The 57,671-nt window shown below is 69.9% G+C and carries 51 protein-coding genes and 3 rRNA genes (2 of these 54 cut by a window edge); 35 read left to right on the top strand and 19 right to left on the bottom strand.

Annotated features, from left to right (window positions below; genetic code table 11):
• Positions 1–146 carry the 5' portion of a trypco2 family protein gene (locus EDD93_RS12765; protein WP_221217308.1) on the bottom strand. The gene continues 268 nt to the left of window position 1, outside the view, so only the first 146 of its 414 coding nucleotides appear in the window; it begins with the start codon at positions 144–146; its stop codon lies beyond the left edge, outside the window.
• 461 nt (positions 147–607) lie between these two features.
• Between EDD93_RS12765 and EDD93_RS12770 the strand changes: the two genes are divergently transcribed.
• Complete coding sequence (locus EDD93_RS12770) at positions 608–1,348, top strand: M23 family metallopeptidase (protein WP_123525264.1); 741 nt, start codon at positions 608–610, stop codon at positions 1,346–1,348.
• A 20-nt stretch (positions 1,349–1,368) separates the two neighbouring features.
• On the opposite strand, the gene EDD93_RS12775 is transcribed toward EDD93_RS12770, so the two are convergent.
• On the bottom strand, positions 1,369–1,953 hold the full coding sequence (locus EDD93_RS12775; protein WP_123525265.1) for a TetR/AcrR family transcriptional regulator: 585 nt from the start codon (positions 1,951–1,953) through the stop codon (positions 1,369–1,371).
• Between the two features lie 122 nt (positions 1,954–2,075).
• Between EDD93_RS12775 and EDD93_RS12780 the strand changes: the two genes are divergently transcribed.
• Complete coding sequence (locus tag EDD93_RS12780; RefSeq protein ID WP_123525266.1) at positions 2,076–3,647, top strand: MDR family MFS transporter; 1,572 nt, start codon at positions 2,076–2,078, stop codon at positions 3,645–3,647.
• A 172-nt stretch (positions 3,648–3,819) separates the two neighbouring features.
• Here EDD93_RS12780 and cseC read toward each other — a convergent pair whose 3' ends face one another.
• From cseC to EDD93_RS12805, 5 genes are all read right to left on the bottom strand, one after another.
• Positions 3,820–5,211 (bottom strand): two-component system sensor histidine kinase CseC, encoded by a 1,392-nt coding sequence (gene cseC, locus EDD93_RS12785; RefSeq protein WP_123525267.1) that lies wholly within the window; start codon positions 5,209–5,211, stop codon positions 3,820–3,822.
• A complete protein-coding gene (gene cseB / locus EDD93_RS12790) occupies positions 5,208–5,915 on the bottom strand; it encodes a two-component system response regulator CseB (protein ID WP_123525268.1) in 708 nt (235 codons plus the stop codon). The genes cseC and cseB overlap by 4 nt, the downstream gene beginning before the upstream one ends.
• A 10-nt stretch (positions 5,916–5,925) precedes the next feature.
• Positions 5,926–6,666, bottom strand: coding sequence for a hypothetical protein (locus EDD93_RS12795; RefSeq protein ID WP_185092296.1), 741 nt, complete (start codon positions 6,664–6,666; stop codon positions 5,926–5,928).
• Complete coding sequence (locus EDD93_RS12800) at positions 6,654–7,292, bottom strand: SigE family RNA polymerase sigma factor (RefSeq protein WP_123525269.1); 639 nt, start codon at positions 7,290–7,292, stop codon at positions 6,654–6,656. The genes EDD93_RS12795 and EDD93_RS12800 overlap by 13 nt, the downstream gene beginning before the upstream one ends.
• Positions 7,293–7,519: 227 nt before the next feature.
• Positions 7,520–8,422 carry an A/G-specific adenine glycosylase gene (locus EDD93_RS12805; protein WP_123525270.1) on the bottom strand — a complete coding sequence of 301 codons (903 nt, stop codon included), beginning with the start codon at positions 8,420–8,422 and terminating at the stop codon, positions 7,520–7,522.
• Between the two features lie 327 nt (positions 8,423–8,749).
• Here EDD93_RS12805 and EDD93_RS12810 point away from each other — a divergent pair, with 327 nt between their 5' ends.
• Positions 8,750–9,532, top strand: coding sequence for a hypothetical protein (locus EDD93_RS12810; RefSeq protein ID WP_123527732.1), 783 nt, complete (start codon positions 8,750–8,752; stop codon positions 9,530–9,532).
• Positions 9,533–9,671: 139 nt separating this feature from the next.
• Here EDD93_RS12810 and disA read toward each other — a convergent pair whose 3' ends face one another.
• Both disA and radA read right to left on the bottom strand, forming a co-directional pair.
• A complete protein-coding gene (gene disA / locus EDD93_RS12815; protein ID WP_123525271.1) occupies positions 9,672–10,796 on the bottom strand; it encodes a DNA integrity scanning diadenylate cyclase DisA in 1,125 nt (374 codons plus the stop codon).
• Positions 10,797–10,920: 124 nt separating this feature from the next.
• A complete protein-coding gene (radA, locus tag EDD93_RS12820) occupies positions 10,921–12,333 on the bottom strand; it encodes a DNA repair protein RadA (protein ID WP_123525272.1) in 1,413 nt (470 codons plus the stop codon).
• A gap of 207 nt (positions 12,334–12,540) precedes the next feature.
• On the opposite strand from radA, the gene EDD93_RS12825 reads away from it, so the two are divergent.
• Entirely contained in the window at positions 12,541–14,403 is a 1,863-nt protein-coding gene (locus EDD93_RS12825; protein WP_123525273.1) for a BACON domain-containing protein, read from the top strand.
• A 46-nt stretch (positions 14,404–14,449) separates the two neighbouring features.
• On the opposite strand, the gene EDD93_RS12830 is transcribed toward EDD93_RS12825, so the two are convergent.
• Complete coding sequence (locus EDD93_RS12830) at positions 14,450–15,289, bottom strand: hypothetical protein (RefSeq protein WP_123525274.1); 840 nt, start codon at positions 15,287–15,289, stop codon at positions 14,450–14,452.
• 40 nt (positions 15,290–15,329) lie between these two features.
• Here EDD93_RS12830 and EDD93_RS12835 point away from each other — a divergent pair, with 40 nt between their 5' ends.
• From EDD93_RS12835 to proC, 10 genes are all read left to right on the top strand, one after another.
• Entirely contained in the window at positions 15,330–16,280 is a 951-nt protein-coding gene (locus EDD93_RS12835) for a Ppx/GppA phosphatase family protein (protein ID WP_123525275.1), read from the top strand.
• A gap of 94 nt (positions 16,281–16,374) precedes the next feature.
• The gene (locus EDD93_RS12840; RefSeq protein WP_123525276.1) at positions 16,375–17,202 is read left to right on the top strand and encodes a sugar phosphate isomerase/epimerase; all 828 of its coding nucleotides are present in this window, start codon (positions 16,375–16,377) and stop codon (positions 17,200–17,202) included.
• Positions 17,199–17,828, top strand: a complete 630-nt coding sequence (locus EDD93_RS12845; RefSeq protein ID WP_123525277.1) for a TetR family transcriptional regulator — start codon at positions 17,199–17,201, stop codon at positions 17,826–17,828. Before EDD93_RS12840 ends, EDD93_RS12845 begins: the two co-directional genes overlap by 4 nt.
• A 180-nt stretch (positions 17,829–18,008) precedes the next feature.
• Positions 18,009–19,859: a dihydroxy-acid dehydratase gene (gene ilvD / locus EDD93_RS12850; RefSeq protein ID WP_123525278.1), complete on the top strand. Its 1,851-nt coding sequence runs from the start codon at positions 18,009–18,011 to the stop codon at positions 19,857–19,859.
• 163 nt (positions 19,860–20,022) lie between these two features.
• Positions 20,023–20,469, top strand: coding sequence for an acetyltransferase (locus EDD93_RS12855; protein WP_221217309.1), 447 nt, complete (start codon positions 20,023–20,025; stop codon positions 20,467–20,469).
• Between the two features lie 69 nt (positions 20,470–20,538).
• Entirely contained in the window at positions 20,539–21,111 is a 573-nt protein-coding gene (locus EDD93_RS12860) for a hypothetical protein (RefSeq protein WP_123525279.1), read from the top strand.
• 114 nt (positions 21,112–21,225) lie between these two features.
• Positions 21,226–22,104, top strand: coding sequence for a class I SAM-dependent methyltransferase (locus EDD93_RS12865; RefSeq protein ID WP_123525280.1), 879 nt, complete (start codon positions 21,226–21,228; stop codon positions 22,102–22,104).
• 73 nt (positions 22,105–22,177) lie between these two features.
• Positions 22,178–22,945, top strand: coding sequence for an ABC transporter ATP-binding protein (locus EDD93_RS12870; RefSeq protein ID WP_123525281.1), 768 nt, complete (start codon positions 22,178–22,180; stop codon positions 22,943–22,945).
• Positions 22,942–23,745 carry an ABC transporter permease gene (locus tag EDD93_RS12875; protein ID WP_123525282.1) on the top strand — a complete coding sequence of 268 codons (804 nt, stop codon included), beginning with the start codon at positions 22,942–22,944 and terminating at the stop codon, positions 23,743–23,745. Before EDD93_RS12870 ends, EDD93_RS12875 begins: the two co-directional genes overlap by 4 nt.
• Positions 23,746–23,822: 77 nt before the next feature.
• Entirely contained in the window at positions 23,823–24,632 is an 810-nt protein-coding gene (proC, locus tag EDD93_RS12880; protein WP_123525283.1) for a pyrroline-5-carboxylate reductase, read from the top strand.
• Position 24,633: 1 nt separating this feature from the next.
• Here the strand turns inward: proC and EDD93_RS12885 are convergent, their stop codons facing one another.
• Complete coding sequence (locus tag EDD93_RS12885) at positions 24,634–25,218, bottom strand: cysteine hydrolase family protein (protein ID WP_123525284.1); 585 nt, start codon at positions 25,216–25,218, stop codon at positions 24,634–24,636.
• 74 nt (positions 25,219–25,292) lie between these two features.
• On the opposite strand from EDD93_RS12885, the gene EDD93_RS12890 reads away from it, so the two are divergent.
• The 12 genes from EDD93_RS12890 (at position 25,293) to EDD93_RS12950 (ending at position 39,100) form a co-directional block, all read left to right on the top strand.
• Complete coding sequence (locus EDD93_RS12890; RefSeq protein WP_123525285.1) at positions 25,293–26,318, top strand: GlxA family transcriptional regulator; 1,026 nt, start codon at positions 25,293–25,295, stop codon at positions 26,316–26,318.
• 656 nt (positions 26,319–26,974) lie between these two features.
• Positions 26,975–28,500, top strand: a 16S ribosomal RNA gene (locus tag EDD93_RS12900).
• A gap of 307 nt (positions 28,501–28,807) precedes the next feature.
• Positions 28,808–31,933: ribosomal RNA gene (locus tag EDD93_RS12905) — 23S ribosomal RNA — on the top strand.
• 79 nt (positions 31,934–32,012) lie between these two features.
• Positions 32,013–32,129 (top strand): 5S ribosomal RNA (gene rrf, locus EDD93_RS12910).
• The 16S, 23S and 5S rRNA genes sit together here, the layout of an rRNA operon.
• Positions 32,130–32,203: 74 nt before the next feature.
• Complete coding sequence (locus tag EDD93_RS12915) at positions 32,204–32,848, top strand: HAD family phosphatase (RefSeq protein ID WP_123525286.1); 645 nt, start codon at positions 32,204–32,206, stop codon at positions 32,846–32,848.
• 42 nt (positions 32,849–32,890) lie between these two features.
• A complete protein-coding gene (locus EDD93_RS12920; protein WP_123525287.1) occupies positions 32,891–34,093 on the top strand; it encodes an MFS transporter in 1,203 nt (400 codons plus the stop codon).
• Positions 34,062–35,234 carry an acetoin utilization protein AcuC gene (locus EDD93_RS12925; protein WP_123527734.1) on the top strand — a complete coding sequence of 391 codons (1,173 nt, stop codon included), beginning with the start codon at positions 34,062–34,064 and terminating at the stop codon, positions 35,232–35,234. Before EDD93_RS12920 ends, EDD93_RS12925 begins: the two co-directional genes overlap by 32 nt.
• A 91-nt stretch (positions 35,235–35,325) precedes the next feature.
• Positions 35,326–36,141: a phosphatase gene (locus EDD93_RS12930; RefSeq protein ID WP_123525288.1), complete on the top strand. Its 816-nt coding sequence runs from the start codon at positions 35,326–35,328 to the stop codon at positions 36,139–36,141.
• Positions 36,142–36,269: 128 nt separating this feature from the next.
• Entirely contained in the window at positions 36,270–36,482 is a 213-nt protein-coding gene (locus tag EDD93_RS12935) for a helix-turn-helix domain-containing protein (protein WP_158072253.1), read from the top strand.
• Between the two features lie 110 nt (positions 36,483–36,592).
• Positions 36,593–36,691 (top strand): 30S ribosomal protein bS22, encoded by a 99-nt coding sequence (locus EDD93_RS12940; RefSeq protein WP_003948845.1) that lies wholly within the window; start codon positions 36,593–36,595, stop codon positions 36,689–36,691.
• 240 nt (positions 36,692–36,931) lie between these two features.
• Complete coding sequence (locus tag EDD93_RS12945; protein ID WP_123525289.1) at positions 36,932–38,029, top strand: NAD-dependent epimerase/dehydratase family protein; 1,098 nt, start codon at positions 36,932–36,934, stop codon at positions 38,027–38,029.
• A gap of 15 nt (positions 38,030–38,044) precedes the next feature.
• Positions 38,045–39,100, top strand: a complete 1,056-nt coding sequence (locus tag EDD93_RS12950; protein ID WP_123525290.1) for a lysophospholipid acyltransferase family protein — start codon at positions 38,045–38,047, stop codon at positions 39,098–39,100.
• Between the two features lie 185 nt (positions 39,101–39,285).
• Here the strand turns inward: EDD93_RS12950 and EDD93_RS12955 are convergent, their stop codons facing one another.
• From EDD93_RS12955 to EDD93_RS12965, 3 genes are all read right to left on the bottom strand, one after another.
• Positions 39,286–40,503, bottom strand: a complete 1,218-nt coding sequence (locus EDD93_RS12955; RefSeq protein ID WP_123525291.1) for a DUF5667 domain-containing protein — start codon at positions 40,501–40,503, stop codon at positions 39,286–39,288.
• A gap of 224 nt (positions 40,504–40,727) precedes the next feature.
• The gene (locus EDD93_RS12960; RefSeq protein WP_123525292.1) at positions 40,728–41,504 is read right to left on the bottom strand and encodes an ECF subfamily RNA polymerase sigma factor, BldN family; all 777 of its coding nucleotides are present in this window, start codon (positions 41,502–41,504) and stop codon (positions 40,728–40,730) included.
• Positions 41,505–41,821: 317 nt separating this feature from the next.
• Complete coding sequence (locus EDD93_RS12965) at positions 41,822–42,775, bottom strand: HAD family phosphatase (RefSeq protein ID WP_123525293.1); 954 nt, start codon at positions 42,773–42,775, stop codon at positions 41,822–41,824.
• A gap of 148 nt (positions 42,776–42,923) precedes the next feature.
• Between EDD93_RS12965 and EDD93_RS12970 the strand changes: the two genes are divergently transcribed.
• The 6 genes from EDD93_RS12970 (at position 42,924) to hemB (ending at position 49,502) form a co-directional block, all read left to right on the top strand.
• Complete coding sequence (locus EDD93_RS12970; RefSeq protein WP_123525294.1) at positions 42,924–43,199, top strand: glutaredoxin family protein; 276 nt, start codon at positions 42,924–42,926, stop codon at positions 43,197–43,199.
• 272 nt (positions 43,200–43,471) lie between these two features.
• The gene (locus EDD93_RS12975; RefSeq protein ID WP_123525295.1) at positions 43,472–44,242 is read left to right on the top strand and encodes a redox-sensing transcriptional repressor Rex; all 771 of its coding nucleotides are present in this window, start codon (positions 43,472–43,474) and stop codon (positions 44,240–44,242) included.
• On the top strand, positions 44,239–45,729 hold the full coding sequence (locus tag EDD93_RS12980) for a glutamyl-tRNA reductase (RefSeq protein WP_123525296.1): 1,491 nt from the start codon (positions 44,239–44,241) through the stop codon (positions 45,727–45,729). The genes EDD93_RS12975 and EDD93_RS12980 overlap by 4 nt, the downstream gene beginning before the upstream one ends.
• Positions 45,726–46,712: a hydroxymethylbilane synthase gene (gene hemC / locus EDD93_RS12985; RefSeq protein ID WP_123525297.1), complete on the top strand. Its 987-nt coding sequence runs from the start codon at positions 45,726–45,728 to the stop codon at positions 46,710–46,712. The genes EDD93_RS12980 and hemC overlap by 4 nt, the downstream gene beginning before the upstream one ends.
• On the top strand, positions 46,709–48,376 hold the full coding sequence (locus tag EDD93_RS12990; RefSeq protein WP_123525298.1) for a uroporphyrinogen-III synthase: 1,668 nt from the start codon (positions 46,709–46,711) through the stop codon (positions 48,374–48,376). Before hemC ends, EDD93_RS12990 begins: the two co-directional genes overlap by 4 nt.
• Before the next feature lie 121 nt (positions 48,377–48,497).
• Entirely contained in the window at positions 48,498–49,502 is a 1,005-nt protein-coding gene (hemB, locus tag EDD93_RS12995; protein ID WP_185092297.1) for a porphobilinogen synthase, read from the top strand.
• A 55-nt stretch (positions 49,503–49,557) separates the two neighbouring features.
• Here the strand turns inward: hemB and EDD93_RS13000 are convergent, their stop codons facing one another.
• From EDD93_RS13000 to EDD93_RS13015, 4 genes are all read right to left on the bottom strand, one after another.
• Positions 49,558–51,531, bottom strand: a complete 1,974-nt coding sequence (locus EDD93_RS13000; RefSeq protein WP_123525300.1) for a transglycosylase domain-containing protein — start codon at positions 51,529–51,531, stop codon at positions 49,558–49,560.
• 112 nt (positions 51,532–51,643) lie between these two features.
• Positions 51,644–52,174 (bottom strand): HEAT repeat domain-containing protein, encoded by a 531-nt coding sequence (locus tag EDD93_RS13005; RefSeq protein WP_260255707.1) that lies wholly within the window; start codon positions 52,172–52,174, stop codon positions 51,644–51,646.
• A 49-nt stretch (positions 52,175–52,223) separates the two neighbouring features.
• A complete protein-coding gene (locus EDD93_RS13010) occupies positions 52,224–52,601 on the bottom strand; it encodes a hypothetical protein (protein WP_260255708.1) in 378 nt (125 codons plus the stop codon).
• 145 nt (positions 52,602–52,746) lie between these two features.
• Positions 52,747–53,526 (bottom strand): DUF4232 domain-containing protein, encoded by a 780-nt coding sequence (locus tag EDD93_RS13015; RefSeq protein ID WP_123525302.1) that lies wholly within the window; start codon positions 53,524–53,526, stop codon positions 52,747–52,749.
• Positions 53,527–53,897: 371 nt separating this feature from the next.
• Between EDD93_RS13015 and EDD93_RS13020 the strand changes: the two genes are divergently transcribed.
• Both EDD93_RS13020 and EDD93_RS13025 read left to right on the top strand, forming a co-directional pair.
• Entirely contained in the window at positions 53,898–55,271 is a 1,374-nt protein-coding gene (locus tag EDD93_RS13020; RefSeq protein WP_123525303.1) for a helix-turn-helix transcriptional regulator, read from the top strand.
• A gap of 391 nt (positions 55,272–55,662) precedes the next feature.
• Positions 55,663–56,682, top strand: coding sequence for a MarR family transcriptional regulator (locus tag EDD93_RS13025; RefSeq protein WP_185092298.1), 1,020 nt, complete (start codon positions 55,663–55,665; stop codon positions 56,680–56,682).
• 31 nt (positions 56,683–56,713) lie between these two features.
• On the opposite strand, the gene EDD93_RS13030 is transcribed toward EDD93_RS13025, so the two are convergent.
• Positions 56,714–57,196: a MarR family winged helix-turn-helix transcriptional regulator gene (locus tag EDD93_RS13030; protein ID WP_123525305.1), complete on the bottom strand. Its 483-nt coding sequence runs from the start codon at positions 57,194–57,196 to the stop codon at positions 56,714–56,716.
• 86 nt (positions 57,197–57,282) lie between these two features.
• Between EDD93_RS13030 and EDD93_RS13035 the strand changes: the two genes are divergently transcribed.
• Positions 57,283–57,671, top strand: partial view of a haloalkane dehalogenase gene (locus tag EDD93_RS13035; protein ID WP_123525306.1) — the 5' end (the start) only. It continues 484 nt past the right edge of the window; the window shows 389 of its 873 coding nt (coding positions 1–389); it begins with the start codon at positions 57,283–57,285; the stop codon falls past the right edge of the window.

Genomic DNA, 57,671 nt, shown 5'->3' on the forward strand with positions numbered 1-57,671 from the left:
GTGGCGGCCTCGATGAGCTGGTTGCGGACCGACTCGACGGCGTCGGCGAGCTCGATGCCGTCGTGGTGTCCCGCGCCCCGGGCGCCGCCGTTGCCGTTGTTTCCGCCTGTACCCGCACCGCCCGTACCTGCGCTGTTGCCGGTCATGTGCCGTCCCCCCGGGAGCCGATCGGTTCTCGCCGTGCCAGCGTAGTCAGGTTGTCCGCCGAAGGTCCCGAATCGGACGGTCTTTGGTCCCACCGGCGGTGACAAGGCGCACAGCCCTTTCGAGGCCTACTAGCCGGCTTAGGAGCGGGCGCCATGATCGCCGATGGGACCTTCGGCCCTGCGCCCGGCGGGACCTTGGGGGCTACGGGATGAAGTGCCCTCATAACGGGGTCATGTCCGATAAGGGCGGTTTGGAACTGGGGTTAAACGTCTCCCGGCGAAGAGTTCCGACCGTCTGCGAGGGGCTCGGCCCAGGGCCCGCAGAAGCGAATTCCCGGGGCTCCGCCTACGGCTTTTCTTCGTAGATGGGGGGTTTGAGCACCGGTGGGGTGGCGGGTTACCAAGGGATGGCCAGCCCGGCAGGAACGCCGGGTCCAGTCATCCCCGGAGGTTTTCCGCTTATGTCGAAGCGCGTTACGTTCAAGCACTCCCACCGCCCGTCCGCTTCCCGTGTGCGCGGCGCCGTGGTGGCGGCCGGTCTCGGTACGTCGATGGTTCTCGGTGCGGGCGCTGCGTTCGCGGCCGGCACGACCGGAACCGCCGGTACCGCGACCCTGGCGAGCGCCACCACCGCCGACTCGGTCGCCGAGCAGGCGGCCGCGCAGGGCAAGGCGGCCAAGCACACGGCCGAGAAGAAGGCCGACGCGGCGAAGAAGAAGGCGGCGGCGGCCAAGAAGAAGGCCGAGGCCAAGAAGAAGGCGGCGAAGAAGGCCGCCAAGAAGTCCCGCTGGGAGACCCCGGTCCACCACTACGAGCTGAGCGCGAGCTACGGCACCGACGGCAGCCGCTGGGCCCACAAGCACTCCGGCCAGGACTTCGCCGTGCCGATCGGCACCAAGGTCGAGGCCGCGCACAACGGCACCGTGGTCAAGACCGGCGGAAACGGCGCCGGTGACGGCCCCGCGTACGGCAACGCCGTCGTGATCAAGCACAGCGACGGCCGCTACTCCCAGTACGCGCACCTCTCGAAGATCGACGTGCACGTCGGCCAGCACGTGAAGAAGGGGCAGAAGATCGCCCTCTCCGGCAACACCGGCAACTCCAGCGGCCCGCACCTGCACTTCGAGATCCGTAACACCCCGAACTACGGTTCCGCGATCAACCCGGTCAACTACCTGCACAAGGTGGGTGTCACGGTCTGATCCGCCGCGACCCGGGTCCGCTAACCCGCGGAACCCGGGTCGTGCGCCTGAGTCACCAGATCGACGGCGACCTCCAGGACGGCCTTGCGCTTGTCCTCGGGGTCGCCGTCGACGTCCTTGAGGGCGAACATGCCGGCGTGCATCGTGAAGAGCGCGCTGAAGCACCGCACCTGGTCGATGATCGGCGCCTCGGGATCCTTGATCAGGCCGACGAGCGCCAGGATCCGGTCCTTGATCGTCACGCCGATGCTCAGGTCGCGCACGGTCGCCTGGTTCTCCTGCATGAAGCGGAAGAGCGGGGCGGCGGTGGTCAGTGCCTCGCTGTAGCGCGCGAGGATCTCCTTCTTCGTCTCCAGGGTGCGCGGCTGCTCCCGGCCCCAGACGATCAGGTCCTCGACGGGCCGGTTGAGGTCCTCGAAGATGCTGACGAGGATGTCTTCCTTGGTTTTGAAGTGGTAGTAGAGGGCGGCCTTGGTGACGTCCAGCTTCTCGGAGATCTCCCGTAGGGAGGTCTTCTCGTAGCCCTGCTCGGCGAAGAGATCCAGAGCGACGTCCTGGATGCGCTGGCGGGTGTTGCCCCGGCGCGGCTGCGGCGTGCTGCTCATGGTGCTCTCCCCATACTTACTTGACGCCCGGCTAGTTGCGGGAGTACTTTCCCCCAGTGTAATCAACTAGCCGGGCGGCAAGTAAGGGTCCGGTGAACAGGGGATCAGGGGAGTTGGGGAAGATGTCGGACCTGAAGACGGCGACGGACGGGAAGGCGGCCGGCGGCAAGCCGAAACGCGCGCCGAAGGGTGAGCCGCAGCAGCGCAGTGTGCGGGTGGTGATCGGCGCCCTGATGATCGCCATGCTGCTGGCCATGCTCGACAACCTGATCGTCGGCACCGCGATGCCGACGATCGTCGGAGACCTCGGCGGACTGGAACATCTGTCCTGGGTGGTGACCGCGTACACCCTCGCCACCGCGGCCTCCACGCCCATCTGGGGCAAGCTCGGTGACATGTACGGGCGCAAGGGCATGTTCCTGACGTCCATCGTGATCTTCCTGGTCGGCTCGGTCCTCAGCGGCATGTCCCAGGACATGAGCCAGCTGATCGGCTTCCGCGCGATCCAGGGGCTCGGGGCCGGCGGTCTGATGGTCGGCGTCATGGCGATCATCGGTGACCTGGTGCCGCCCCGCGAGCGCGGCAAGTACCAGGGCATGATGGCCGGCGTCATGGCGATCGCGATGATCGGCGGACCGCTGGTCGGCGGCACCATCACCGACCACCTCGGCTGGCGCTGGGCCTTCTACATCAACCTGCCGCTGGGCATCGTCGCCCTGGCCATGGTCACCGCCGTGCTGCACCTCCCCAAGCGGGAGAAGCGGAAGGCGAAGGTCGACTACCTGGGGGCCGGGCTGCTGACGGTCGGTATCACCGCGATCGTCCTGGTGACCACGTGGGGCGGTTCCCAGTACGACTGGAACTCCGCCGTGATCATGGAGCTCATCGCGATCGGCGTCGCCTCGCTGGCCGGTTTCGTCTTCGTCGAGACGAAGGCCGCCGAGCCGATCATCCCCCTGCACATCTTCCGCAACCTCAACTTCACGCTGATGTCCGTGGTCGGCTTCATGGCGGGCTTCGTCATGTTCGGCGCGGTGCTGTTCCTGCCGCTGTTCCAGCAGTCCGTCCAGGGCGCCTCCGCGACCAACTCCGGACTGCTGCTCCTTCCGATGCTGCTCTCGATGATGATCGTCTCGCTGATCGCCGGGCGCGTCACCACCAGCAGCGGCCGGTACAAGATCTTCCCGATCGTCGGCTCGGTGCTGATGGTGGCCGGACTCTTCCTGCTCTCGACGATGGACACCGGCACCACCCGCCTCACCTCGGGCATCTACATGGCGGTGCTCGGCGCCGGCATGGGCTTCCTGATGCAGATCACGATGCTCGTCGCGCAGAACAGCGTCGAGCTGAAGGACATGGGCGTCGCCTCGTCCGCCACCACCCTCTTCCGTACGCTCGGCAGCTCCTTCGGCGTCGCCATCATGGGCGCCCTGTTCACCGGCCGGGTCCAGGACGAGATGGCCGCCCGGGGCGGCGGGGGAGCCACCGCGCACTCCGCCCAGCTGGACGCGGCGAGCCTGGCGAAGCTGCCGGTGCCGGTGCGCGACGCGTACGAGTTCGCGGTGTCCTCCGGCACGCACATCGCCTTCCTGGTCGGCGCCTCGGTCGGACTGGTCGCCCTGGTGGCGGCGCTGTTCGTCAAGGAGGTCCCGCTGCGCGGCGCGGCCCCCGAGCCGGCCGACAGCATGGTGTAGCTGTAGCTGTAGCTGTAGCTGTAGCTGTAGCCGTAGCCGTAGCCGTAGCCGTAGCCGTAGTCGTACGGCAGAGGCCCCCGGGGCGCGCGATTTCCGCGTGCGCCCCGGGGGCCTTGCCGTGACCGGGTCCGTGCGGCCGTCCTCGTACCGCCCCCCGCTGTACTCGGTCCGCTCAGCTCTCCCTGGAGCCGGGGCCGGCGTCCTTGCCGCTGCCTGCGGCCGTCCTGCCGTTCGGCTGGGGGCCGCGCTGTTCGGCGAACTGGAGCATCGGGTAGCTGCCGGTGTCGGTCGGCGCGTGCTCGGGCAGCCACAGCACGGCGATCGCCCCGCCCACGCCCGGGGCCGCGCCCTCGGGGGCGGCGTTGCGGAAGGTCAGCCGGGCGCCGAGCACCCGCGCCTGACCGGCCGCGATCGTCAGCCCCAGCCCGTGGCCGTGGCCCGCCCGGTCGGTCGATCCGGTACGGAACCGGCTCGGCCCCTCACGCAGCAGCGCCGCCGGAAACCCCGCACCGTGATCGCGGATGCGGACCACCCGGCCCTCGACCGTGACCTCCACCGGGGTGGAGCCGTGCTTGGCGGCGTTGCCCAGCAGATTGCCCAGGATGCGTTCGAGGCGGCGCGGATCGGTGCTGACCCACGACTCGTGGACCACCTGCACCCGCACGTCCGGATCCAGCAGCGCGATCCGGCGGCTCACGAAGTCCCCCAGCGCGATCTCCTGCAGCTCGGCCCGCTCCGAGGCGCTGTCCAGCCGGGCCACCTCCAGCACGTCCTCGACCAGCGTGCGCATCGCCTGCGCCCGGTCCCGTACGAGCTCCGTGGGGCGGCCCGGCGGCAGCAGCTCGGCCGCCGTCAGCAGCCCCGTCACCGGGGTGCGCAGCTCGTGCGCGATGTCCGCGGTGACCCGGCGCTCGGCCTCGATCCGCTCGTTCAGCGCGTCCGTCAGCGCGTCCACCGCACCGGCCAGCTCATCGGTCTCGTCCTGGACGACGCCGCCGACGGCCTCCCGGACCCGGACCTCCGTATTGCCCTGCGCGACCTTCCCGGCCGCGGCCGCCGCCTTGCGCAGCCGGCGCGACAGCTGGCCGCCGATCAGGACGCCCAGCGCACAGCCGCCGAAGACCACCGAGACCGAGCCGATGATCAGGGCCCGGTCGAGGTCGCCCATGATCGTGGTGGAGCGGTCCGCGAAACGGGTGTGCAGCGAGAGCACGTCGCCGCCCGGCAGAGGCACGGCCGCCCAGACGTCCGGCACCCCGCCGCCGTCCTCCACATGCGTGGCGCGCCGGTTCTTCCGGGTCTCCTGGCGCAGGCTCCTCGGCATCGTCGGATCGTTGATCTTCGCGCCGAAGCGGGGGTCTGCCTTCTTCGTCTTCGTCGCCTCGTAGAGCAGCTGGGCGTAGGTCAGCCGCTCCAGCTGGACCTCACGGGCGTTCTCCAGCATCGAGACCCTGGCCGCGTTGTGCACGACCAGGCTCAGCGCGACCGCGATCAACGCGCCGACCGCGGCGATCGCGATGCTGATCTTCCAGCGGACACTCGTCCGCAGGGACGGCCGCCTCATGCCCTGAGCTTGTAGCCGAAGCCGCGGACCGTCTCGATCCGGTCCTGGCCGATCTTCGTGCGCAGCCGCTGCACATGGACGTCCACGACCCGGGTGTCCCCGCCCCAGCCGTAGTCCCAGACCCGCTCCAGCAGCTTGTCGCGGGAGAGCACCGTGCCGGGCGCGGACGAGAACTCCAGCAGCAGCCGCATCTCGGTCGGCGTCAGGCCCACCTGCTCGCCGGCCCTGCGCACCTCCATGCCCTCGGTGTCGACCTCCACGTCACCGAAGACCAGTACCCCGCCCTCCGGCCCGGGGTCCGCCCCGGCCGCGCCGCCGGGGCCGCCGCCCGAGGCGTGGCCGAAGCGGCGCAGCACCGCGCGGATCCGGGCGACCAGCACCGCGCCGTCGAAGGGCTTGGTGACGTAGTCGTCGGCGCCGGCCTCCAGGCCGAGCACCACATCGATCGAATCGGCACGGGCCGACAGCATGATCACGGGAACCGTCGACTCGTCCCGGATGCGACGGCACAGGCTCACCCCGTCCAGCCCCGGCACCATCACGTCGAGCAGGGCGATGTCGGGCCGGTCGGCCCGGAACGCCTCCAGGCCCCGGAGACCGTCGGGCATCGCGGTGACCACGAAGCCGTCCCGCTCCAGCGCCAGCTGGGTGGCCTCGCGGATGACGTCGTCGTCCTCGACGAACAGGACATGTGTCTCGGCCATCGGAAAGCTCTCAGTTCTTCGTCGGTTCCGTGGGCTCCGGGAAGTCCCCTTCCCCGGCACCGACGGCTCGGTTGAAGTCGTTGTGCACCCGGTCCTCCTCGCTGAACCGCGTGTTCGCCCAGTGGTACGTGATCACTTCCTCGCCCGAGGGGTACGCGACCGAGTCCTTCTTCCCGTAGACCTGGGTCGTCACCACCAGGTCACCGCGGTCGATGGTCCCGTAGACCGCCGGCTGCTCGGTGGTGAACACGTTCTCGTACGTGCCGTTGGAGCGGGGCCGGTACACATAGGTGCCGACGCCCACCGAATCGCCGCAGGTCATCACGTTCACGACCACGTCGGCGCCGGGGCCGCCGGTCAGCTTCCCGTACGAGGTGTCCACCGGGTACTCGTCGCCGGTGCAGGGCTTCAGGTCCGTCCGGACCCGTTCGCTCACCCTGGTGTCCGCCTTGAGCAGGGCCACCGCGTCGACCCGGGGGGTCGGCCGCGCCTTGGACGGCGCCGTGGCGGTCGGCGTGATCTGCGCGACCGGCTGGGTGCCCGCCGGTCCCTCGTCGCGGGTGCCGGTGCCACCCGTCGAGCAGCTGACGGCGAACAGCCCGATGACGGCGAGCCCGGCCAGAGCCGTACTGCTCGCCGCCCATCGGGTCAGGTGTCGTCCGCCGCCACCGGTTGTCGTGCCGCTTCCCCCGTCGGTGACCGCGTCGCCGCTCGCGCCGCCGCCGTCACCGCTGCCTGTCAGGCCGCGCACCGCTCCCGCCCCCGCTCGTCATGACGCCCGATCCCCTGCGCCGCACTCCTGGTCCGTACCGGAGCGGTGGCCGACGCGGCACGGACGGCCGGCCGGTGCTCCCGGTCCTCGCGGATCCGGGCCTCCCTGGCCGCCTCTTCCCTGCTCTCCAGCTCCTGGCGCAGCCGCGCCAGAGCACGGTGCAGCGTGCTCTTCACCGTACCGGCCGACATACCCAGCGCCGCGGCCGTCTCCTCCGTGCTCATCTGCTCCCAGTGTCGCAGCACGACGACGCTGCGCTGCTTGGGAGCCAGTACGCCCAGGACGTCCATCAGCAGGGCCCGGTCGGCACGCTGCTCGGTGCCGTCCTCGATGCTGGCGTCGGGGAGCTGCTCGGTGGGGACCTCGTCCAGCCGGCGGGCCCGCCACCACTCGGTGCGGGTGTTGATCATGACGCGGCGCAGATAGGCGTCGGCGAGGGACTTGTCGGCGATGCCGTCCCAGCGGCGGTAGGTGCGGGCCAGGGCGGTCTGCAGCAGGTCCTGTGCGTCCACGGGATCGGGGACCAGCCGGCGTGCGCTGCGCAGCAGCGCCTCCTGCCGGGTACGTACGTACTCCTCGAATCCGAGCACCTCGCCCTGCGCCATTACAACCGCCTCCATCCCCGTGGAACCCCGTGAACCGCTGCCAGCCGCCTGGTCATCGGGCTGACGTCGGTGACGCTACGGAGCGGTTGTCACGAGGCTGTGCGGAGCAGCCATACGCCGACGCACGGCTGCCCATCGGTTGTGTAACAGCGCAGGAGGAGTGGGGCAAAGGGGCCAGGGGTGCGGTGGCTCACCCGGGCCGGGCGGGGACGGGCCCCGCCCGGCCGTCAGGTCAGCGGCAGCCGGTACTGGCCGCCGGCCAGCGGTTCCACGAGGCCGTCGGCGACCAGCCCGTCCAGGGCGCGGGCCCGCTGCACCGGCTCGTCCCACACGGCGTCCATCGCCGACTGCGGCACCGGCGTCACCGCCTCGCGCAGTACGGCGAGCAGCCGTCCGCGCACCTGCCGGTCGGTACCGGCGTACGTCTGGCCGCGGCGCGGCGGCCCCTGGTGCGCGGGCTTCCCGGCCAGCCGCCAGGCGCACTGCTCCGCGATCGGGCAGCGCGTGCAGTCCTCGTTCTTCGCGGTGCAGACGAGGGCGCCGAGCTCCATCGTCGCTGCGGCCCACCGCGCGGCCTGCTCGTCCTCCTCCGGCAGCAGCGCGCGGGCGAGCTTGCGCTCGGCGGCGGTGGTCGCGTTCGGCGGGTACTGGATGCCGGTCGCCGCCCGTGCGAAGACCCGCCGGACGTTGGTGTCGAGGACGGCGTGCCGCTGCCGGTAGGCGAACGAGGCCACGGCCGCCGCCGTGTACTCGCCGATGCCGGGCAGCGCGAGCAGCTGGGCGTGCTCGCTCGGTACGTCGCCGCCGTGCCGTTCCGTTATTGCCTGGGCGGCCCCGTGCAGCCGCAGCGCTCGCCGGGGGTAACCGAGCCGGCCCCAGGCGCGGACCGCCTCGCCGGGAGGGTCCGCCGCGAGGTCGGCGGGGCGCGGCCAGCGGGCCAGCCACTGTTCGTAGACCGGGAGCACCCGGTTGACGGGGGTCTGCTGCAGCATGAACTCGCTCACCATCACACCCCAGGCGCCCGCTTCGGGGCGGCGCCAGGGCAGATCGCGGGCGTGCTGGTCGAACCACCCGATGACGGGGGTGTGGAGGGATGCGGGGGGCGTCTGTGTCGCTGTGGTGGCAGTCATCGCACCTCCGATCCTGGCACGGAAGGGCAGACGACGGACCCGCGCACGGGGGTGTCGCCCCTCATAAGAGCCCTTGGAGTGATAGTGCCGCCCGTCTGTCCCCGCGCCGCCTGACCTCCGGCCCGGCAACTGGCCGCACCCCCCGGCGCCGGTTGCGGCAACTGGCCGCACGCAGGGTGCCAGGAGTTGCGGACGGGCCCTCCCGGGATGATGATCCGCAAAACTTGGGGATCAGGGCGGCGGGTGGGGCGGGAGTTGGGGCGGATCTCTCGTACAGTTTGCGCCGTGGGATCTTTGCGTAATCCGATCGGGCCGCTTCCCTCCACCATTTACTGGCGACGGAGGGCAGTAGCGGCGACGCTGATCGCGCTGCTCGCGTTGCTGGTCGTATGGGCCGTCACCTCCCGTGACGGCAAGGGGAACCACGACGACTCCAGGGGCCCCGGCTCCGGTCCCACCGACGCGATCACGCCGGGACCCTCGGGCTCGGGCCCGGCCATCAGTGAACAGCCGGGCGGACGCGACGAGTCGGGTGCCTCCGGCGGGGGCGACGGCAGCGGTGGCTCCGGCTCCGGTTCCGGCGGCTCGGACAGCGCCGGTTCAGGCTCCGAAGGCGATTCCGGCAGCGGCTCGGGCTCCGGCTCGGGCGGCAGCGGCAGCGGCGGCGGCGGGACCGCGGGGCAGCGGCTCCCGGCCGGCTCCTCCGTCCCCGACTGCCCCGCCGGCGCCCTGCAGTTGACCCTCAAGAGCGACGTGAGCTACGCACCCGGCGAGAAGCCGAAGTTCCGGCTGATCGCCAAGAACACCTCCTCCACCGCCTGCAAGGCCGACCTCGGCCCGAAGAACGCGGTGCTCACCATCACCGAGGCGGGCGGCGACGACGACGAGGTGTGGTCCTCCAAGGACTGCCCGCGCGACGCGGGCGCCGTGCTGCTGAAGGTCCCGGCGGGCGCGACCGTCGTGCACACCGTGGAGTGGAACCGCGCCAAGAGCGCCCCGAAGTGTGCGACGCCGCCCCCGGGGAACGCCGGTCCCGGCACGTACCTGGTCGAGGCCAAGGCGCCGGGCGAGCCCGTGCAGCGCGCCTCCTTCGTCCTCGCGAAGGACTGACGAAGGACTGACGAAGGACTGACGGGGGCTGACGGGGGCTGACGGAAGACTGGCGAAGGGCTGACGGAGCCACTGCCGGATCCGGCTGGGGGCTTACGGACGGGGCGGGGGCGTACGCCCCCGCCCCGTCCGCGTACCGCTACACGTACCGTTCGAGGATCGACGACTCGGCCAGCCGCGACAGGCCCTCGCGCACACTGCGCGCCCGCGCCTCGCCGACCCCGTCCACCGTCTGGAGATCGTCCACGCTCGCCGCGAGCAGCTTCTGCAGACCGCCGAAGTGCTCCACCAGCCGGTCGATGATCGCCCCGGGCAGCCGGGGCACCTTCGCCAGCAGCCGGAAACCGCGCGGCGAGACCGCCGAGTCCAGCGTCTCGGGAGAGCCGCTGTAACCCAGCGCCCTCGCCACGACGGGCAGTTCGAGCAGCTCGGTGTGGGACAGCGCGTCCAGCTCGGTGAGCGCCTCCGCCACCGTGCGCGACCGCTTGGCGGTCGGCTCCGGCACGTAGTCGCGCACGACCAGCTCGCGCTCCGGCTCCACGCCCGCGATCAACTCGTCGAGCTGGAGCGAGAGGAGCCGCCCGTCGGTCCCGAGCTCGACCACGTACTCCGCGATCTCGGTCGCGATCCGGCGCACCATCTCGAGGCGCTGCGCGACCGCCGTCACGTCCCGGACGGTCACCAGGTCCTCGATCTCCAGGGCGGAGAGCGTGCCGGCGACCTCGTCGAGCCGGAGCTTGTACCGCTCCAGGGTGGCCAGGGCCTGGTTGGCGCGCGAGAGGATCGCGGCGGACTCCTCCAGGACCCGGCGCTGCCCGTGCACGTACAGCGCGATGAGGTGCATCGACTGCGAGACCGAGACCACCGGGAAATTGCACTGCCTGGAGACCCGGTCCGCCGTGCGGTGGCGGGTGCCGGTCTCCTCGGTGGGGATCGACGCGTCCGGGACCAGCTGCACGCCGGCGCGCAGGATCTTGGTCATGTCCTTGTCGAGGATCAGTGCCCCGTCGAGCTTGGCCAGCTCTCGCAGCCGGGTCGCGGTGAATTCCACGTCCAGCACGAAGCCGCCGGTGCACATCGACTCGACGGTCCTGTCCATGCCGAGCACGATCAGGCCGCCGGTGTTGCCGCGGAGAATGCGCTCCAGGCCGTCCCGCAGGGCCATTCCGGGCGCGACGGCACTCAACGAGGCGCGCATCAGCGCCTCGTTACCGGTGCCTTGGCCGGACTTTCCGGGCGATGCTGCCCGGTCGCTGGCTGCCACTGCACTCCTCCGGTCACAGGTTTGCGGTGCCCTCGGGGCCTCTCGTACGGGTCGGGCACGATCCGAACGAAACACCCCACGTCCCTCGTACTGTTCGTACGGACGGGCGAGACCAGGGCAAAGTCTACCGGCGTGCGCCGTCCTCCTGCGGGGCCTGTGTACGAGACCGGCGAGGGAGGACTCTCAGCGCGTCGCCCATGTTGGCGACTTCCGTGACCTTCATACCGGCCGGGACCTTCCCCGGATCGGTCGGCACCAGCGCGTGTGTGAAGCCCAGACGGTGTGCCTCGGCCAGTCTGCGCTGGACCCCGGTGACCCTTCTGACCTCGCCCGCGAGCCCCACCTCACCGATCGCCACAAGATTCTTGGGCAGCGGTGTGTCACTCGCCGCGCTGGCCAGGGCCAGCGCGATCGCCAGGTCCGCGGCGGGCTCGGTGAGCTTCACGCCGCCGACCGTGGCGCTGTAGATGTCCCGCTTGCCGAGCGCGCTGATCCGGCCGCGCTGCTCCAGTACGGCCAGCATCATCGACACCCTTGACGTCTCGAGACCCGAGGTGGTGCGCCGGGGCGAGGGGATCTGCGAGTCGACCGTGAGCGCCTGCACCTCCGCGACCAGGGGGCGCTTGCCTTCGAGGGTGACGGTCAGGCAGGTGCCGGGCACGGGTTCGTCACGCCGGGTGAGGAAGAGGCCGGAGGGATCGGCGAGGCCGGTGATGCCCTCGTCGTGGAGCTCGAAGCAGCCGACCTCGTCGGTCGCGCCGTAGCGGTTCTTCACGCCGCGTACCAGCCGGAGCCGGGCATGGCGGTCGCCCTCGAAGGACAGCACCACGTCCACCAGGTGCTCCAGCAGCCGGGGCCCGGCGATCGCCCCGTCCTTGGTGACGTGGCCGACCAGCAGGGTCGCCATGCCGCGCTCCTTGGAGGCGCGGATCAGCGCCCCGGCGACCTCGCGGACCTGCGCCATGCCGCCGGGCGCGCCCTCGATCTCGGGCGAGGCCACGGTCTGCACGGAGTCCAGCACGAGCAGGGACGGCTTGACCGCGTCCAGATGACCGAGGACCGCGGACAGGTCGGTCTCGGCGGCCAGGTACAGATGGTCGTTGATCGCCCGGATCCGGTCGGCGCGCATCCGGACCTGGCTCGCGGACTCCTCCGCGGTGACGTAGAGCGTGCGGTGCTCGTCGCTCGCCGCCTTGGCCGCCACGTCCAGCAGCAGGGTGGACTTGCCCACACCGGGCTCGCCCGCCAGCAGCACGACGGCACCGGGCACGAGACCGCCGCCCAGCACCCGGTCCAGCTCGCCGACGCCGGTCGAGCGGGCGGTGGCCTGCCGGCTGTCGACCTGGCCGATCGGGAGCGCGGCGGTGGAGACGCGGCCGGCCGCCGTGGTGCGCACCGCGGGGGCGCCGCCGAACTCCTCGACCGTCCCCCACGCCTGGCACTCGGGGCAGCGGCCGAGCCACTTGGCGGTCGTCCAGCCGCATTCGGTGCAGCGGTAGGACGGCCGGTCCTTCGCGGATTTCGTACGGGTGGCCATGGCGCCACCGTATAGGTGACCTCGGACAGTGCCGTCCGGCGCGGTGCGGCGGGGGAGCGCACGCCCCCGCACGCCCCCTCCGGTCCGGCCCGATCCCCGTCCAGCCGCGTCCGATCCCGGCCGCTTTTACGCGATACGTTCACCCGAAAGGGTTAAATCTACGCAAGGGGCGCCAGAGGTACGCCCCGTCCTGCCTACGGTCGCAAGGTGACGAGCAGCAGGCTGGAGACACCCGCGAGCCCCCCCGGCGCACACCGGACGCAGCACCGTGCGCCCCACTCTTCACCGAAGAAGCCTCCTGCCCGTTACGAACCGCACCTGGACGGCCTGTTCACCTACTGCCTCTCCGTGCTCTGCGACCACGACGCCGCCACCGACGCGCTCGGCGGCGTGCTCGCCCTGGCGGAACGGCAGGGCGGACGGTGTCCATCGGACGAGGAGGAACGCAAGACCTGGCTGTACGCGCTGGCCAGGTGGACGTGCCTGCGCAGGCTCACCGAACAGAAGCAGGGCCGCCAGGCCCACCGCCGCCACGACCGGACACCGGCGGGCGGGCAGCACGGGAAGCCGGTGCGGTCGGTGCGCGCAGGACGGCGTACGCCCCCGCCTCCGGTGGCCGCCCACCCACCGAGGACCCCCACCGCGCCGCCCCGGTCCGCGGCGCCGCAGTCCGCGCCCGCCCCGGAGACCCCCGCCGCCGCCGAGGCGCACCGCCGCGAGCTGGCCCAGCTGGCCTGGCCCGAGGCCGCGGGCACCACCCCCGAACAGCGGGAGGCGCTGGAGCTCGCGGTACGGCACCGGCTCACCCCGGTCGCGGTCGCCGCGGTCCTGGGCATGGAGGCCGCCGCCGCCAGGGAGCTCCTGGCCGCGGCCGCCTGCGAGGTCGAGCGGACCAGGGCCGCGCTCGCCGTCGTCGAGTCCGGCGGCTGTCCCGCGGCGGGCAGGCTCACCGGGGACCGGCGCGTGCTGCTCTCCGCCACCCTGCGCCGCGAGCTCGTGCGGCATGTGGACGACTGCCCCCGCTGCCGTCGCGCCGCCGAGCGGGCCGACGCCGAGGGCCCGTGGCCGGGGGCGGCCGTCACCCCGGCCGCCGCGCTGGCGGTCGTCGAGGCGCCGCGTCCGTCTGCGTACGTGGCCATGATCCATGCCCAGAAGAACCAGAAGAATCGGTCCGCCACTCCGCGGTTCGACCGGGCGGGCTTCCCGATGGCCCCCAAGGACCACGCCGCGCGCCGGGACCGGCTGCGGTCGAGGGTCATGACGACCACGGTGGTCGCCACGGTCGTCGCGGCCCCCGTCATCGCCCTGTGGTCCGCCTACCGGGGCGCACCGCTCACCGGCGAGGGCCACGACGGCTCCGCGGTCACCGCGACCGAGACGGACGGCAGCCGCGGCGGCGACCCGTACGAGCGCTACGAGAACGCGGGCAACGCCACCCCCGAGTCCGGCCCCCGTTTCACCGACGAGGGCCTCCCGGACGTCTCGGCGGAGGTCATCAGCGTGGACACCCAGGCGGGCCCGGACGGCGGACGGCACCGCACGGGCGGGCTCACCGTCGAGGCGCGCCCCTCCGGCTCCACGACGATGATCACCCTGACCGCGTCGAAGGCCGGCCCGGTCGCCTGGTCGGCCCGCACCGACGCGTCCTGGCTGCGCCTCAGCAGCTCCTCCGGGGAGCTCGCAGCGGGCGGCAGCGTCACGATCCGCGTCCTCGTCGACCACGGGCGCGAACCGGCTTCGCCCTGGACGGCACGGGTCGCCCTCGCCCCGTCGGGGTCGGTCGTCGCGATTCACGGCAACGGCGCGAAGCGCCCCTCGGGCGTCCGGCCGCACCCCTCGCACCCGCCGCGGCCGAGCGGCTCGCTCCACCCGCGCCCGCCCGTGCCCTCGGACCCGCCGCCGTCCTCGCCGGATCCCACGGAGCCGACACCGGACCCGACCGAACCGACGCCCGGCCCGACGGATCCCACCACGACGCCGACGGACCCGGGCGAGCCGAGCCCGTCCCCGAGTCCGCCGGCCCCGAGCGGCCCGGGAAAGAGCCCGAGCGTCCCGCCCCCGGCGAACTGAACCGCCACGGGCGGAACGGCCCCTCCCGGCCCGCAGACCGCGCGGGCTACACCGGGTCGGCCGGGTGCGGTGCCATCGGCAGCAGCGCGGAGAGCCGCTCCTCGCACAGCACGACCAGCCGGTCGTACGCCTCCTTGCCCATCAGCTCGGTCAGCTCGGGCCGGTAGGACACGTACACCGGCTCCCCGGCACCGTGCGCCGACGTCGCCGAGGTGCACCACCAGTGCAGGTCATGGCCCCCGGGCCCCCAGCCCCTGCGGTCGTACTCACCGATCGTGACCTGGAGCACCCGGGTGTCGTCGGGCCGGTCGATCCAGTCGTACGTCCGCCGCACCGGCAGCTGCCAGCACACGTCCGGCTTGGTCTCCAGCGGCTCCTTGCCCTCCCGCAGCGCCAGGATGTGCAGCGAGCAGCCGGCCCCCGCCGCGAAGCCGGGCCGGTTCTGGAAGATGCACGAACCCTCCCAGCGCCGCGTCTGGCGCTCCCCGTCGTCGTCGGTCTGCACCCAGCCCGACTCCGTACCCACGTCGTGGAACTGCCACAGGTCGGGGGTCAGCCGGGCCACATGACCGGCCACCCGCTTCTCGTCGTCCTCGTCGGAGAAGTGGGCGCCCAGCGTGCAGCACCCGTCGTCCGCGCGGCCGGCCTGGATGCCCTGGCAGCCACTGCCGAAGATGCAGCTCCACCTGGACGTCAGCCAGGTCAGGTCGCAGCGGAAGACCTGCTCGTCGTCGGCGGGGTCCGGAAACTCCACCCACGCCCGCGCGAAGTCGATCCCCGTCTCGTCGGACCCCTCGGGTCCCTTTGCTTCCGGCCGCTGCATCTCCTGCTTCGTTTTCTGCTTCTTCGTGACTTTGTCCGGCTTCGCCTTTTTCGTCTTTGGCACGCGCCAAGAGTAAGTCGGCAGCCGCAGTAGCGTTCTGCGTATGAGACTCGGAGTCCTCGACGTGGGGTCGAACACGGTTCATCTGCTGGTGGTGGACGCCCACCCCGGCGCCCGCCCGCTGCCCGCGCACTCGCACAAGGCGGAGCTGCGCCTGGCCGAGCTCCTGGACGAGGACGGCGCGATCGGCCCGCTCGGCGTGGACCGGCTGGTGGCGACGGTCGCGGACGCGGCCCAGGCCGCCGAGGACAAGGGCTGCGAGGACGTGCTGGCGTTCGCCACCTCCGCGGTACGGGAGGCGGGCAACGCCGACACCGTGCTGGCCCGGGTGCGGGACGAGACGGGCATCGACCTCACCGTTCTCAGCGGGGCGGAGGAGGCCCGGCTCACCTTCCTCGCCGCCCGCCGCTGGTTCGGCTGGTCGGCGGGCAAGCTGCTGGTCCTGGACATCGGCGGGGGCTCGCTGGAGATCGCGTACGGCATCGACGAGGAGCCGGACGCGGCGGTGTCGCTGCCGCTCGGCGCCGGACGGCTCACGGCCGGCCGGCTGCGGGGCGATCCGCCGGACCCGGTGGAGGTGCGGGCGCTGCGCCGGCACGTACGGGCGAGCATCGCCCGCAGCGTCGGCGAGTTCACCCGCTTCGGGCGCCCCGACCATGTCGTGGCCACCTCCAAGACCTTCAAGCAGCTCGCCAGGATCGCCGGCGCCGCCCGCTCCACCGAGGGGCTGTACGTGCAGCGCACCCTCAGCCGCAAGGCGCTGGAAGAGTGGGTGCCGAAGCTGGCCGCGATGACGGTCGAGGAGCGCGGCCGCCTCCCCGGCGTGTCCGACGGACGGTCCGCACAGCTGCTGGCCGGGGCACTGGTCGCGGAGGGCGCGATGGACCTCCTGGGCGTCGAGGAGCTGGAGATCTGCCCCTGGGCGCTGCGCGAGGGCGTCATCCTGCGCCGCCTGGACCACCTGCCGACGCGGGACGCGGCGGCCCTGGCCTGAGGGCCGCCCCGTACGGGTGCGGGAGGGCCATGGCCCTTCTCACTTTCAGCCGGGCTCCCCCGTCGCCGCGCACCGGGGCCCGTACGCTGTCTGCGTGGCAGAACCAGTGGTGCGCATCCCGGATGCGAAGGTCGCCCTCTCGACGGCCTCCGTCTATCCGGAGTCGACGGCGACGGCCTTCGAGATCGCCGCGCGCCTGGGGTACGACGGCGTCGAGGTCATGGTCTGGACCGACCCCGTCAGCCAGGACATCGAGGCGCTGCGCCGGCTCTCGGACTACCACCAGGTGCCGATTCTGGCCGTTCACGCGCCCTGTCTGCTGATCACCCAGCGCGTCTGGTCCACCGACCCCTGGGTCAAGCTCCAGCGGGCCCGCGCCGCCGCCGAGAAGCTCGGCGCCTCGACCGTGGTCGTCCACCCGCCGTTCCGCTGGCAGCGGCAGTACGCGCGTGACTTCGTCACCGGGATCTGGCGGATGGCGGACGAGACGGACGTGCGGTTCGCCGTCGAGAACATGTACCCGTGGCGCTACCGGGACCGGGAGATGCTCGCGTACGCCCCCGACTGGGACGTCACCAACGACGACTACCGGCACTTCACCGTGGACCTCTCGCACACCGCGACCGCCCGCACGGACGGCATCGCCATGGTGGACCGGATGGGCGACCGGCTGGCCCACGTCCACCTCGCGGACGGCAAGGGTTCGGCCAAGGACGAGCACCTGGTGCCCGGCCGGGGCGACCAGCCCTGCGCGGAGCTCCTCGAGCGGCTGGCCCGTACCGGCTTCGGCGGCCACGTCGTCGTCGAGGTCAACACCCGCCGGGCGATGTCCACCGCGGAGCGCGAGGCCGACCTGGCCGAGGCGCTGGCCTTCACCCGGCTGCACCTCGCGTCGCCCGCCGCCCGGACCCCGCGCCCGTGACCGAGGGCGACGGGAGCCCGCCCCCGCCCCCCAGACGCCGCGGGCGCCCCTCGCGTACCGAGGCGGGCACCGGCCCCGACACCCGCACCCGCATCCTGGCGGCGGCCCGCACCGAGTTCGCCGAGCGCGGCTACGACAAGACGTCGGTGCGCGGCATCGCGAAGGCGGCCGGCGTGGACGCGGCGCTGGTCCACCACTACTTCGGTACGAAGGACGAGGTCTTCGCCGCCGCGATCGAGGTCTCCTTCGAACCCGCCCTGGTCCTCCCGGACATCCTCGGCAGCAGCCCGGAGGGCCTGGGGGAGCGGCTGGCCCGCTACTTCATCGGCGTGTGGGAGAACCCGGTCTCCCGCGCCCCGCTCCTGGCCGTCATGCGTTCCGCGATGACGCACGAGGCGGCGGCGAAGGTCCTGCGCGTCTTCGTGCTGCGACGCCTCCTGGACCGGATCGCGGACCGGCTGGACGTCCCCGACGCCACCTTCCGCGCGGAGCTGGCCGCGTCGCACATGGTCGGCATCGCGGTACTGCGCTACGTGATCCAGGCGGAGCCGCTGGCATCGGCGGACCCGGAAAAGATCATCGCCATGGTGGCCCCCACCCTCCAGCGCTACCTGACAACGGACTGACCCGCCCGCGTGTATCCAGCCCCGCCGGCGATTGAGGAGCGGGGTCCGGAGCCCCGGTTACGGAAGGGACGGGCAGCCCGCAGGCGCACCCCGATCCCGGATCCCGGACACCCCGTCCGGATCCTGGCGCCGGAGGCGTACGCTCGAAACCAGTCTTTTCTGTCGAAGGAGCGAGAGACGATGCCCCAGCTGAGGTCCCGCACTGTCACCCACGGCCGCAACATGGCGGGCGCCCGCGCCCTTATGCGGGCCTCGGGCGTAGCGAGCGAGGACATCGGCAAGCCGATCATCGCGGTCGCCAACTCCTTCACGGAGTTCGTCCCCGGCCACACCCACCTCGCCCCCGTCGGCCGGATCGTCTCCGAGGCGATTCTGGCTGCGGGCGCGGTGCCCCGCGAGTTCAACACCATCGCGGTCGACGACGGCATCGCGATGGGCCACGCCGGGATGCTCTACAGCCTCCCGTCCCGCGACCTGATCGCCGACTCCGTCGAGTACATGGTCGAGGCGCACTGCGCGGACGCGCTGATCTGCATCTCGAACTGCGACAAGATCACCCCCGGCATGCTGATGGCCGCGATGCGCCTCAACATCCCCACGGTCTTCGTCTCCGGCGGCCCGATGGAGGCCGGCAAGGCCACCCTCGTGGACGGCACGGTCCGCAAGCTCGACCTGGTCAACGCGATCAGCGACGCGGTCGACGAGAGCATCTCCGACGAGGACATGCTCCGCATCGAGGAGAACGCCTGCCCCACCTGCGGCAGTTGTTCCGGCATGTTCACCGCCAACTCGATGAACTGCCTGACCGAGGTCCTGGGCCTCTCCCTCCCCGGCAACGGCTCCGTCCTCGCCACGCACACCGCCCGCAAGGCGCTGTACGAGGAGGCCGGCCGCACGGTCGTCGAGATCACCAAGCGCTACTACGAGCAGGACGACGAGACGGTCCTGCCCCGCGCCATCGGCACCCGCGCCGCGTTCGACAACGCGATGGCGCTGGACATCGCCATGGGCGGTTCGACCAACACGATCCTGCACCTGCTGGCCGCCGCCGAGGAGGCGCAGCTGGCGTACGACCTGGACGACATCAACGAGGTCTCGCGCCGGGTCCCGTGCCTGTCCAAGGTGGCGCCCAACGTGGCGCCCGGCGGCACGTACTACATGGAGGACATCCACCGGGCCGGCGGCATCCCCGCCATCCTCGGTGAGCTCCACCGAGGCGGACTGCTGAACGAGGACGTGCACTCCGTGCACTCCGACACCCTGGCCGAGTGGCTCAAGAACTGGGACATCCGAGGCGGCTCACCGTCGCCCGAGTCCGTCGAGCTGTGGCACGCCGCCCCCGGCTGCGTCCGTTCCGCGACCGCCTTCTCGCAGTCCGAGCGCTGGGACACCCTCGACCTGGACGCGGCCGGCGGCTGCATCCGGGACGTGGCGCACGCGTACTCCAAGGACGGCGGCCTCGCGGTCCTCAAGGGCAACCTCGCCGTGGACGGCTGCGTCGTGAAGACGGCCGGCGTCGACGAGTCGATCTGGACCTTCGAGGGCCCGGCGGTCGTCTGCGAGTCGCAGGAGGAGGCCGTCGACAAGATCCTCCGCAAGGAGATCGAGCACGGCGACGTCGTCGTCATCCGCTACGAGGGCCCGCGCGGCGGCCCCGGCATGCAGGAGATGCTCTACCCCACCTCCTTCCTCAAGGGCCGTGGCCTCGGCAAGACCTGCGCCCTGGTCACGGACGGCCGCTTCTCCGGCGGTACGTCGGGCCTGTCCATCGGCCACGCCTCTCCGGAGGCCGCGTCCGGCGGCACGATCGCGCTGGTCGAGGACGGTGACCGGATCAGGATCGACATCCCGAACCGCTCGATCGAGCTCCTGGTCCCGGAGGCCGAGCTGGCCACCCGCCGGGAGGCGCTGAACGGCGTGTACGCCCCGAAGGACCGCGACCGCAAGGTCTCGGCGGCGCTGCGGGCCTACGCGGCCATGGCGACGAGCGCGGACCGAGGCGCCGTCCGCGACGTCTCCAAGCTCGGCTGACGCCCGTCGGCACACCCTCGCTCCACCGTCCGGCCCCTCTCGCGAGGGGCCGGACGCGGTTGCGCCCCTGCGGCTTCCCGCCGTGGCCCGAGAACGACTCCGTGTGACCGGCCGATCGCAGTAAGCTCGCCCTCTTGCCATGTATGACCATGATTGGGGGAGTATGCGCACTTCCGTACGCAGCTCAGTAGTCATCGCGTCAGCCGTCACCGCCCTCGCGGCCCTCGGCGCGGCTCCGGCCGGTGCGGCTCCGGCCGCCGCCACTCCGGCCGGCGTCTGCGGATCCGGGTACACCCAGGTCGACTCGCACGTGTTCAAGGACTCGTCGACCGAACTCGCCCGCGTCTACCTGCTCTACAACGCGAGCACCAAGTTCAACTGCGTGGTCACCTTCCACTCCACGGCCACCAGCGGCCAGGCGCTGACCACCGGCGCCTGGCTCGACGTGGACGGGGACGGCAAGGAGCAGGTAAAGGACCAGGGAAGGTACTCCTCCTACGCGGGTCCGGTCCGGCTCGCCGCAGGCAGCCACTGCGTGAAGTGGGGCGGCCTGATCGAGACGGCTGCCGGTACGTACACGTACACGAGCCCGTGGAGTCACTGCGGCTGACGTGTGACGGCGCTGCGTCCGTGAGAGCGGTCGCAGCGCCACGGCTCCGGCCCTGGGACAATCGACCTCGTGAGCGAGAACAGCGAGACCCCCGACGAGACCGCGCCCGGCACCACCGAGTCCGCGACGGTGCCCGCCGGTGCCGGCGCGACGGCCCCCGGCCCGCAGCCCGAGCCCATCCGCTTCTTCGGCACGACCTGGGTCGCCCACGACGGCAACTACGGGCTCCGCCGCATCGGAGCGGCCGTCGGCTCGCTCGCCGCGGCGGCCGCGTCCTGCTTCGTGCTGCGGTTCGCCTACCAGGGCCTGGAGATCGCCGACGTCGGCAGCTTCGTCGGCATCCTGGTCGTCCTGATGTTCGCCGTCTGCAGCGCGATCGCCTTCCGCAAGACCTGGGAGGGCTTCAGCAGCCGTCCGGCCGACCCCGCCCGCGAGGACAACCTGCGCGGCCTCAAGACCATCGGCTTCATCGGCGGGCTGCTCGCCTACTTCATCCGTACGTTCTCCGAGGCCCCGGGCGAGAAGCTCCGGCGCGCGGAGTACGAGGCGGCGCAGGTCCGGTACGCGAAGCGCCGTTCGGCCAGGACCGGCAATCCGGCGGCCCGCAGGACGGCCAAGGCGAAGAAGGCCCGCCGCAAGTAACCCGCCCCACCGCGGCAGGCGCCACGCGGCCAGTGCCCCGCCCCGGCCGCCCCGCCCCGGCGCCACGCCGCGAACGCCTCGCCCCGGCAGGGCCGCCGAGGCCACGATGGCCGCATGGCCACTACAAGTACCCCTGACCCCGTGCCCCCGCGCGCCCTGTCGTTCGACCGGGCCGCCGCCCAGTACGGCGCGGCCCGCCCCGGCTACCCGGACGCCCTCCTGGACGCCGTCGAGGAACTCGCCGGCCGGCCCCTGCGGGGAGCCCGCACCCTCGACGTCGGGGCGGGCACCGGCATCTCGACCCGCCGCCTCCACGGCCGGGGCGCCGCCGTCGTCGCCGTCGAGCCGGGCCCCGGGATGGCGGCGGAGCTCCGCAGGACCCTGCCGGACGTCCCGCTGGTGCGGGGCGACGGCAACCGCCTCCCCTTCGCCGGGGCCTCGGCCGACCTGATCACGTACGCCCAGTCCTGGCACTGGACCGACCCCGCGCGTTCCGCCCCCGAGGCGATGCGCGTCCTGCGGCCGGGCGGCGCGCTGGCCCTGTGGTGGAACGTCGCCGACCCCGGCATCGGCTGGATCGCGGAACAGGGCGCGCGACTGCTCGCCTTCTTCACCGCCGAGATGCCCGAGCTGTCCGAGGTGACCGGCTCCGGAGCGACGGCCGGTTCCGGAGCGCCGACCGGCCCCGCAGCGACGGCCGGCCCCGCAGCGCCGGCGCCCGCGGCTGCGAACACCGGCGTCCACGGCTCGCCCGTCTCCGCCCGCGACCTGCCGTCCGGGCTCACGTTCGTACACCGCCGGCTGCCCTGGACCCGGCGCGTCCCCCTCGCCACCCACCTCGCCAACCTCGGCAGCCACTCCGCCTTCCTGGTCCTCGGTGACGAGCCCGCCCGCCGCTTCCTCGACGAGGAGCGCGCGCACCTCGCACGCATCTTCCCGGGCGGCACCGTGGAGGAGGCGTATGCCGTCGAGCTGAGCGTGGCCATCCGCTGAACCGGCGCACCTCACCGCACAGCGGCGCCCGGCTCCCTTGACGGAGACATGCCGCGAGGACAGAATTCATCACATGATGAATTCTCCGGGCGCCGCCATCGAGGCCCGCGGCCTCACCGTCGTACGAGGCAGCCGCACCGTCCTCAAAGGCCTCGGCTTCACCGTCGAACCCGGCAGGATCACCGGGCTCCTCGGCCCCTCCGGCTGCGGCAAATCCACCCTGATGCGCGCCGTCGTCGGCACCCAGGCCAAGGTCACCGGCACCCTCGACGTCCTGGGCAGCCCGGCGGGCCACCCCGCACTCCGGCCACGGATCGGCTACGTCACCCAGGCGCCCTCCGTCTACACGGACCTCACCGTCCGGCAGAACCTGGACTACTTCGCGGCGATCCTGCAGCCGGGCCGCCGCCACCGCGACGCCCGCCGCGAAGCCGTCACCCGGGCGATCACCGAAGTCGACCTGACCAGCCACTCCACCGCCCTCGCCGGCACGCTCTCCGGCGGCCAGCGCACCCGCGTCTCCCTGGCCGTGGCGCTGCTCGGCACCCCCGAACTCCTCGTCCTCGACGAACCCACCGTCGGCCTCGACCCGGTGCTCCGCCGCGATCTGTGGAGCCTCTTCCACAGCCTCGCCGCCGACCGGGGCACCACCCTCCTCGTCTCCTCGCACGTCATGGACGAGGCCGAGCGCTGCCACCGCCTGCTCCTGATGCGCGAGGGCGAGATCCTCGCCGACGACACCCCCGAGGCACTGCGCACCGCCGCCCGCACCGAGACCGTCGAAGAAGCCTTCCTCCACCTGGTCGACGCGGCCGCCACCCGTCAGGAGAACGCCCGATGAGCACGACGACCACCCGGACCACCCAGAGCCCCGGGACCACCGCGGCCGCCGCCACCTCACCCCTCAGCGCCGCCCGCACCCTGGCCACCACCGCCCGCGTCCTGCGCCAACTGGCACACGACCCCCGCACCATCGCACTGCTCCTGCTGATCCCGGTCGTCATGATCACGCTGCTGCGGTACGTCTTCGACGGCAGCCCCCGCACCTTCGACTCCATCGGCGCCTCGCTGCTCGGCATCTTCCCGCTGATCACGATGTTCCTGGTGACGTCGATCGCCACCCTGCGCGAGCGCACCTCGGGCACCCTCGAACGGCTCCTCGCCATGCCGCTCGGCAAGGGCGACCTGATCGCCGGCTACGCCCTCGCCTTCGGCGCCGTCGCCGTCGTCCAGTCGCTCCTGGCCACCGGCCTCTCGGTGTGGGTGCTCGGCCTGGACGTCACCGGGTCCCCGTGGCTGCTGCTCCTGGTCGCGGTGCTCGACGCCCTGCTCGGCACGGCGCTCGGCCTGTTCGTCTCGGCCTTCGCCGCGTCCGAGTTCCAGGCCGTCCAGTTCATGCCGGCCGTGATCTTCCCGCAGCTCCTGCTCTGCGGGCTGTTCATCGCCCGCGACCGGATGGCACCCGTCCTCGAAGCGATCTCGAACGTCCTGCCCATGTCGTACGCCGTGGACGGCATGAACGAGGTCCTCCACCACGCGGACGTCACCGGCGACTTCGTCCGCGACGTCTCGGTCGTGGCGGGCTGCGCCCTTCTCGTACTCGCCCTCGGTGCGGCCACCCTGCGCCGCCGCACCACCTGACGGGCCGGTGCGAGGATGGCGGGCACGAGTACCGAGAACAGCCGGCACCGCCGGCACCGCCCGGAGGGTGAAACCGCATGACCCAGACAGTCGCAGTCCTCGGCACCGGCAAGATCGGCGAGGCCCTGCTCAGCGGCATGATCCGGGCCGGGTGGCGTCCGGCGAACCTGCTCGTCACCACCCGCCGCTCGGAGCGCGCCGAGGAGCTCCGCAACCGCTACGGGGTCGACTCCGTCAGCAACGCCGAAGCCGCCGCCCGCGCCGACATCCTCATCCTCGCGGCCAAGCCCCAGGACATGGGCCGCCTCCTCGACGAGCTCTCCGCCCACGTCACCGCCGACCGCCTGGTCATCAGCGCGGCGGCCGGCATCACGACCGCCTTCATCGAGGACCGCCTCACCGAGGGCACCCCGGTTGTCCGCGTCATGCCGAACACCCCCGTCCTGGTCGACGAGGGCATGTCCGTCATCTCCGCGGGCAGCCACGCCACCGGCGCCCACCTCGCCACCGCCGAGGCGATCTTCGGCGGGGTCGGCAAGACCCTGCGCGTCCCGGAGTCCCAGCAGGACGCGGCCACCGCGCTCTCCGGCTCGGGCCCCGCCTACTTCTACTTCCTGGTCGAGGCGATGACCGACGCCGGAATCCTGCTGGGTCTGCCCCGCGCCCAGGCCCACGACCTGATCGTCCAGGCCGCCATCGGCGCCGCCGTGATGCTCCGCGACAGCGGCGAACACCCGGTCAAGCTCCGCGAGGCCGTCACCAGCCCGGCCGGCACCACGATCAGCGCCATCCGCGAACTGGAGAACCACGGCGTACGCGCCGCCCTCATCGCCGCCCTCGAAGCTGCCCGCGACCGCAGCCGCGAGCTCGCCTCCGGCAACGGCTGACCTACCGGGCGGCGGCGATCAGCTCCGCACTGCGCACCACCTTCGCGAACCCACCGCCGTGCAGCGTCACGGCGGTGGCCCGCGCCAGCTCCTCGGCCCCGAGCGTCCACCCCCACGGCCCCACCCCGTCGAAGGTGTACGTCGCGTCCAGCGCGAAGAACACCTCGTACCCGAGGTTCCCCGCCATCCGGGCCGTCGTCTCCGCGCACATGTTGGTCTGGATACCGGCCACCACCAGCTGCCGCACTCCGCCCCCGCCCAGCCAGTCCGCCAGATCCGGCGTGCCGTAGAACGCCGAGTTCACGCTCTTCGTCACCAGCAGCTCGGGCCCACCGCCCTTGCCGCGCCGCTCCTCCACGTACGACTTGAAGCCGTTCCCCGGATATCCCGTCCGCAGCGGCGAATCCGGCTTGGGCGAGTCATGCCGTACGAAGGCGACCGGACGCCCGCTCGCCTGCCAGGCATCGATCAGCCCGGCGATGTTCCCGTCCGCCGAGGGGTTGTTCCTCGGCCCCCAGTACGCCTCCTCCTCGAAGCCCTGCTGTACGTCCACCACTACCAGCGCTGCGTTCTCCGCGATCTCCATGACAGAAATCCTGCCGCGCATCCGCCCGACGGCCCAGAGGCCCAAAAGCCATCGATCGATGCTTTACTGCCACCGTGACGTCAACTCCCGCTCCTGCCCCTGCCGACACCACGCGGATCGCCCTCGTCTCCTTCCCGGGCATCCGCGCGTTCGACGTCTCGGTCATCACGGAGGTCTGGGGCGTGGACCGGACGGACCGCGGAGTCCCGCCGTTCGAGCTGCGCCGCACCGCGGCCGCCACCGCGCCCATCCCGCTGCGCGGCGGACTCTCCCTCACCCCCGACCGCACGCTGAGCTGGCTGGCCCGCGCCGACCTGATCGTCGTGCCGGGCCTCGACGACCACGTGACGCCGGCGCCGGAACCGGTCCTCGAAGCGCTGCGCCGCGCGCACAGCCGCTCCACGCCGATCGCCGCGCTCTGCGGAGGCGCCTTCACCCTCGCCCAGGCCGGCCTCCTCGACGGGCGACGAGCGGTCACCCACTGGAACCTCACCGACCTCCTGCGCACCCACCACCCCGGCGTCACCGTCGTTCCCGACGCCCTCTTCGTCCACGACGACAATCTCTGGACCTCGGCGGGCACGGCAGCCGGCATCGACCTCTGCCTCCATCTCGTCCGTACGGTCCACGGCGCCGAGACCGCGGCGACGATCGCGCGTTCGATGGTCACGGCCCCGTTCCGTACCGGCACCCAGGCACAGTTCATCGAGCACCCGACCCCGCACACGGACCGCGACGCCGACACCCTCGCCGCCGTACGCGCCTTCGCCCTGACCCATCTGGCCGAACCGCACACGGTGGCGGAGCTCGCCGCCCGCGCCGGCATGTCCTCGCGCTCCTTCGCGCGCCACTTCCAGGCGACCACCGGCACGACGCCCCTGCGCTGGCTGATCACCCAGCGCATCGCCGCAGCTCAGAAGCTGCTGGAGCGCACCGACCTGCCCCTGCCCGAGGTGGCCCGTCGCACGGGCTTCGGCAGCGAGATCACCATGCGCCAGCACTTCGCGACCCACCTGGCCACCAGCCCTCGCGACTACCGGCTGGCCTTCCACCGCAGCCCACCGAGGGCCGGGGTTGACACGCCCGGCCCACATCCGTAATGTGCTCCGAGTTGTCCGACGTGAGCGCCGACCCCGGTCGGTCCCCGGACAGCGATTCCGCAGTAACCACAACGAGTGAGCGACAGCTGTCGCCTGTCTCCGCGTGCGCATTCGCGAAATGAGGAATCCACGTTCGAAGGAACGTGACCCCGATTAGCGTCGGGGCCCTGGATTCCGCTAATGTCTCACTCGTCGGAACGGCCCAACAGCCGGGAAGACAAGCCCCACTGACTGGGAATCAGGCCCGAAAGGATCTGATAGAGTCGGACTCGCCGGAAAGGGAAACGCGAAAGCGAAGAACTGGAAAGCGAAAATGCGAGGCCCGCTTCGACCGGGAATCGGACACGAAAGAGTCTGATAGAGTCGGAAACGCAAGACCGAAGGGAAGCGCCCGGAGGAAAGTCGCAGAAAATGTTCTGCGGTGAGTACAAAGGAAGCGTCCGTTCCTTGAGAACTCAACAGCGTGCCAAAAGTCAACGCCAGATACGTTGATACCCCGACCTACTTCGGTAGGTTCGAGGTTCCTTTGAAAGTCCTGGCAGACCACACTAGTGGTTCTACCAGGCAATGCACATAGCGAGGACACAGTGAACAGTCGGTCTTATTCCGACTCGACTGTTCCGCTCTCGTGGTGTGGTCCCGATTACGGGAAAACATTCACGGAGAGTTTGATCCTGGCTCAGGACGAACGCTGGCGGCGTGCTTAACACATGCAAGTCGAACGATGAAGCCCTTCGGGGTGGATTAGTGGCGAACGGGTGAGTAACACGTGGGCAATCTGCCCTTCACTCTGGGACAAGCCCTGGAAACGGGGTCTAATACCGGATAATACTTTCCCTCTCATGGGGGAAGGTTAAAAGCTCCGGCGGTGAAGGATGAGCCCGCGGCCTATCAGCTAGTTGGTGGGGTAATGGCCTACCAAGGCGACGACGGGTAGCCGGCCTGAGAGGGCGACCGGCCACACTGGGACTGAGACACGGCCCAGACTCCTACGGGAGGCAGCAGTGGGGAATATTGCACAATGGGCGAAAGCCTGATGCAGCGACGCCGCGTGAGGGATGACGGCCTTCGGGTTGTAAACCTCTTTCAGCAGGGAAGAAGCGAAAGTGACGGTACCTGCAGAAGAAGCGCCGGCTAACTACGTGCCAGCAGCCGCGGTAATACGTAGGGCGCAAGCGTTGTCCGGAATTATTGGGCGTAAAGAGCTCGTAGGCGGCTTGTTGCGTCGGTTGTGAAAGCCCGGGGCTTAACCCCGGGTCTGCAGTCGATACGGGCAGGCTAGAGTGTGGTAGGGGAGATCGGAATTCCTGGTGTAGCGGTGAAATGCGCAGATATCAGGAGGAACACCGGTGGCGAAGGCGGATCTCTGGGCCATTACTGACGCTGAGGAGCGAAAGCGTGGGGAGCGAACAGGATTAGATACCCTGGTAGTCCACGCCGTAAACGTTGGGAACTAGGTGTTGGCGACATTCCACGTCGTCGGTGCCGCAGCTAACGCATTAAGTTCCCCGCCTGGGGAGTACGGCCGCAAGGCTAAAACTCAAAGGAATTGACGGGGGCCCGCACAAGCAGCGGAGCATGTGGCTTAATTCGACGCAACGCGAAGAACCTTACCAAGGCTTGACATATACCGGAAAGCATCAGAGATGGTGCCCCCCTTGTGGTCGGTATACAGGTGGTGCATGGCTGTCGTCAGCTCGTGTCGTGAGATGTTGGGTTAAGTCCCGCAACGAGCGCAACCCTTGTTCTGTGTTGCCAGCATGCCCTTCGGGGTGATGGGGACTCACAGGAGACTGCCGGGGTCAACTCGGAGGAAGGTGGGGACGACGTCAAGTCATCATGCCCCTTATGTCTTGGGCTGCACACGTGCTACAATGGCCGGTACAATGAGCTGCGATGCCGCGAGGCGGAGCGAATCTCAAAAAGCCGGTCTCAGTTCGGATTGGGGTCTGCAACTCGACCCCATGAAGTCGGAGTTGCTAGTAATCGCAGATCAGCATTGCTGCGGTGAATACGTTCCCGGGCCTTGTACACACCGCCCGTCACGTCACGAAAGTCGGTAACACCCGAAGCCGGTGGCCCAACCCCTTGTGGGAGGGAGCTGTCGAAGGTGGGACTGGCGATTGGGACGAAGTCGTAACAAGGTAGCCGTACCGGAAGGTGCGGCTGGATCACCTCCTTTCTAAGGAGCATTTCTTACCAGGGTCTACGGGCTTTGGTCAGAGGCCAGTACACCGGCGAATGTTCGGTGCTGGTTGCTCATGGGTGGAACGTTGACTATTCGGCACGGTTGGCTGGTTTTCGTGAGTACTGCTTCGGCGTGGAAAATGGGAATTGGTTGATCGGGTCGGGCACGCTGTTGGGTATCTGAAGGTACGGCCGTCATGGTCGTCCTTCGGTTGCCGGCCCCAGTGAACTCGCCCGGTAAGGGTGGGGTGATGGGTGGCTGGTCGTTGTTTGAGAACTGCACAGTGGACGCGAGCATCTGTGGCCAAGTTTTTAAGGGCGCACGGTGGATGCCTTGGCACCAGGAACCGATGAAGGACGTGGGAGGCCACGATAGGCCCCGGGGAGCTGTCAACCAAGCTTTGATCCGGGGGTGTCCGAATGGGGAAACCCGGCAGTCGTCATGGGCTGTCACCCGCTGCTGAACACATAGGCAGTGTGGAGGGAACGAGGGGAAGTGAAACATCTCAGTACCCTCAGGAAGAGAAAACAACCGTGATTCCGGGAGTAGTGGCGAGCGAAACTGGATCAGGCCAAACCGTATGCGTGTGATACCCGGCAGGGGTTGCGCATGCGGGGTTGTGGGATCTCTTTTTCACGGTCTGCCGGCTGTGAGACGAGTCAGAAACCGTTGATGTAGGCGAAGGACATGCGAAAGGTCCGGCGTAGAGGGTAAGACCCCCGTAGCTGAAACATTAACGGCTCGTTTAAGAGACACCCAAGTAGCACGGGGCCCGAGAAATCCCGTGTGAATCTGGCGGGACCACCCGTTAAGCCTAAATATTCCCTGGTGACCGATAGCGGATAGTACCGTGAGGGAATGGTGAAAAGTACCGCGGGAGCGGAGTGAAATAGTACCTGAAACCGTGTGCCTACAAGCCGTGGGAGCGTCGCGCGCCGAGTTTACTCGGTGCGTCGTGACTGCGTGCCTTTTGAAGAATGAGCCTGCGAGTTTGCGGTGTGTTGCGAGGTTAACCCGTGTGGGGAAGCCGTAGCGAAAGCGAGTCCGAATAGGGCGATTTAGTAGCGCGCTCAAGACCCGAAGCGGAGTGATCTAGCCATGGGCAGGTTGAAGCGGAGGTAAGACTTCGTGGAGGACCGAACCCACCAGGGTTGAAAACCTGGGGGATGACCTGTGGTTAGGGGTGAAAGGCCAATCAAACTCCGTGATAGCTGGTTCTCCCCGAAATGCATTTAGGTGCAGCGTCGTGTGTTTCTTGCCGGAGGTAGAGCACTGGATAGGCGATGGGCCCTACCGGGTTACTGACCTTAGCCAAACTCCGAATGCCGGTAAGTGAGAGCACGGCAGTGAGACTGTGGGGGATAAGCTCCATGGTCGAGAGGGAAACAGCCCAGAGCATCGACTAAGGCCCCTAAGCGTACGCTAAGTGGGAAAGGATGTGGAGTCGCAGAGACAACCAGGAGGTTGGCTTAGAAGCAGCCACCCTTGAAAGAGTGCGTAATAGCTCACTGGTCAAGTGATTCCGCGCCGACAATGTAGCGGGGCTCAAGCGTACCGCCGAAGTCGTGTCATTCCAGCACATACCCCCAACGGGGGCTGGGATGGGTAGGGGAGCGTCGTGTGCCGGGTGAAGCAGCCGCGGAAGCGAGTTGTGGACGGTTCACGAGTGAGAATGCAGGCATGAGTAGCGATACACACGTGAGAAACGTGTGCGCCGATTGACTAAGGGTTCCTGGGTCAAGCTGATCTGCCCAGGGTAAGTCGGGACCTAAGGCGAGGCCGACAGGCGTAGTCGATGGACAACCGGTTGATATTCCGGTACCCGCTTTGAAACGCCCAATACTGAATCAGGCGATGCTAAGTCCGTGAAGCCGGCCCGATCTCTTCGGAGTTGAGGGTAGTGGTGGAGCCGACGAACCAGACTTGTACTAGGTAAGCGATGGGGTGACGCAGGAAGGTAGTCCAACCCGGGCGGTGGTAGTTCCCGGGGTAAGGGTGTAGGCCGTGTGGTAGGTAAATCCGTCACACATTGAGGCTGAGACCTGATGCCGAGCCGATTGTGGTGAAGTGGATGATCCTATGCTGTCGAGAAAAGCCTCTAGCGAGTTTCATGGCGGCCCGTACCCTAAACCGACTCAGGTGGTCAGGTAGAGAATACCGAGGCGTTCGGGTGAACTATGGTTAAGGAACTCGGCAAAATGCCCCCGTAACTTCGGGAGAAGGGGGGCCATCACTGGTGATCGGATTTACTCCGTGAGCTGGGGGTGGCCGCAGAGACCAGCGAGAAGCGACTGTTTACTAAAAACACAGGTCCGTGCGAAGCCGTAAGGCGATGTATACGGACTGACGCCTGCCCGGTGCTGGAACGTTAAGGGGACCGGTTAGCTGACTTTCGGGTCGGCGAAGCTGAGAACTTAAGCGCCAGTAAACGGCGGTGGTAACTATAACCATCCTAAGGTAGCGAAATTCCTTGTCGGGTAAGTTCCGACCTGCACGAATGGCGTAACGACTTCTCGACTGTCTCAACCATAGGCCCGGTGAAATTGCACTACGAGTAAAGATGCTCGTTTCGCGCAGCAGGACGGAAAGACCCCGGGACCTTTACTATAGTTTGATATTGGTGTTCGGTTCGGCTTGTGTAGGATAGGTGGGAGACTTTGAAGCGGCCACGCCAGTGGTTGTGGAGTCGTCGTTGAAATACCACTCTGGTCGTGCTGGATGTCTAACCTGGGTCCGTGATCCGGATCAGGGACAGTGTCTGATGGGTAGTTTAACTGGGGCGGTTGCCTCCTAAAGAGTAACGGAGGCGCCCAAAGGTTCCCTCAGCCTGGTTGGCAATCAGGTGTTGAGTGTAAGTGCACAAGGGAGCTTGACTGTGAGACCGACGGGTCGAGCAGGGACGAAAGTCGGGACTAGTGATCCGGCAGTGGCTTGTGGAAGCGCTGTCGCTCAACGGATAAAAGGTACCCCGGGGATAACAGGCTGATCTTCCCCAAGAGTCCATATCGACGGGATGGTTTGGCACCTCGATGTCGGCTCGTCGCATCCTGGGGCTGGAGTCGGTCCCAAGGGTTGGGCTGTTCGCCCATTAAAGCGGTACGCGAGCTGGGTTTAGAACGTCGTGAGACAGTTCGGTCCCTATCCGCTGTGCGCGTAGGAATATTGAGAAGGGCTGTCCCTAGTACGAGAGGACCGGGACGGACGAACCTCTGGTGTGCCAGTTGTCCTGCCAAGGGCATGGCTGGTTGGCTACGTTCGGAAAGGATAACCGCTGAAAGCATCTAAGCGGGAAGCCTGCTTCGAGATGAGTATTCCCACCCTCTTGAAGGGTTAAGGCTCCCAGTAGACGACTGGGTTGATAGGCCAGATGTGGAAGCCCGGTAACGGGTGGAGCTGACTGGTACTAATAGGCCGAGGGCTTGTCCTCAGTTGCTCGCGTCCACTGTGTTAGTTCTGAAATAACGAACGGCCGTGTTGTGTTCCGGTGTTGGTTAATTTCATAGTGTTTCGGTGGTCATTGCGTTAGGGAAACGCCCGGTTACATTCCGAACCCGGAAGCTAAGCCTTTCAGCGCCGATGGTACTGCAGGGGGGACCCTGTGGGAGAGTAGGACGCCGCCGAACTCCTTTTAATAGTTAAGCCCCGTGCCCTTGTGGCACGGGGCTTTTCTGCGTTCCGGACAGTTTAAGGTCGAGACATGCGCTACGAACTGGTCATCTTCGACAACGACGGTGTGCTCGTGGACAGCGAGCCGATCTCCAACACCCTCCTGGCCGCCTACCTCACCGAGCTCGGCCACCCCACCACGTACGAGGAGTCCCTCCGCGACTACATGGGGGCCGCCATGCACCGGGTGCACGACCTCGTCGAGGAGCGCGGCGGGGAGAAGCTGCCCGCGGACTTCGACGACACGTTCCACTCGCGGGTGTTCGCCGCGTTCCGGCAGGAGCTGCGGCCCGTACCCGGCGTCGAGGAGGTGCTGGGGGACCTCGTCGCCGAGGGGGTCCCGTACTGCGTCGCCTCCTCCGGCAGCCACGAGCGGATCCGCGTCGGGCACCGCGCAACGGGGCTGGACCAGTGGTTCGAGGAGGAGTGGATCTTCAGCGCCGAGGACGTCGGGCGCGGGAAGCCGGCCCCCGACCTGTTCCTGCACGCCGCCGACCGGATGGGGGTGCCGCCGGAGAGGTGCGTCGTCATCGAGGACAGCCCGCTCGGGGTGGAGGCGGCCAGGGCGGCCGGCATGGACGTGTACGGGTTCACGTCGATGATGCCGGCGGACCGGCTGGCCGGGGTGACCGGGCATTTCTCCGACATGGGCCAGCTGCGGGAATTGCTCGCCTGACACATCTACCCATGGGTAGAAAGTGGCTCTACGCTCGCGCCCATGACAGATGCACGTTTGCGGCACGGCAGAGCTTCCCTCGCGTTGAGCTTCTTCGTGCAAGGCGTCACGTTCGCTTCTCTCGTGACGCGGATCCCCGCCATTCAGGACCGGTACGGGATATCCGACGGCCTGCTGCCCGTGTTCCTCGCCGCCGTGCCGATCCTGGCCGGCGTGGGCAGCGTGGTCACCGAGAAGGTGGTCGCCCGGGTACGGCCGCGCGTGGTGCTGCGGTGGACGCAGCCCGTCGTACTGCTCGCGCTCCTCGGCGTCGGTGCCGGGAGCGAGCTGTGGGCGGCGGCCCTGGCGCTCGGCGTGTTCGGGCTGGCCGTCGGTGCGCTGGACGCGTCCACGAACATGATGGGCGTCAGCCTTCAGCGGGCCTACGGGCGTTCCATCATGCTCGGCTTCCACGCCGCGTACAGCCTGGGCGGGATCGCCGGGGCGTCGATGGCCTGGGCCGGGGCGCACTGGGATCTGTCGCTGCTGGTCTCCTACCTCCCGGTCGTGGTGGTGCTGTTGCCCGTCGCGTTCGTCGGGAGCCGGTGGTACGTCGAGGGGAAGCTGGAGGACGAGGGGCAGGCCGCGGAGAAGGGGAAGCCCGGCTCCGTCTCGTTCAAGCTGCTGATGCCGCTCTGCCTGGTGATGAGCTTCGCGTACATCGGGGACTCGACCGTCTCCAACTGGAGCGCCAAGTACCTGCAGGACGTGCTGGGGAGTTCGGAGCAGCTGTCGACCCTCCCGTACAACGTCTACATGGTGACGACGCTGCTCGGGCGGGCCGTCGGGGACTTCGGGGTGCGGCGGTTCGGGGCGGTCGCCGTGGTGCGGTTCGGGAGCGTGCTGGCCGCGGCCGGGTTCGGTGTGGTGGCCGTCGCAGGCGGTGCCTGGACCGGGATGCTCGGGTTCACCATGCTGGGGTTCGGTCTCTGCGTGATCGTGCCGCAGACCTTCGCGGCCGCCGGGCGGCTGTTCCCCGGTGACAGCGACACCGCGATCGCCCGGCTGAACATCTTCAACTACGTGGGGTTCCTGGTCGGATCACCGCTGGTGGGGGCCATCGGGGACGCCTGGAGCTACCGGGGCGCCATGCTCGTACCGATGGTGCTGGTGCTCGCGATGCTCGTGTACGCCAAATCGTTCGGTACGGAGCCCGCCCGATACGGTGGCGGGCATGAGCGGCCGCGCACAGTTGATGTGGGATGACGCAGTAACGGGATACGACTTCGGGGACAGCCACCCCATGGACCCGGTCAGACTCGCGCTGACGATGGGCCTGGTGCGGGCGTTCGGTCTCGACCGTGCGGTGGACGTGGTGTCGGCCAAGCCCGCCGGGGAGTCCACACTGCGGCTCGTGCACCGCCCGGACTACGTGGCGGCCGTGCGGGCCGCCTCGGCGGACCCGGACCACGCCGACCAGAAGTACGGACTCGGCACGGTGGACGATCCGGCGTTCGCGGGCATGCACGAGGTGTCGTCGCTGATCGCCGGGCAGTCGGTGGCCGCGGCGGAGGCGGTGTGGCGGGGGCGGGCCGGGCACGCGGTGAACTTCAGCGGCGGGCTCCACCACGCCATGCCCGCCGCCGCGTCGGGCTTCTGTATCTACAACGACCCGGCGCTCGCCATCGCACGGCTGCTGGAGCTGGGCGCGGAGCGGGTCGCGTACGTCGATGTGGACGTGCACCACGGGGACGGCGTGCAGGCGGCGTTCTGGGAGGACCCGCGGGTGCTGACCGTCTCGCTGCACGAGCACCCCCGCACCCTCTTCCCGCAGACCGGCTGGCCGGAGGAGACCGGCGCCGGGGCGGGCGAGGGCGGTGCGGTGAACGTGGCGCTGCCGGCCGGGACGGGGGACGCGGGGTGGCTGCGGGCGTTCCACGCGGTGGTGCCGGAGCTCCTCGCGGACTTCCGGCCGCAGGTCCTGGTGACGCAGCACGGGGCCGATACCCACTTCGAGGACCCGCTGGCCCATCTCGCGGTGTCGCTGGACGCCCAGCGGTCGGTGATGGCGGCCTGCCACGACCTCGCCCACGAGTACGCCGACGAGGGTCGCTGGGTGGCGCTCGGCGGCGGGGGCTACGCGGTGGTGGACGTGGTGCCGAGGTCCTGGACGCATCTGGTGGGGATCGCCGCCCACGCCCCCGTGGACCCGGAGTCGGTGATTCCGTCGTCCTGGCGGGACGAGGTCTACGCCAGGACCCGGCAGCTGGGGCCGGCCCGGATGACCGACGGCCGTACCCCGTCGTGGAAGTCGTGGGAGGAGGGGTACGACCCGGCGGACCGGCTGGACCAGGCGGTCCTGGCGAGCCGCCGGGCGGCCTTTCCGCTGCGGGGGCTGCTGACCTGACGCCGGACGCCGGGTGCGGCCGTTACGCCAACTGTGCGGCGCAACCCGGCTTTTGGCCCCCGGGCGGTGCGGGTACGGGAGCATCGGCAGGGTGTTGAGCACCGGAGCGCTGCGCGCGCATCTGCTGGCGGCCCGGCTGGCCGGGCCCGTGGCCACCCCCCGGGAGGTGAGTCTGCGGAGCTATCGGCTGTTCGCGGCCAGGGACCCCCGGGTGACGCTCGGGCTCGACCCGGGACAGGGCTGGGGGGAGCTGGACCTGCTCCGTCTCATGGCCGACAAGTGCGGGGTCTCGGCCGACCCCGCGCACGTATCGGGTCCCGATGTGATCGACCCGGAGCGGACGCTGGCCGGGCTGGACGCCTTCGCGGCCCGGCTGTCGGAGGCGGCCCGGCGGCGGGCACCGGTGCTGTTCGGCACCGGACATCCGCACCGGCTGCTCGGTTTCTACGCCGCACTGGCAGACGCTTTGTCGTCGGTCGGGTGCACCGTACTCACTCCCGCGCAGGGGCGATGTATCGACATAACGACCCGGTTCGGCGTACGCACGTACAACCTCGACTACGTACGGGGAGTCGCGCTGGTGCGCGAACCCGGCGTGCGGGTGCCCGGTGGTGGTACCGGCGCACACTCCCACTCACCGCTGCCCGTGAGGGTGGTTCTGGAGGCTGTCGCGGAGGGCCGGGGACCGCTGCCGGAACTCGTCGTGGGGGACCACGGCTGGGTCTGCGGGGCAGGTCAGCTGGGCATCGAGGCGATCGGGCTGGCCGATACGGACGATCCGGCGCTGTTCGTCGGTGAGGCAGAGGGAAGGGTGTCGGTCGCCGTGCCGGTGGACGACGCCGTGCGGTCCGCCTACTACCTGCCGCTCACGCGCTATGTACTCAATCGGGCGTGTCTGTCACAGTAGGCGGCCGATCGTCTCTCCTCTTCCCCACTCGCATCACCCGCCCCTAATCTGGGGAGTGAGCGCACATCGACGAAGAGTCACCGGAGGGGAAGCCGGTGCGCGTCGCGTGCGGAAGGTACAGGTGGATCATGGCTGCTGACAGCGAGAGGCCTCTCAACGAGGTCAAGTTTCTGACCGTGGCGGAAGTCGCCTCGGTCATGCGAGTGTCGAAGATGACCGTGTACCGCCTGGTGCACAGCGGTCATCTGCCGGCGATCCGGGTGGGCAGGTCCTTCCGGGTGCCGGAGCAAGCGGTTCACGAGTATCTCCGGGAGTCCTTCGTGGGGGTGGGGTCGGCCTGACATTCCCCTCGGATTACGTCCCTCACCCGGTGGCGGGTAGGCTAGGCCGACGTAGGTCGTGTGGGCCCAGACGCCCCGCACCAGTGAAGAAGAAGTGAGCGAGGGTAGTCGTGGGCTCTGTCATTAAGAAGCGGCGCAAGCGGATGGCCAAGAAGAAGCACCGCAAGCTGCTCAAGCGCACGCGCGTTCAGCGTCGCAACAAGAAGTAAGCGAACGCAGTTCGTGAAATCCGCAGCCCTTCCGCCGACAAGGCGGGAGGGCTGCGGTGCTGTGCGGGCGGGGCCGCGCATTCACCCGGGTTCCGGCACACATTCGGGCCAAGACGCGGGAGAAGGCCGCCGCGCGGGCATCACAGGGCAACGTCCACCCGCTACGGTGACCACCGGGGGAGAACCTCTTCGAGGACTCCTCCGACTCACTTCACGGGAGACCGACGGAAGGCGCTGATCTTGGGGAAGGTCGTGCTCGTCACGGGAGCGGCCCGGCAGCTGGGCGGCCGTTTCGTGCGGCGCATCCAGCGTGATCCGGACGTGGACCGGGTGATCGCGGTCGACGCGGTCGTGCCCGGCCATCAGCTGGGGGACGCCGTCTTCGTGAGGGCGGACATCCGCCAGTCCGCCATCGCCAGGGTCCTCGCCGAGCACTCGGTCGACACGGTCGTCCACCTGGACGTCAGCGCGATGGGCCCCGGTGCCCAGGGCCGCAGCGCGGTCAAGGAGACCAACGTCATCGGCACCATGCAGTTGCTCGGTGCGTGCCAGAAGGCCCCGGCCGTCCAGCGGCTGGTGGTCAAGTCCAGTACGGGCGTCTATGGTTCCGCGCCGCGCGATCCGGCGGTCTTCCACGAGACCACCCCGCCCAAGTCCTTGCCGAGCGGGGGCTTCGCGAAGGACGCGGTGGAGGTCGAGGGGTACGTACGGGGCTTCGCGCGCCGCAGGCCGGACGTGGCGGTGTGCGTGCTCAGGTTCGCGAACATCCTGGGGCCCGAGGCGGATTCGCCGCTCGCGGACTATCTGTCGCTGCCGGTGCTGCCGACGGTGTTCGGGTACGACCCGAGGCTCCAGTTCGTCCACGAGGACGATGTCATCGACGTACTGGTCATCGCCGCGAGCGAGCCTCGGCGCTCCACGCTGAACAGCGGCACCTTCAACATCGCCGGGGACGGGGTGCTGCTGCTCTCGCAGTGCTCGCGGCGGCTGGGGCGGCCGACGATGCCGGTGCTGCTGCCCGCGGTCACCTGGGTCGGCCAGGCGCTGCGTACCGTCGGGATGACGGACTTCTCGCCGGAGCAGATCCGGCTGCTCACCCATGGCAGGGTGGTCTCCACCGTCCAGATGCGCGAGACCCTGGGCTTTTGGCCCCGGTTCACCACGGTGGAGACGTTCGCGGAGTTCGCCCGCAGCCGGGGACCGGGTCTGCTGCCGCCCGAGACGGTGGGCCGGGCCATCGGCAGACTGGCAGCGATGCCGTTCGCCGGGGGGACCGGCGGGGCCCCGGGGATCACCGGGGCCGGCGACGACACACACCCGACCCCGAGCGGCAGGTAGAGGAGCGCACCGACGATGGCGGACGCCAAGGTCATTCCGTTCGACGACGACCGTTCGCGGCCGGGGGGTTCGCCGCGTGCCGCGCGGCGGCGTGGCCCCGGACGCGGCAACGGGTCCGTGAGCGCCCTGCCGGGGCAGCCGGGCGCCGGGCCGCCGTCGGAGCGGCCGGAGGGGCAGGGGGAGCCGGCTGAGGCCGATGAGGCCTCGGTGGCGGCCGAGGGCGCGGGCCGGGGCGGCTGGGAACGGCGGATCGCGGGCGGACTGGCGTTCCTGCGCCGGCGGGTCACGGGCGACTACGACGTCGACGAGTTCGGCTACGACGAGGAACTCACCGACCAGGTGCTGATGTCGGCGCTGCGGCCCCTGTACGAGAAGTACTTCCGGGTCGAGGTGAAGGGCATCGAGAACATCCCGTCGGAGGGCGGGGCGCTCATCGTGTCCAACCACTCCGGGACACTGCCGCTGGACGGGCTGATGCTCCAGGTCGCGGTGCACGACAACCATCCGGCGGGGCGGCATCTGCGGCTGCTCGCGGCGGACCTGGTCTTCATGCTGCCGGTCGTCAACGAGCTGGCCCGCAAGGCCGGGCACACCCTCGCCTGCGCGGAGGACGCGGAGCGGCTGCTGCGGCAGGGCGAGGTCGTCGGGGTGATGCCGGAGGGCTTCAAGGGCATCGGCAAGCCGTTCGGCGAGCGGTACAAGCTCCAGCGCTTCGGGCGTGGCGGCTTCGTGTCGACGGCGCTGCGCGCCGGGGTGCCGATCGTGCCGTGCTCGATCGTGGGGGCGGAGGAGATCTACCCCATGATCGGCAACTCCCGGACGCTCGCGCGGCTGCTGGGTACGCCGTACTTCCCGATCACGCCGACGTTTCCGTGGCTGGGGCCGCTGGGGGCGGTGCCGTTGCCGACGAAGTGGACGATCCAGTTCGGTGAGCCGATTCCCACGGACGGGTATCCGCTGGAGGCGGCGGAGGATCCGATGCTGATGTTCAACCTGACGGATCAGGTGCGGGAGCAGATCCAGCACACGCTGTACAAGTTGCTGGTGCAGCGGCGGTCGGTGTTCTTCTGAGTGTGCGTGGGGCGCCCGGGTGCGCCGGGGGAGCCGCTCTGTCCTCAATCGCCGGACGGGCTTGATCTGCCGGGCCGAGTTGGTGGTGGCGGACCGAGTGGATTGTGCGGGGGCGCGTTGATTTCTGCCGGGGCAGCCGGGTTTTGCCGGACGGGCTGTGCGTGTGTGCCCGTCCGGCGGGTGGGTCAGGATTCGTTCTTGCTGTCGATCCCCAGGCCTCCGATCAGGCCGGGGATCAGTGGGGGCAGCGTGATGTCCGGCGTGGGCGGCGCGCTCGGGGTGTCCTTCGACGGTTCCGTGGCGTCCGGTGACGGCGGGTCGAAGAGATCGTCCGTGCCGCCTCCGATCAGTCCGTCCACCGGGGTGCTGCCCGAGTCCGAGGGGCGGGGCGAGGTGCTGCGGCCCTTGTCGCCCTCGTGCGAACCGGCGGCCGAGGAGGACGACGGCGACGGCTTGTGCGAGGAGGGTGCCGTGCCCGTGCCCGTGCCCTTGCCGGTGCCCGGGTCGGTGGAGCCGGACCGCTGGGATCCGCCGCTCTTCTCCGGGGCGCGGGGGAACAGCGACTGCAGCGGCGCGACTTCCTCGTCTATGGCCGCGAAGACCGAGCTCACCTGGTCACCCAGCTCGGTGAGCTGGACGGGCAGCCGGTCGCGGAGGCTGGTCCAGCTCTCGCGGTGCGACCGGGAGAAGGAGTCCAGGGTCTGGATCGGGCCGATGGCGCCGTCCCGCTGGTAGGCGGCGTGGAGCAGCCGGTGGCCCTCGGTGGCGTCGTGCGTCATGCCGTTGAGCGTGCGCCTGACCTCACCGAGCTGTTCGTGGTCCAGATCGCCGGAGCGGCCCCGCTCCATCAGCCTGCGGGCCTCGCTGAGCCGGGTCGATGCCTGGTCCAGGTAGACCTCGCCGCGACTGGTGTCGCTGCTGGCCAGGTTGAGGTGGATGTCCTCCATGCCGCGCTTCAGCCCGTAGAGCGAATCGCCCGGGAGGGCGTCGGAGCTGGCCGCGGCCACTCCGCCGAAGGCTCCCGCGGCCACACCGACGGTGAGTCCGCCGGCCGCGAGGCCCTTCGTCCAGCGCGATCTGGGGCGCAGTTTGCGGAGTGGGGAGGCCCGGTGGGCCCCCTTGTTCCGTTGTTCGGGCACTGTAGGGGCCGCGGGCGTGCCGCCCGCGGCGAACATGGCCTCCATGGCGGCGACGAGCTGGGCTCGCTGCACCACTTTGACCTCGGGATCCAACGCCGGCTTCGGTAGCTCACCGAGGCCGTTCGCCAAGGCCAACAGCGGTCCGCGGTCGGCCGGTTCGGCCGGTTCCTCGGGCTGTACGGCCGCCGCACCGCGGAGCGACTGCTCCTCCAGGGCCTGGGCGAAGGCGTTCGCCCGCCGGTGTGCCGAGACGTTTGCGATCACTGGCGGCACCTCCTCTCGTCATGACGGTCGACTCCCCTGAGGGTCCGGAAGGTTGCACACCTTGAGCGCATCCACACGATTGAGTGAGTGTCCGCGGACAGGGGGTGACGACAGGGGGCCTGCAACCGGCACAACGAGTGGCGCGGCACTTGGGTTACGCACGAAGGATGATCGGACCAGTGCGTGATGAACGTATCGCCGAGAGTGATTCGGCTCGGGTGGGATCAGCGGGCATCGTCCGGAAGGAGCCGGGCGAGAGTCCGGACGGCGCGGTACTGCAGGGTCTTGATCGCGCCCTCGTTCTTGCCCATCACCCGGGCGGTCTCGGCGACCGAGAGCCCTTGCAGGAAGCGCAGGGTCACGCACTCCTGCTGCTGGGGGTTGAGTCGGCGCACGGCTTGCAGCAGTGCGGCATTGGAGAGGGACTCCAGGACGGAGTCCTCGGGGCTGCGCTCGACCTCGTTGGCGTCGAGCATTTCGCCGGTGGTCACTTCCAGCCGGAACCGACTGGATTTGAAGTGGTCGGCCACCAGGTTTCGAGCGATTGTGACCAGCCAGGCGCCGAAGTCTCGGCCCTGCCAGGTGAACGTGGAGATACGCCGCAGGGCGCGCAGGAAGGTCTCACTGGTGAGGTCCTCCGCTGTCGCCTTGCCGCCCACGCGGTAGTAGATGTAGCGGTACACGGTGTCGCTGTACTGGTCGTAGAGACGGCCGAAGGCGTCAGCCTCACCGGCCTGTGCGCGCTCGACGAGATCCATCATGCGCGCGCTGTCGCTGTCAGCTGTGGGCCGACGAACGGTGGACGTGGTCGTTGCGCCGCGGTTGCTGCGTCTTCCGACCGCCGCACCGCGTTCGGCCATGGCGTAGCAAGGGCCGGCAGGTGCAGGGGTGGCAAATGCGGGTACGGCGTACGCGGTGGGGACGAAGCCGCGCAAGCGGTCGCCGACCGTTGCGCGCAGCGTAGCCAGGCCCGAGGCGTCAACCCCGACGTGTGGGTACACGGGACTCCCAGAGGCAGAGCTTCCATCACGTGCAGTGCGAAACCGTCACTCGTCGTAGTGAGTAGCGGGTTCCGGAATGCGTCTGAGGAGAATAACGCTTCGTACAGGCAGTGCTACACCCAGTTGCTCAAATCACCGGTTACGTCGCTTCAGTAGCGACTATTCGACACATCAAGTAGCACATCGTGACCGGTTATTGATCGAATTATTTCGAGATCTGCCAGGAGCCGCGACAGGTTGTGGTCGCGCCGGAGCGCACCGGCCGACACGGGTGATCCCGGGCGGCGGGGCGCTCCGGCGGGCGGTGGCGGCCGGGGTCAGCGGCGGCGGCGGTGCAGGGCGACGGCGGCGGCGGTGCCGCCCGCGAGGGCGCCCACTCCGGCCGCGGCGGGGATGCCGACCTTGGCCGCCTTGCGGCCCGTCCGGTAGTCGCGCAGCCGCCAGTCGCGGGCCCGCGCGTACTTGCGGAGCTTGGTGTCGGGGTTGATCGCGTACGGGTGCCCGACCAGGGACAGCATCGGGATGTCGTTGTGCGAGTCGCTGTAGGCGGCGCACCGCGCCAGGTCCAGGCCCTCCGCCGCGGCCAGGGCGCGTACCGCCTCGGCCTTCGCGGGGCCGTGCAGCGGTTCGCCCACCAGGCGTCCGGTGTAGACGCCGTCCACGGATTCCGCGACGGTGCCGAGCGCGCCGGTCAGGCCCAGGCGGCGGGCGATGATCGTGGCGGTCTCCACCGGCGCCGCGGTGACCAGCCAGACCTTCTGGCCGGCGTCGAGGTGGGCCTGGGCCAGCGCGCGGGTGCCGGGCCAGATGCGGTCGGCCATGTACTCGTCGTAGATCTCCTCGCCGATGGACATCAGCTCGGAGACGCGGTGGCCCTTCACGATGGACAGGGCGCTGTCGCGCGCGTCCTGCATGTGCTCGGGGTCCTCGACGCCGGCCAGCCTGAACCAGGCCTGCTGCCAGGCGAACCGGGTCAGTTCGCGGCGCTCGAAGAACTTCCGCTTGTACAGGCCACGGCCGAAGTGGAAGATCGCGGCGCCCTGCATCACGGTGTTGTCGAGATCGAAGAAGGCGGCTGCCCGGTCGTCTCCGACGACGGGGAACTCGGGCTCCTCGGCCTGCGCGCCGGGCGTGGCGCCGGCTTCGGTGTCGGCGGGGCGCTCGGCGTCGAGCGACGACTTCCGCGCGGCCTCCGCCGCTGCCTCGCCTGCCAGCACGCTCCGTGCTGTCGCGGAGCGCCTACGGGGTGTGAGCCATCCAAGAGCGGCCATGTCGTGAGCATAGCCAGTCGGTTCGGCCCTTCCCGACCTGCCGGGATGCGGCGGCGTGAACTCTTTGGGGCCGAACCGTTAAACGGGTGATTCCGGGCACCGGCGGAGCAGGGCCGGGCGGCTTCGCGCGCGGAGCAGAATGAGGGGCATGAGCCCCTTGCTGCGCCGTACCAAGAAGAAGCCCGCCGACCGGGTGGTGACCCTTGTCGGAAAACCCGGGTGCCACCTCTGTGACGATGCCAGGCTGGTGGTGCGGAAGGTCTGTGAGGAGACCGGCGCGTCCTGGGAGGAGAAGGACATCACCCTGGACGATGAGCTGTACCGGGAGTACTGGGAGCAGATCCCCGTGGTGCTCATTGATAACGAACAGCACACGTTCTGGCGGGTGGACCCGGCGAGACTGCGCAGTGCGCTGCTTTCCTGAGTGAAACCCGGTTACCATCGTGGGCGTTTTGAGTGGTCCCGGGGGTGTAGTCGTGAGGAGTGTGTACCACCTTGCCCCCTTCGGGCCTGCAACGGGCTGATGCGATCTGTGGTTCCTGGATCGCGCGACGGATGTGCGTGACCCCGGTCACTTTGACCGGACAAATCGGACACTATCTTTGTGCACGCGTTCACAAAGACATAGCCTGCATTCGACGGGGCGGCCATGGGACATGCGGCCGCCTGCAGCCCCGCTCATCCCGCAGGAGCACCGTGGCAACTGGCCGAAACCACCGACCGGCGACCCGTAGCCGAGGAATTCCCGAGGCCACCGTCGCCCGACTTCCGCTGTATCTCCGTGCGCTGACCGCGCTCTCCGAGCGCTCGGTCCCCACGGTCTCCTCCGAGGAGCTCGCCGCGGCGGCGGGGGTCAACTCCGCCAAGCTGCGCAAGGACTTCAGCTATCTGGGTTCGTACGGGACGCGCGGCGTCGGCTACGACGTCGAGTATCTCGTCTACCAGATCTCCCGCGAACTCGGCCTCACCCAGGACTGGCCGGTCGCCATCGTCGGCATCGGTAACCTCGGCGCCGCGCTCGCCAACTACGGCGGTTTCGCCTCCCGCGGTTTCCGGGTCGCCGCGCTGATCGACGCCGATCCGGCGATGGCGGGAACGCCCGTCGCCGGCATCCCCGTCCAGCACGCCGACGACCTGGACCGGATCATCAGCGAGAACGGCGTGTCGATCGGTGTGATCACCACCCCGCCCGGCGCGGCGCAGCAGGTCTGCGACCGCCTCGTGGCCGCAGGTGTCACCTCCATCCTGAACTTCGCCCCGACCGTGCTCTCGGTGCCCGACGGCGTCGACGTGCGCAAGGTCGACCTCTCCATCGAGCTGCAGATCCTCGCCTTCCACGAGCAGCGCAAGGCCGGTGAGGACGCCGCCGCGGACGACGGCCCCGACCCGGCCGCGCCGCCGGTGCGCGCCGCGACCACCAGCCGGAAGGGACCCGACGGGGACATGCCCGCCGTGATGCCGGCATGAGTCTCCTCGTCGTAGGGCTGAGCCACCGCAGTGCACCCGTCTCCGTGCTGGAGCGGGCCTCGCTGACCGCCGACGCCCAGGTCAAGCTGTTGCACGACACCCTCGCCGCGGAGCCCGCGGTCGAGGCCGCCGTGCTGGCCACCTGCAACCGCATCGAGCTGTACGCCGACGTGGACAAGTTCCACGCGGGCGTCGCCGAGCTGTCCACCCTGCTCGCCCTGCACAGCGGCGTCGGTCTGGACGAGCTCACTCCGTATCTCTATGTGCACTACGAGGACCGGGCCGTCCACCACCTCTTCTCGGTGGCCTGCGGGCTGGACTCGATGGTCGTGGGCGAGGGCCAGATCCTCGGCCAGATCAAGGACGCGCTGGCGCTGGGGCAGGAACTGCACACCGCGGGCCGGCTGCTGAACGACCTCTTCCAGCAGGCCCTGCGGGTCGGCAAGCGCGCCCACAGCGAGACCGGGATCGACCGGGCCGGGCAGTCGCTCGTCACCTTCGGTCTGGAGCAGCTCGCCGAGGGGCGCGACCCCGGCGTCTGGGCGAAGGGCAAGCGCGCCCTGGTGATCGGCGCGGGCTCGATGTCCTCGCTGGCCGCCGCGACCCTGGCCCGTACCGGTGTGGCGGAGATCGTCGTCGCCAACCGCACCCGGGCCCGCGCCGACCGGCTGGTGGAGATCCTCGGCCAGACCGGTGGCGGCTCGGTGGCCGCGCACGCCGTGGAGATGGCCGAGGTCTCCGACGAACTGACACGTGCCGATGTCGTCGTCTCCTGCACCGGTGCGACCGGTCTGGTGCTGAGCGCCCAGGACGTCGCCGGTGCGCTCGGGCTGGACTTCGCCCCCCGGGACGCGCCCGCCGCGCCCGTCGCGGCGCCGCCCGTCGAGCTCGACCTGCACGCCGCGTGGGTGGAGAACGGCTCCGTCACCGCGCAGGCGCAGGCCGTCCGCCGGGTGACCGTGCCCGCCCAGTCCACCGGGCCGGTCCGGCTCGCGCTGCTGGACCTGGCGATGCCCCGCGACATCGACGGGGACGCCGCAGTCCTCGACGGTGTGCGCCTCGTCGACATCGAGTCGCTCGCCGAGGCGTCCGCGGACGCCCCGATGGCCGCCGATGTGGACCAGGTGCGCACCATCGTCGCGGACGAGGTCGCCGCCTTCGGTGCCGCCCAGCGCGCCGCCCACATCACTCCCACCGTCGTCGCCCTGCGCACGATGGCCGCCGGAGTGGTCGCGGGCGAGATCGCCCGGCTGGACGGCCGCCTCCCCGACCTGGACGAAAAGCAGCGCGCCGAGATCTCGCAGACCGTGCGCCGCGTCGTCGACAAGCTCCTGCACGCGCCCACCGTGCGGGTCAAGCAGCTCGCCAGCGAGCCCGGCGGCGCCGGGTACGCCGACGCACTGCGGGAACTCTTCGACCTCGACCCGCTGACGGTCGCCGCCGTCTCCCGGGCAGACCTGAACGACCCGAATCGAGGGCGGTCATGACCGACTACTCACCCCTGGGCGCGGGGGCCACCGAGCCGCTGCGGCTGGGGACCCGGCGCAGCAAGCTGGCCATGGCCCAGTCCGGCCAGGTCGCGGAGGCTGTCAGCGAGGTGACCGGGCGGGCCGTCGAGCTCGTCGAGATCACCACGTACGGGGACACCTCCAAGGAGCAGCTCTCGCAGATCGGCGGGACCGGCGTGTTCGTCGCCGCGCTGCGCGAGGCGCTGCTCCGCGGTGACGTGGACTTCGCCGTCCACTCGCTGAAGGACCTGCCGACGGCGCAGCCCGAGGGCCTGGTGCTGGCCGCGGTGCCGGTGCGCGAGGACCCGCGTGACGTGCTGGTGGCGCGGGACGGGCTGACCTTCGGGCAGTTGCCGCCCGGCTCCCGGATCGGCACCGGATCGCCGCGCCGCATGGCGCAGCTCAACGCGTACGCCCGCAGTCACGGCCTCGGTATCGAGACCGTGCCGATCCGCGGCAACGTCGATACGCGTATCGGTTTTGTGCGAAGCGGTGAACTGGACGCGGTGGTACTCGCCGCGGCCGGACTCAGCCGTCTCGGCCGGAGCGGTGAGGTGACCGATTTCCTGTCGGTCGACACCGTTCTGCCCGCTCCCGGCCAGGGAGCACTGGCGATCGAATGTGCTGCCGCCAGCACTGACCTCGCCGCCGCGCTCGCGGAGCTCGACGACCCGTACACCCGGGCCGCCGTGACCGCCGAGCGTGCCCTGCTCGCCGCCCTGGAGGCCGGCTGCTCCGCACCTGTGGGTGCGCTGGCCGACCTCCTGGCCGACGGTCAGGCTGTCAACGAACTGCGCCTGCGCGGGGTCGTCGGGTCCACCGACGGTTCCTCGCTGGTACAGCTGTCCACCACCGGTCCCGTCCCCACGTCGCACGACGACGCGGCGGCCCTCGGTCGCGAACTCGCGGCCGAGATGCTTGCCAAGGGTGCGGCCGGTCTTATGGGGGAGCGAGCACTTTGAGCCCCAACGGCCCCGCCGCATCCGATTTTCCTGTCCTGTCCGCAGGGCACGTCACCTTCCTCGGCGCCGGTCCCGGCGACCCGGGACTGCTGACTCTGCGCGCCGTCGAGGCGCTGGCGAGCGCGGACGTTCTTGTCGCCGAACCGGACGTTCTCGGCGTCGTCCGCTGTCATGCGCGGGCAGGCGTAAGCACGCCTGAGCTGACGGTTGTTGACGTGCAGTCAACAGCCGCCGGTGTTCCCGTTCTCAGGGATGCGGCCAATCTTGTCATGGAGGCCGCGAAGGGCGGCAGGCGGGTCGTCCGTGCCGTCGCCGGTGACCCCGGCCTGGACGGTAACGCGGGCGGCGAGATGCTGGCCTGCGCGGCCGCCGGGATTCCCTTCGAGGTCGTACCGGGTGTCGCCAACGTCGTGGGGGTGCCCGCGTACGCCGGGGTGCCGCTGCGTGACGCGCAGGGCACGGACGTCCGGTTCGTCGACGCCCGTACCGCTTCGGACCGTTGCTGGGGCGAGGTCGGCGCGAGCGATGCCACGTGTGTCATCTCGACGACGCTCGACGCGGTGGCCGCGGCCGCCGGTGAGCTGGTCTCGGCGGGCCGCAAGCCCGACACCCCGCTGACGGTGACGGTCGGCGGTACGACGACCAGGCAGCGCACCTGGACGGCGACGCTGGGCACCATCGCCCAGTTGTTCAAGCAGGCCAAGGTCCTTCCCTCGCCGGAGGGGCACCGGCCCGTCATAGCCGTGGTCGGGGAGCGCAGCTCCGCCGCCCAGCGCGACCAGCTCGCGTGGTTCGAGTCCAAGCCGATGTTCGGCTGGAAGGTGCTCGTGCCGCGTACGAAGGAGCAGGCGGCGTCGCTCTCCGACCAGTTGCGTTCGTACGGCGCGGTGCCGCACGAGGTCCCGACGATCGCAGTCGAGCCGCCGCGTACGCCCCAGCAGATGGAGCGCGCGGTCAAGGGCCTGGTGACCGGCCGCTACGAGTGGATCGCGTTCACCAGTGTCAACGCGGTGAAGGCGGTCCGGGAGAAGTTCGAGGAGTACGGGCTCGACGCCCGTGCCTTCGCCGGGATCAAGGTCGCGGCCGTCGGCGAGCAGACCGCCGCCGCGCTCGTCGACTTCGGTGTGAAGCCGGACCTGGTGCCCTCGGGCGAGCAGTCCGCCGCCGGGCTGCTGGAGGACTGGCCGCCCTACGACCCGGTCTTCGACCCGATCGACCGGGTGTTCCTGCCGCGCGCCGACATCGCCACCGAGACGCTGGTGGCCGGTCTCATCGAGCTCGGCTGGGAGGTCGACGACGTCACCGCGTACCGCACGGTCCGCGCCTCGCCGCCGCCCGCCGACACCCGTGAGGCCATCAAGGGCGGCGGTTTCGACGCGGTGCTCTTCACCTCGTCCTCGACGGTGCGCAACCTCGTCGGCATCGCCGGCAAGCCGCACAACGTGACCGTCATCGCGTGCATCGGCCCGGCCACGGCGAAGACCGCCGAGGAGCACGGGCTGCGCGTGGACGTCCTGTCCCCGGAGCCGTCCGTGCACAAGCTCGCGGAGGCGCTGGCCGCCTTCGGCGCGCAGCGCAGGGACGCGGCGAAGGAGGCCGGTGACCCGGTGACCCGGCCGAGCGAGCGTCGTCCCGGTGCGCGCAGGCGTCGTACGACGACCTGAGCGGACGCGGCACAGTCCAGGGGTCCGGTCCGCTCAGGCGGGCCGGACCCCTGGCTTTTCCCGGTTTTTCCCGGCAGCGGTGTCGGTAAGAGCGTGATGTGTACGGGTCTAGTCTCGAAGAATGACTGTGTACGGAAACTTCCCCGGCTCTCGCCCCCGACGGCTGCGGACGACCCCCGTGATGCGGCGGATGGTCGCCGAGACACGGCTCGACCCGGCGAACCTGATCCTGCCCGCGTTCGTCCGCGAGGGCATCGACGCGCCGGTCGCCATCTCGGCCATGCCCGGTGTGCAGCAGCACACCCTGGACACCCTGCGGAAGGCCGCGGTCGACGCGGTCTCGGCGGGCGTCTCGGGGATCATGCTGTTCGGTGTGCCGCTGGACGAGAAGAAGGACGCCCGGGGCACTGCGGGCACCGACCCGGACGGCATCCTCCAGCTCGGTCTGCGGGCGGTGCGCGAGGAGGTCGGGGACGATCTCGTCGTCATGTCCGACCTCTGCCTGGACGAGACCACGGACCACGGCCACTGCGGGGTGCTGACCGAGGACGGCCGGGTCGACAACGACGCGACCCTTGAGCGGTACGCGGAGATGGCCCAGGTCCAGGCCGACGCGGGCGCCCATGTGGTGGGCCCCAGCGGCATGATGGACGGCCAGGTCGGCGTGATCCGCGACGCCCTGGACCAGACCGGCCACGAGGACGTGGCGATCCTCGCGTACACGGCGAAGTACTCCTCCGCCTTCTACGGCCCCTTCCGCGAGGCCGTCGGCTCCTCGCTCCGGGGCGACCGCAAGACCTACCAGCAGGACCCGGCCAACGCCCGTGAGTCGCTGCGCGAGCTGGCGCTCGACCTGGAGGAGGGCGCGGACATGGTCATGGTCAAGCCGGCCGGGCCCTACCTGGACATCCTGGCGAAGGTCGCGGACGCGGTGGACGTGCCGGTGGCCGCGTACCAGATCAGCGGCGAGTACTCGATGATCGAGGCCGCCGCCGAGCGCGGCTGGATCGACCGGGACGCGGCGATCCTGGAGAGCCTGACCGGTATCCGGCGGGCGGGCGCGCAGATGATCCTGACGTACTGGGCGACGGAGGTCGCGCAGCGGCTGGGGCGCTCCGGTTCCTGAAAGCGGTATGTGACAGCCCCGCCCGGTCCGGGGCGGGGCTGTCCCGCGACGGGGCTTACTTCCCGGTGGTGTAGGAGGTCCAGATCCGGAGCGGGAAGACGTTGCCGCGCTCCGAGTCGTCTCCGCCCACGCCCTGCATTCCCAGCAGTTGGGGGGTTCCCGGCTTGTTGCGGAACATCGTCACGGCCGTGGTCAGCCCCTTGGCGTGGCCGATGAACCAGGCCGACCTCATCCGGTCGTCCCCGTCGGTCGTGCCCGCCGAGAGATCGTTCATCGGTCCCTCGCCGACGAGCTTGTTGAGCTTCCTGTCCCGCGACAGCGAGGTCCAGGCCGTGATCCCCAGGGTCTCCCTCACGTCGTTCGCCACGGAGGCGTCCATCGCGCGCCGCCGCTCCGGCTTCCCGAAACCCTCGACCGCCTCGCCGTCGCGCGTCATCCCGGTCACCGAGTAGGGGTCGGCCCTCATGCCGTCGTTGTTGAAGGCGGTGTAGGCGTCCGCCATCCTGACCGCGCTCGGTGTGGAGGTGCCCAGGGGGAAGGACTTGTCCAGGCGGGCCAGGCTCTCCTCGTGCAGCCCGGACGCGACCGCCAGCTGCTTCACCTTCTTCAGCCCGATGTCCTTGCCGAGCCGTACGAAGGTGAGGTTGGCGGACCTGACCAGCGCGTCGCGCAGGGTCGTCTCCGGCATGATCTGCGCCGGTACGGGGCCGCTGCCCGGCGGACGGGTGGGCAGGGCCGCGAGAGGGGTGTTGGTGATCAGCCGCCCGGCGCTGTCGTAGCCGCTGTCCAGGGTGATCCCGTGGCCGTTCTGCAGCGCGGCGGCCAGTACGAAGGGCTTGAAGGCCGAGCCGACGGGGACGCCCGAGGTGTCCGCGTTGTTGGCGAAGCGGGTGGTCGCGTCGGCTCCGCCGTACACCGCGACGACCGCCCCGTCCTCGGGCCGGACAGATGCGGCGCCGACCTCGACGTACTTGTCCTGGGGGCGCTTGCCGGGGTCGAGGTCGTGCTTGCGCACGCGCCGGACGGCCCGCTCCAGCTCCCGTACCTTGTCCTTCTCGAAGGTGGTGTGCACCCGGTAGCCGCCCCGGGCGAGGTCCTTGGCGGTGAGGCCCGAGCGCTGCTTGATGTACTTGTTGGCGATGTCGACGAGGTAGCCGGTCTGGCCGCCGAGGCTGGTGGGTTTGACGGTGTCCCGCGGTTCGGGAAACTTCGTGTACCTGTCCCGCTCGGTCTGCGTCATCATGCCGTTCTCGACCTGCCGGTCCAGAACCCACTTCCAGCGCTCGACGGCGCGTTCGTGGTTGGCCTTGCCGCCTGCGGGGTCGTACTGCTCGGCCCCCTTGAGCAGCGACGCGAGCATCGCCGTCCGGCCCGGGTCGAGGTCCTTCGCGGGGACGCCGTAGTACGTGACCGCCGCCGCCTGGATGCCGTAGGCGCCTCGGCCGAACCAGCTGGTGTTCAGGTACCCCTGGAGAATCGCGTTCTTGCTCTGCTTGTTGCTGAGCTTGAGCGAGATGAAGAACTCCTTGAACTTCCGCTTCGCCGACTGCTCCTGGCTGAGGTAGGTGTTCTTCACGTACTGCTGGGTGATGGTGGAGCCGCCCTGGGTCTCACCGCCCTCGACCATGCTGACGGCCGCGCGGGCGATTCCCTTCACCGAGACTCCCGAGTCGGAGTAGAAGGTCTCGTTCTCGGCGGCGATGACCGCGTGTTCCATCGAGTCGGGTATGTCGGCGAGCGTGACGTTCTGCCGGTTGACCGTGCCGACGCTCACCAACTGGCTGCCGTCCGCCCAGTAGTAGACGGTGCCCTGTCTGCGTGCCTCGTCGTTCTCGTCCGGGATGTCGACGGACGCGTACATCGCGGCGAACAGCCCTGCGAGCGCTCCGGCTCCCAGCAGGGCCACGCTCAGAACCTGCCGCCACGAAGGGGTCCAGCGGCGCCAGTTGGACCTGCCCCGGCGGGGGTAGTCGATCCGGCGCCCGCGAAGACGTATCGGGCCGATGGGGCGGATGGGGCGTCGGGCCATGCTCCAGCTCCTCGTTCACCGTCCGCGGCGGGGGCGCGGACTTGTGAGAGGAGATGTTCCGGATCACGGTCAGGTTGTCTCGGAGTCCTGCGCGGCGCCTTCCGGCCGGTGCTCAGAGCGCCGGTTCGCCGCCCCAGGCCGTGAGGATACGGGCCGCCTCCCGGCCCAGCGCCCGGTCGTCGGCCAGCCGGTGCAGCACCTCGGCGCGGCCCTCGCTCGGGCCCGCGTGGCTGAGCGCGGCCAGGGCGTTGTCCCGGACGAGCGGGTCCTCGTCGAAGAGGACGGCGGCCGCCATCGCGTCGTGGACCTCCGGGTCGTCCGCGTAGGGGCCGAGCGCCATGGCCGCGTACTGCCTCACCAGGTCCTCGTCGGGCCCGCGCATCACGGCCAGCAGCGCACGGGTGGCCCGCTGCCGGTGGGTGTCGTCCGTGGGCGGCCACAGCCGCAGGGCCGTCGTGGCCTCGATCCGGGCGAGCTCGTACTCCTCGGTGTCCTCGGTCAGTGCGGCGAGGAACGCCATGGCCGCCGGGTGGTCGGGCCGGTCCGCGAGTACGTCCCGCAGTTCGGTGACGAGTGCACGCTTCTCGTCGCTCTCGGCGGGCAGCGCGCGGAACTGATCGATGAGGCTCTCTGTCCGGTCCATGCTGTGTGGGCTTCCCCGTGGGCGGCCGCGCATTCCCGGACCGGCTGCTTCAGGGCAACTCGACGATGCCGGAGAACAGCAGATAGGCGAGGCCGACCGCGAGGGGGGCCAGCAGCGCGAAGAGGGCGCGGGGCCCGGCCCGGTCCGGCCGGCGCGGCAGGAACCAGCTCACGACGAGCAGGATGAGAGCGACCGCCAGGCAGCACACGAGGACGACGAACGCGGGACCGAAGCTCGCGTCGAACCGGTCTGACTCGGCTTCCGAGCAGGAGTCGCAGGCCATGGGCGAGAGCATGCCCCAGAGCAGCGTGAGGCACGCGAGCGGCAGGGTGACGACGGTGGAGATCAGCGGCGCCACCCAGCCGCCCGGGGCGTTGGACGTAATGAACTCGTTGTCTGCGTCTGTGTCTGGAGCTGTATCGGCCATGTGTGCTATCCAACCCCGGTTCGGACCGGAGCACATGGGTGTCCGTACTCAGATGCCCGGACCCACCGGAGCGCAGGAGCCCGGCCCTCCGGCGGTACGGCCGTCACTGGGACGGCCGGGGTGCCGGAGGGCCGGGCGGACGGGCTCAGTAGGTGAGGGCGTCGGCCATCTCGGCCTGCCAGTAGGTGACGAAGCCGTTGTCGTCCCACATGGTGTTGGCCGGGAGGGACAGCTCGGCCGGGGTGCCCGTGGAGCCCTCCGGGCTCTTGCCGGAGAAGTTGACCTGGAGGTGGGTGCCCTTGCGCGGGGCCGGGCCGGCGCCGGGCTCGCCGATCAGGCCGATGGAGGCGTACGCGGACTGGCCCGGGTCGAGCGTCACGACGGCCTGGGGCCGGCTGTCCTCCAGGATCGGGAAGACGGCCTGCGCGTCGTCGAAGCGGAGCTTGGGCGAGTAGTAGGCGTAGCAGGTCTTGCTGCCCGAGTTGGTCAGGGTCAGCAGCAGGTGGTTGATGGGGCGGGTCACCTTGCTGACGCTGGTCTTGGTGTTCGAGCCGTCGCAGGTCACCGTCTTGCCGTACTTGGTGGCGTCGCCCTTGTTGGCCGTGGAGCCGCTGGAACCCTTTCCGGCCTTCGCCGCATCCGACGTGCCGTTCGACGTGCCGTTCGACGTGCCGTTCGAGGTCCCGTTCGACGTGCCGCCGGACTTGGCCTTGGCGGCGTCGGCGTCGGCTTCGGCGTCGGCGTCCTTCGCCGGTGCGTCGGTCCGGGTCTGCTTGCCGGCGTTGCTCGCCGCCGGAACGGACGCTCCCGCCTTGCCGTTGTCGCTCGTGCTGCTGCCGTCGTCACCACTGCATGCGGTGAGCGAGAGGGCGGCCAGCAGAGCGGTGGCGGCGAGGGCGGTGGTGCGGATGCGGCTGCTGCGCATGGTGGTACTCCCCGTGAAGTGATTGCGGTTGCTTGTGTGGTGCACGTGGTTGTGCTCGGTGACGGTTGATCAGTGCTGACGGATCAGTGTCGGTGGATCAGGGCCGGTGGATGAGGATCATGACGACCGTGCCGGTCACGATCACCACGCCGATGGCCAGAACATCGATGAGCTCGATGCGGAAGAGGGTTCGCATTCGCTCGTCCCCTGTGGTCTCTGCGGTGTGGTCACAGATTGCGGGGCGGCGGATTCCGGCCGCAACACCTGCAGATCCATTGGGGATGCTGGAATGCCTGCGCGTACTGTGACCTGGGCAGATTCCACGTCCCTGGAACGGTGTTCCGGGACGGACCAGGAGGGGGAACGCTGCAGTGGCGACGCCGGAGGCCGAGGATTTCGCGGCCCTGCTCAAGGAACTGAAGGACCGTTCGGGACGTAGTTACGGGGTGCTCGCCGGGAAACTGCACGTCAGTACGTCGACGCTCCATCGGTACTGCAACGGGGACGCCGTCCCCAACGAGTACGGGTCGGTGGAGCGGCTGGCCCGGCTGTGCGGTGCCACGTCCGACGAACTCGTGGAGTTGCACCGGCGGTGGATCGTCGCGGAGGCGGCCCGGCGCCGGGGGAAGCCGGAGAGCGGGGCCGCACCCGCTGCGCCCGCCGCTCCCTCGGCCCCTGCCGCTGCTCCGGAGGCCGCACCCGCACCCGTTCCCGAGCCCGTGGCCGCGTCCGTGCCACCGGAGCCCGTGCCGTCCGGGCCCGACCTGGAGCGTGAGCACCCGGCCGTGCCCGCCGCCCCGGGCAACCGCTGGCGGCGCGCGTCCGCCCGCACCCGGGTGCTGCTCGCGGCCGCGGCGGTCGTCGCGCTCACCGTGCCCACGGCCGTCGTCGCCAACCAGCTCGCCGGGTCGAGCGAGGACGCCGCCGTGGGCGCCGCCCCGGGCCCGTCGGCTCACGAGGACGAGAAGAAGGCGGAGGCGGTGTCCGGCGCCTCGGAGAGCGCGTCCGCGTCCGCCAGTCCCTCGCGGAAACCGAGCGCGTCCGCGACCACCGGGTCCGCCACCCCGTCCGTGACGCCGTCGAAGGACACCCCGCCCGCGGCGGGGGGCGAGCCGAAGCCCGGCACCGGCCGGCCGCCGACCGTCACCATCAGCTCGTACAACTGGGAAGAGCCCTGCGGGCAGTACTACCTGCTGGACCAGAGCGCCGACGTCGTGCCTCCGCCGCCCGTACCGCAGGACACCCGCGGCTGGGCCCGCGCCCTGGGCGGGGTGGACGGCGGCCAGATGAGGCTCGAACTCACGGTGCAGGGCACTTCCGAGCAGGCGGTCGTCCTCAAGGACCTGAACGTGCGGGTGATGAACCGTCTCGCGCCCCTGAAGCGGTCCGCGTTCTCGATGGGCGAGGGCTGCGGGAGCGGGATCGAGCCCCAGTCCTTCGACGTCGGCCTGGACGACAGCCGCCCCACCCTCACCCCCGTGGCGGGGCGGCAGGGCGACAAGAAGGTCCCGGCGAAGGACTTCCCCTTCCGCGTCTCCTCCAAGGACGTGGAGGTCTTCGACCTGGACGCGCACGTGGAGGGCCACGACGTGACGTGGTACCTGGAGCTGGAGTGGAGCAGCGGCGGCCAGACGGGCACGATGCGCATCGACGACGGCGGCCGGCCGTTCCGTACGAGCAGCATCGCGGGCCGGCCCGAGTACCGCTACAACCGGGACAGCCTGAAGTGGGAGATGGCCGACTGACGCTCCGGAGGCCGGAAGCTCGGGTCTCGGGGCTCGCGGCTCGGGTCCCGAGCTTCGGGCTTCGGGAGGGGTGGTTCACTCGTTCGAGCGTACGGAGGGGCGGGTGCGGCCCGGGGCTCGGGGCTTGGGACCCGAGCTGCGAGACACGAGCTCCGAGATTCGAGCGCCTTCTTTTAACCGGTAGGTAAAGAAGGGTGGTTGGGAAAACCTGCCCACCTCCCGGACCCGTCCCCCTGGCCCGCCCCCGACCTGTCGCGGGCAGCAAGTATGACTAATGGTGACGGCTTGCGACGGAGCGTGGTGACTGTCTACGGTGCGAGAAACTAAACGACCCCGACGCGGTGTTCCAACACCGGCCGGGGTCTGACCTCAAGATCGGGAAAGACGATCCGTGGCTGTTCAGAACTTTAGTCCCGCCCTGCCCGCGTCCGCTGTGTCGCCCCCGCACCCGATGTCCCATCCCGGATACGGCAAGCGCACCGTCCCGGACGAACTCCCGCCCCGCGCTGATGATTTCGCGCTGCTGCCGTTGCGGGAGCGGTATGTCGCCGGGTTCATCGAGCGGCTGCCCGAGGGCGCCACGATGAGTGTGAAGTGCCTCGCCAAGCAGATCCCGCTCTACGGGCAGCAGGCCGTCGGCTCGGCGCTGACCGCGCTGTCCGTGGCCGGGCACCTGCGGCGCGTGCGGTGTGCGGTCGGTGAGGGCGACCAGGTGCGGTGGGTGTTCAGGACCTACTGGTCACGGACCTCCCGGGGCGATGAGTGGTGGGCGGCGCACCTGGCCCCCGGGAGCGTGATCCAGGAGGACTGCGCACCCGTACCCGTGCTGGTGGCGGAGGTTGAGCCCGTGGAAGCTGCGGTGGCGGTGCCCACGCAGCGACCCCCCGAGCCGGAACGGCCCGAAGCCGCACCCGCACCCGTGCCCGCGCCCGTACCCACGCCCCCGTCGTCCCCGTCGCCCGCGTACCTCGCGCTCGCCGGGCTCGGACGGGTCGATGCGCGCCTGGCGCTCTCCGCCGCCGACTGCACAGCCATGGAATCCCTGGCCCAGCGGTGGTTCGCACGCGGCGTGGACGCCGACTACCTCACCGGCGCCCTCACTGCCGGACTGCCCGCCCACGTCGACTCGCCGCTCGGCCTGATCCGCCACCGCCTCACCACCAAGATCCCGCCCGCACTCCCCACCGCACCCACGCCACCACCCGCCGGAACCCCCACCCACCGCGTGATGATGGAGTGCACCGAATGCGGCACCCCCGGCCGCCCCGAAGCACTCCCCGACGGCCTCTGCCACCCCTGCCGCGAACCCGCACCAACCGCCGGGACCCCCGCTACCCCCACGAGTCAGCCCGCCGAACGCGACGTCACCACCCTCGTCGCCGGACTCCGCGACCTCCTCAAAACCCCCTGAGGTGCGCGATCGGCGGTAGCGGAAGCCGTGTTCAGGCGTTCCGGCCGTGGTGATCCACAAGAGTGGCGAGGAGCCGGGCCAACTGCTCTCGTTCCGGCGGGGTCAGCGGTGCGAGGACCTCGTCCTCCACCTCGGTGAGCAGTTTGTCCAGCTTCAGCAGTCGTCGGTGTCCCTGCTCGGTGGGGGTGACGATGTTCTGCCGGCGATCGGCGGGGTTGGGTGAGCGTTCCACCAGCCCGCGACCGGACAGCTCGTTGATCACCGCGACGATGTCGCTGCGGTAGATCCCGGTGCGGCGGCTCAGCTCCGCCTGACTGGTGGGACCGAACTCCTCCAGTGTGGCGAGCACCGCGTAATGCCACTTGCGGGCGTCCACGCGTGCCAACTCCTCGTTCACCAGGCGATCCGACTGAATCGCGGCCAGTGAGAGAAGCCGGGTCCCCAGATTCCGCAGCCGTGCGGCACCGGCCTGCCGGTCGGTCGGGCTCGCCAGGTCGGGCGTGCTGTCGCTCATGCCGGAATCGTACGTTGCGTTAGTCCCACTAACAAACTATCCTCGCCGTCGAGAGAACGTTAGTCAGACCAACGATATGGGGCCTCATGCCGGTCACGAACGTGCTGGACTCGACGATGTTCCACGAAGAGACCGGCAACGGAACCCCCTTCGTCTTCCTGCACGGCAACCCCAGCTCCTCGCACCTGTGGCGGAAGGTGCTGCCCGCAGTCGACCTGCCCGCCCGCCTGCTCGCTCCCGACCTGATCGGCATGGGCCGCTCCGGCAAGCCGGCCCTGCCCTACCGGTTCGCCGACCACGCGCGCTACCTGGACGCCTGGATCGACCGGATGGGCCTGGACAGGGTGGTGCTCGTCGGCCACGACTGGGGTGGCGCACTCGCCTTCGACTGGGCGGCCCGCAACCCCGGCCGGATCTCCGGCATCGCCTTCTTCGAGACCATGGTGCGGCCGATGGCCTGGAGCGAACTGGGCGA

This window comes from Streptomyces sp. 840.1 (assembly GCF_003751445.1).
GTDB lineage: Bacteria > Actinomycetota > Actinomycetes > Streptomycetales > Streptomycetaceae > Streptomyces.

Excerpts from the sequence above, each read along its gene's own strand:
- EDD93_RS12770 (WP_123525264.1), top strand. The coding sequence starts at position 608 with ATGTCGAAGCGCGTTACGTTCAAGCACTCCCACCGCCCGTCCGCTTCC.
- EDD93_RS12775 (WP_123525265.1), bottom strand. The coding sequence starts at position 1,953 with ATGAGCAGCACGCCGCAGCCGCGCCGGGGCAACACCCGCCAGCGCATC.
- EDD93_RS12780 (WP_123525266.1), top strand. The coding sequence starts at position 2,076 with ATGTCGGACCTGAAGACGGCGACGGACGGGAAGGCGGCCGGCGGCAAG.
- cseC (WP_123525267.1), bottom strand. The coding sequence starts at position 5,211 with ATGAGGCGGCCGTCCCTGCGGACGAGTGTCCGCTGGAAGATCAGCATC.
- cseB (WP_123525268.1), bottom strand. The coding sequence starts at position 5,915 with ATGGCCGAGACACATGTCCTGTTCGTCGAGGACGACGACGTCATCCGC.
- EDD93_RS12800 (WP_123525269.1), bottom strand. The coding sequence starts at position 7,292 with ATGGCGCAGGGCGAGGTGCTCGGATTCGAGGAGTACGTACGTACCCGG.
- EDD93_RS12805 (WP_123525270.1), bottom strand. The coding sequence starts at position 8,422 with ATGACTGCCACCACAGCGACACAGACGCCCCCCGCATCCCTCCACACC.
- radA (WP_123525272.1), bottom strand. The coding sequence starts at position 12,333 with ATGGCCACCCGTACGAAATCCGCGAAGGACCGGCCGTCCTACCGCTGC.
- EDD93_RS12835 (WP_123525275.1), top strand. The coding sequence starts at position 15,330 with ATGAGACTCGGAGTCCTCGACGTGGGGTCGAACACGGTTCATCTGCTG.
- ilvD (WP_123525278.1), top strand. The coding sequence starts at position 18,009 with ATGCCCCAGCTGAGGTCCCGCACTGTCACCCACGGCCGCAACATGGCG.
- EDD93_RS12855 (WP_221217309.1), top strand. The coding sequence starts at position 20,023 with ATGCGCACTTCCGTACGCAGCTCAGTAGTCATCGCGTCAGCCGTCACC.
- EDD93_RS12865 (WP_123525280.1), top strand. The coding sequence starts at position 21,226 with ATGGCCACTACAAGTACCCCTGACCCCGTGCCCCCGCGCGCCCTGTCG.
- EDD93_RS12870 (WP_123525281.1), top strand. The coding sequence starts at position 22,178 with ATGATGAATTCTCCGGGCGCCGCCATCGAGGCCCGCGGCCTCACCGTC.
- EDD93_RS12875 (WP_123525282.1), top strand. The coding sequence starts at position 22,942 with ATGAGCACGACGACCACCCGGACCACCCAGAGCCCCGGGACCACCGCG.
- proC (WP_123525283.1), top strand. The coding sequence starts at position 23,823 with ATGACCCAGACAGTCGCAGTCCTCGGCACCGGCAAGATCGGCGAGGCC.
- EDD93_RS12885 (WP_123525284.1), bottom strand. The coding sequence starts at position 25,218 with ATGGAGATCGCGGAGAACGCAGCGCTGGTAGTGGTGGACGTACAGCAG.
- EDD93_RS12915 (WP_123525286.1), top strand. The coding sequence starts at position 32,204 with ATGCGCTACGAACTGGTCATCTTCGACAACGACGGTGTGCTCGTGGAC.
- EDD93_RS12920 (WP_123525287.1), top strand. The coding sequence starts at position 32,891 with ATGACAGATGCACGTTTGCGGCACGGCAGAGCTTCCCTCGCGTTGAGC.
- EDD93_RS12925 (WP_123527734.1), top strand. The coding sequence starts at position 34,062 with ATGAGCGGCCGCGCACAGTTGATGTGGGATGACGCAGTAACGGGATAC.
- EDD93_RS12935 (WP_158072253.1), top strand. The coding sequence starts at position 36,270 with ATGGCTGCTGACAGCGAGAGGCCTCTCAACGAGGTCAAGTTTCTGACC.
- EDD93_RS12950 (WP_123525290.1), top strand. The coding sequence starts at position 38,045 with ATGGCGGACGCCAAGGTCATTCCGTTCGACGACGACCGTTCGCGGCCG.
- EDD93_RS12965 (WP_123525293.1), bottom strand. The coding sequence starts at position 42,775 with ATGGCCGCTCTTGGATGGCTCACACCCCGTAGGCGCTCCGCGACAGCA.
- EDD93_RS12970 (WP_123525294.1), top strand. The coding sequence starts at position 42,924 with ATGAGCCCCTTGCTGCGCCGTACCAAGAAGAAGCCCGCCGACCGGGTG.
- EDD93_RS12980 (WP_123525296.1), top strand. The coding sequence starts at position 44,239 with ATGAGTCTCCTCGTCGTAGGGCTGAGCCACCGCAGTGCACCCGTCTCC.
- hemC (WP_123525297.1), top strand. The coding sequence starts at position 45,726 with ATGACCGACTACTCACCCCTGGGCGCGGGGGCCACCGAGCCGCTGCGG.
- hemB (WP_185092297.1), top strand. The coding sequence starts at position 48,498 with ATGACTGTGTACGGAAACTTCCCCGGCTCTCGCCCCCGACGGCTGCGG.
- EDD93_RS13000 (WP_123525300.1), bottom strand. The coding sequence starts at position 51,531 with ATGGCCCGACGCCCCATCCGCCCCATCGGCCCGATACGTCTTCGCGGG.
- EDD93_RS13005 (WP_260255707.1), bottom strand. The coding sequence starts at position 52,174 with ATGGACCGGACAGAGAGCCTCATCGATCAGTTCCGCGCGCTGCCCGCC.
- EDD93_RS13010 (WP_260255708.1), bottom strand. The coding sequence starts at position 52,601 with ATGGCCGATACAGCTCCAGACACAGACGCAGACAACGAGTTCATTACG.
- EDD93_RS13015 (WP_123525302.1), bottom strand. The coding sequence starts at position 53,526 with ATGCGCAGCAGCCGCATCCGCACCACCGCCCTCGCCGCCACCGCTCTG.
- EDD93_RS13030 (WP_123525305.1), bottom strand. The coding sequence starts at position 57,196 with ATGAGCGACAGCACGCCCGACCTGGCGAGCCCGACCGACCGGCAGGCC.